The sequence below is a fragment of the Ramlibacter sp. AN1133 genome, assembly GCF_037890035.1.
Classification (GTDB): Bacteria; Pseudomonadota; Gammaproteobacteria; order Burkholderiales; family Burkholderiaceae_C; genus Ramlibacter.
In genome coordinates, this window is sequence record NZ_JBBKTQ010000005.1 from 276,359 (window position 1) to 328,594 (window position 52,236).

Below are 52,236 nucleotides of genomic sequence, written 5' to 3' on the forward strand. Positions count from 1 at the left end.
CCGGCGCTGCTCGATCTGGCGCTGCTTGAAGGGCAGCACGTGCTTCATCGCCTCCTCCTGCGCGCGCGCCGCGATCACCTGCTCGCGGGCGGCCGCTTCGGCGCGCACCTCGCGCCGCACCTTCTCCGCGGAGGCCTCGAGTTCGGTCTCCTTCACGCGCTTGTCCTTCAGCTGCAGCGTGTACTCCATCTTCTGCGTTTCCAGTTCCTCGGCCAGCAGGCCTTCCATGCCGCGCTTGTAGTCCGCCGGCAGGTCCACCTTGCCGACCAGCACGCCCTTGAGCAGCACGCCGTCGGCGGCCAGGCGCTGGCGCAGTTCGACTTCGACGGTCTGCTGGATCTCGGCGCGCTTGGTGGAGAAGATCTCGCGCACCGTGTAGCGCGGGAACACCTTGTAGACGACGTTCTGCACCGCCGGTTCGACCACCTCGGCGTCCAGGTTCGCCGGCAGCGTGCGCGCGGTGGCCGCGATGCGGGCCGGGTCCAGCGCATAGCGCACCACGAGGTCGATGCCGACCGAGAGCCCCTCCACCGACTGCACCGGCGCGGAGCCGGCAGCGTTGGCGAGCTGGGCCGGCTTGTAGCTGCGGTCGCGCAGCGAGAACACCTGCGCCTCGTGCAGGCCGGGCACCACCAGGATGCTGCCTTCGCGCCACAGCACCACGCTGCCGGTCAGCAGGTTGGTGCGCACGCCGATCTCCCCGGAACCCACGGTCTGCACCGGCGGGTGCGCCACCAGCATCCAGGCGCCGAGTCCGGCCACGGCGGCCACGGCGAGCGTGCGGCGCGCCTGCAGCACGCGCGACAGGGTGCCTTCGGCGAACAGCGGATCGCCCTGGCCAGGGCGGCGGAACCTGCGCGCCAGCGCGATGCGCAGCGCGCGGACGAGGAACTTCAGGCGGGCCAGCATGATTTCTTCTCCTTGTGACTTGCGGCTTCGAGGGGGTTCAGGAACCTTCTTCGCTGTAGTGCGCCGTGGGGGCGTTGACGCCCGGACGCGCCTGGGTCGACAGCAGCAGGTACACGCCGTCGTCCACGTCGATCACGAAGTCCGGCTGGCGGTCGCCGTCGAGGTCGGCGACCGCGCGCACCACGGTGTGGTCGGCGCCGGGGGCGCCCAGCACGTAGCGGTAGCTTTCGCCGCCGTAGGCGATCGTGTATTCGATGCCCTGGTCCACGTAGGCGGCGAGCAGGCCGAAACGCGTGCCGCCCACCGAAAGCTCGTGCTGCACGCCCATGCGCGGCTGCTGCAGCACTTCGGGGTAGCGGTAGCCCACGCGCTGGCCTTCCTTGAGCGCGACGCCGCGCTGGCGGAAGTACAGGGCGTCGGCCGCCACCATGGAAACGCCGTCGGTGGGTTTGACGGCGCGCACCTCCACCGCCTTGTCGCGCGGCACCAGGCGGAACCAGCCCTCCTCCGGCCACGGGCCGGTACTGGCCGTGACGACTTCCTCGCGCCAGGTCTGCGCGTCCAGCAGCAGGCCGCACTCGGGGCGGCCCTGCGCCCACAGCGAGGCGGCGGCGGCGCTCGCGGCCGCGACCAGCGCGAACTTCGCGATGGCGCGGAGGGTGTGGTTCTTGCGGCTTGTCATCGTGCTTCTCCTTGGCGTTTGACGATGCAGCCATTCTTCGAATCCGCCCGGGAGGGAACAATGCACCCGCAAGGCGGCTTCGTTCACGCCCCGGAAGAAACCTTCCGGGGACCTGCCGGGCAGAGGCCGCAGAATACGGATACCGGACGCAGAGGACGCAGAAGCGAGAAAGAACGCAAAAGACATCCTTTGAATGGTTTCTTTTGCGTCCTCTGCGTACCCTTCGCGTCCTCTGCGTCCGGCTGTTCTCCCCTTCCACCGCCCGCAACACCCATGCCCCGCGTCGCCGTCATCGAGGACGACCTCCCCACCAGCAACCAGCTCGCCGGCTGGATCCGCGCGGCCCGGCCCGGCATCGAGGTCGACCAGTGGTTCGACCGCGACGCGGCCGAGGCGGCGCTCGCGCGCGAGGCCTACGACGTGGTGCTGCTGGACATCGAGCTCGGGCGCGAACGCCACGCCGGCGTGGCGCTGATCAACGCGATCAACAAGCAGCGCTCGGGCGTGCCGGTGCTGGTCGTCTCCGCCATGCCGGCGGCGATCTACCGCAGCATCATGAAGGCGCTGGATGCCTGGGACTACCTGCAGAAGACCACCTTCGAGGAAGCCGACTTCATCGAGACCTTCCTGGAGATCCTGCGGGTGTCGCGCGAGCGGCGCGCGCGCCGGCAGGAGAGCGCCCCCGCCGCCGACGAACTGGCGCTCGACCCGCTGTGGCAGCGCACGCCCACCTGGCGCGGCCAGCGCATCAACCTGCCGCTGACGGCGCAGCGCATCCTGGCGACGCTGTACCAGCGCAGCGGCGAAGTGGTGTCGTACGAGGACCTGTTCGAGGTGGTCAAGAGCGGGCGCAACCGCGACAACGTGCGCAAGCACGTGAGCACGATCCGCGACGCCTTCCGCGAAGTCGACGCCGGCTTCGGGCACATCGAGAACGTGCCGATGCGCGGCTTCCGCTGGGTGCCATGAAGCTGCCCGGCCTGGGCCTGCCGGAGCTGTCGCTGGCGCGCCTGGAAGTGCCGCGCCTGGGCCTGGCGTCGTTCCGCCGCCGGATCCTGATCCGCGGCGTGTTCCTGCTGCTGGCGCTGGCCACGCTGGCGCTCGCGGTGGTGCTGCTGCAGGACGAGAAGGCACGCAGCTACCGCAACTACCAGCAGGGCTTTCGCAAGACGCAGGCGGACCTGATGGCGCGGCTGCGCCAGCCCTCCGGCCTGCTGGCCCTGCTGAACCCGGATGCGGGCGGCGCGCCGACGCCGCTGCGCCCGCTGGTGCTGCCCTATGCCTCGCTCGATCTCGACGATCCGGGCAAGGCGCAGCAGGCGGTGGACCTGGCCGGCTGCTCCGTGGTCTACCCCGACGACAGCGCGGTGTGCGCGGGCGTGGGCAGCAGCGCCTATGCCGGCAGCTTCCTGTACCTGGTCGGCAGCTTCGCCAGCGGCGACCTGGTGGGCCGCGAAGCCAGCGACACCGACCTCCTGGGCGTGCACCGCGCGCTGATCCGCCTCGAGATGCGCGGCGAGCTGCGCACCTGGATCGCGCCCTTCGAGAAGCAGTCGATGCGCGGCGAGCCGCTGGTGCGCGGCCGCTTCGTCGCCTACCCGTGGCGCGGCGAGAGCGAGCTGTCCGCGAATGCGAAGCCGGTGCCCGATTTCCGCGCCAGCGTCTGGCAAAGCGCGGGCTGCGCCAGCAGCGGCGCGCCGCCGGACTGCGCGCGCCGTGTGTCGTATGCGATCCGCCTGCCGGTGGAGGGCTTCCGCGGCGCGCTGGAACACCAGCCGCCGGCCTGGCCGCCCTCCGACCTGGACCGCATCCGCGTGCACCTGCAGGTGCTGCCGCCGGAAAGCGACCGGCCGATCTTCGACAGCAACGCCGCCGGGGCCGTGCCGCCGCCGGCGCTGCAGGACCTGGCCACCTTGCTGCAGCCCGGCGAGGTGCTCACGCTGATGCGGCAGCAGCGCGGACTCACCACGCCGGTGGCGGTGCTCAAGGCGCGCGACGACGGTGCGGGGCGCACCTCGCCCTTCATCCTGCGGGTGATCGACCGCCTGCCGGTCGCCACGCGGCCCGGGACGCTGAGTGCGCGCGAGACGATCACCACCCCGCTGGGCACCTACGAAGCGCGGCTGGGCGGCGATGCGCGCGGCATCGACCAGGGGCTGGGCGCGATCGCCACCCGCATGTCCTGGTACGTTGCCGCCATGCTGGGCGCGATCGTGCTGGCCTGGCTGGTGATCGAGATCGGCCTGATCCGCCGCATCGCCGTCTTGACCCGGCGCGCCGCCGCGGTGTCGCACAACGTGCAGATGGACGCCACCGGGGACGCGCGCATCGGCCAGCTCGACGTCTCGGACCTGCGGGGCAGGGACGAACTGGGCATCCTGGCCGGCGGCCTGGCGGACCTGCTGCAGCGCGTGAAGAGCGACGTGCAGCGCGAGCAGCTGCGCGCCCAGCGCGAGCGGGACATGCTGCAGGCCGTGGGCCACGAGATCCTGTCGCCGCTGCAGTCGCTGATGGTGCTGCACCCGGATGCCGGCGACCCCGCGCACCGCTACGTGCAGCGCATGCAGCAGGCGGTGCGCGTGCTGTACGGGCAGGCCTCGCCCAGCGAGGCGCTGCAGGCCGCCGAGCTCGAACTCGCGCCGCTGGACCTCGACGCCTTCCTGCGCGAGGTGGCGGGCAACGCGCAGTTCGCCGGCATCGCGGAGGTGCGCTACACGCCGCTCGGTGCGCCGCTCACCGTGCGGGCCGACCCGTTCTCGCTGGAAGACATCGTCACGCACATCCTGCGCAACGCCGACCGCCATCGCAGCGCCGGCACGCCGATCACGCTGTCGCTGCAGCAGCGCGCAGCGCAGGCGGTGATCGGCGTCCACAACGTCGGGCCCGGGATTCCCGAGGCGATGCTGGAGCGCATCTTCGATTACGGCGTGAGCGACGCCGCGGAGCCTGCCGCGCACGGGCGGCGCGGGCAGGGGCTGTTCGTCGCGCGCACCTACATGGCCAAGATGGGCGGCACGGTCGAGGCAGCCAACGCGGGCGGCGGCGTGCTGTTCAGCCTCTCTTTCCCGCTGGAAAGCTGACGCCCTCCGACATGCGCGGCCGCGGGGCTGCGCTAAGGTGGCCGGCATGGGAACGCCTGGCGCTCCACGCCGACTCTGCCTCGCCCTTGCCGCGTTCGTTGCCGTGCTGGCCGGCTGCTCGCGCGGGCCGTCCACGTCGACCGCGCCGATGCAACCACCGGTGCCGCCGCCGCACGTGGCGCCGGCGCCCGCGCCGCCCGCGGCACCGCCCAGCGACCCGGAACGCGACAACGTGCTGTTCTCCCTCTGGCGTGCCAGGCACGGCGAGGAGGTGGACACCTTCGGCGCCTACCTCGTGAACGAGCACCTGGCCGATGTCGTGCCGATGTACCAGCTGCTGCGCAGCGCCTCGATGTGGAAGGAATGCCATGCCGAGCCCTTCGAGGTGCCGCCGCCCAGCGAATGGGAGAACGTGCGGGACGTCCTGATCCTGCTGCGCGACCTGCGGCAGCGCGGCGTGCTCCCGAACGTCGAAGTGGTCTCGGCCTATCGCGACCCGCGGCTGAACCGCTGCGCCGGCGGCGCGCCGGGCAGCTCGCACCAGAAGTTCGCCGTGGACATCGCGCCGCTGCCGCCCGCAGTCGGCGCCAGCCTCTGCCGCTTCTGGCGCGAGGAAGGCAAGCAGTGGAACATGGGCGTGAGCCGCTACCCCACCGGCCGCATCCACATCGACCGCACCGGCTACCGCACCTGGGGCGCGAGCCACAAGCGCGCCAGCAGCTACTGCCTGGACTGACGCGCGACGCGTCCCGGCTGCCGCCCCGGGCGGATTTGGCACCGCCCCGGCTCCTGCGGACCGGCGGCATTCCCGGCCCTCCAGACGGTTTTCATCCGTCTGTAAACCGTGTGTCTTAATGTAAACACCCTATTCAACCTTAAGCGGGCGACTGACCCCCGCCACTGCTGGAGACTCCGATGCAGACGCTTCCGATCCTCGCCCTGGCGGCCGCCGCAATGCTGGCCGGCCCTGCTTTCGCAGACAAAGTCCCGCTGCCCACGGCCGCCGACCGGCAGTGGCAGCTTCCCGCCGTCCCGATGCCCGGGGACAACGCCAGCACCCCTGCGCGGGTGGCGCTGGGCAAGGCGCTGTTCTTCGATCCGCGCCTGTCCGGCAACGGTGCGACCTCGTGCGCCTCCTGCCACAACCCGTCGCTCGGCTGGTCGGACGGGCTGAAGACGGCCATCGGCATGGGCGGCGTCGTGCTGGCCCGCGCCACGCCCACCATCGTCAACACCGCGTTCAACACCCAGTTCATGTGGGACGGCCGCAAGAAGTCGCTGGAAGACCAGGCGCTCGGCCCGATGAAGGCCGCCGACGAAATGAACACCGACTTCCCGGCGGTGATCGACCGCCTGCGCGCCATGCCCGCCTACGTGACGCTTTTCGAACGTGCCTACCCGGGCGAGCCGGTCGGCGAGGAGACGATCGCCAAGGCGATGGCGGCTTTCGAACGCACGGTGGTCTCGAAGGATTCGCCCTTCGACCGCTGGCTCGCCGGCGACGCGCGGGCCATCACGCTGTCGCAGTACCGCGGCTTTCGCGTGTTCGCCGATCCGGCCCGCGGCAACTGCGGCACCTGCCACAGCGGCCCGAACTTCACCGACAACGGCTTCCACAACATCGGCCTGCGCGGCGCGGGCGCCAAGCCGGACATGGGCCGCTTCGCGATCCGTCCGGTGGCCGCGATGAAGGGCGCCTTCAAGACGCCGACGCTGCGCGACATCGCGCTGACCGGCCCGTACTTCCGCGATGGCTCCGCCGCCACCCTGCGTGACGTGGTGGAGCACTACGCCCGCGGCGGCGACGACCGTTCGAACCTTTCCGGCGACATGAAGCGGCTGGACCTGAGCGAGCAGGACAAGAGCGATCTCGTCGCCTTCCTGCACGCGCTCACCGGCCGGCGTCCGCCCGTGACCACGCCGCTGCTGCCCCAGTGACCGCCTCCTGCAGGCGCAAAGCAGCATGCCGGCCGTTCTCGACCACCCCCTGAGCGCGCCGCCGCTGGCGCGCGCGGACGCTGGTGCGCGCCGGGCCGGCCGCGGCCGCCCGCGCAGCGCCGTCGGCCAGTGGAAGCGCCAGCTGACCTGGTTCGCCAGTACGCTCACGCTGCTCGTCGTGCTGGTCGCGCTGGCTTCCGCCGGCGCGATGTGGAAAGTCACGCAGGCCATCGCGCAGGCCGAGGCCGTCGACGAGGCCCGTTCGCGCGCCGCCGTGGGCGCCCGCCTGGCCGTGCTCGAAGTCGATCGCATGCTGGCGCAGACGATCGCGGAGGAAGACCCGGCGCGCGTGCGCGCGGCAGCGGTCGGCTCCATCGCCGCCGCCTCGCGACTGGAGGATGCCGTCACGGGCCTGCGCGCGGCCCTTCCGGACAGCGCCGACGTCGCCGAGATGGGCCGGCTGGTCGACGCCGTGAAGGCGCCGCGCGTCAGCGTGATCGTGCTGGCGCGCAAGGGCGAGCGGGCCGAGGCTTCGCGGGCCCGGGAGGCGATCGCCGAGCCGCTCAAGCGCATCGACACCGTGTCCGCCGCGATCCTGGAGGCGCAGTCGGCCGAGCGGCAGCGCGCCGCGGACGCCCGCGCCGCCCTGTTCCGGCAGTTGCTGTACGCACTCGTCGTGGCGGCGGTGGCCGGCGCGGCGCTGGGCATCGTGTTCTATCGCCGACTGATGCGCCGCTTCACGCCGGTGCAGCAGCTGCTGGACGAAGTCGCGCACAGCGCGCGCGAACTGGAATCCGGCGGCCAGCAGCTCGACAGCCTCAATGGCGACGTGCAGCACGCCAACGAGCAGCTGCGCGTGCTGCTGCAGGGCTTCGAAGGCGCCTCGCAGGCCATGACCCAGGAGGCGCTGGCCTGCCTGCAGGACGTGCAGCAGCTCGGGCAGACCTGCCTGGCTTCGGCCGACATGTCGCGCCAGCACGCCGACGAGGCGGGCGGCGTGGCAGCCCAGATCCACGGCATGGCGGAGCGCCTGCACCGCCTGCTCGATACCACCCGCGCGCTGCATCGCAGCCGCGGGGAGATCGCCCGCTTCGCCGACGAGATCGAGTCCATCTCCTCCACCACGCGCCTGCTGTCGCTCAATGCCGCGGTGGAAGCGGCGCGGGCCGGCAGCGCCGGGCGCGGCTTCTCGGTCATCGCCAGTTCGGTGCGCAAGTTGTCCGAAGACACCCAGCAGGCCGCCCTGCAGATCCGCCGCGCCAGCGAAGACATCACGCGCCAGCTCGACGCCACCACCCACGCGGTGCAGGACACCTGCACGCTCATGGACCAGGGCGCCGGGCGCATCGCGGCGCTGGACACCTCCGCGCGCTCCAACCAGGCTCTCGCCGACGGCATGCAGCGCGAGGTGCAGGGCTTTCGCGGCACGTTCCAGCGCCAGGTCGAACGCGTGCAGGCCATGGAGCGCGAGTGCCAGTCCCTGGGCACCGCGCTGGAGGACGGCTACCGCCACGGCCGCCTGCTGGACGAAACCTCCGCGTCGCTGACGCACACCTCCACCGCGCTGCTGCAGCGCCTTTCCAGTCTCCAGGCCTGAGCCTGATTCCTTCCTTCCAGGAGTTCCAGAAGATGCGACCCCTCCCCTTTGCTGCCGCCCTGATCGCCCTGCTGGCCGTCCTGCCGGCGCAGGCGGCCGAACACGTGATCAGCCAGAAAGGCAAGTCCTTTTCCCAGCGCAAACTGGTCGTGCACGCCGGCGACAGCGTGAAGTTCGTCAACGACGACCCGTTCAACCACAACGTCTTCTCGCTCTCGGAGACCAAGAGCTTCGACCTCGGCTCCTACAGCCAGGGGCTGGCCAAGACGGTGGTGATGGACCAGCCGGGCACCGTCGAAGTCGAGTGCGCCGTGCACCCGGACATGAAGCTGCTGGTGGAGGTGAAGAAGTGAAGGGTCTCGCCGTCTTCGCGGCGCTGGCACTCATCGCGGGGCTGGCGCCCGCGCAGATCAGCAATGCCTATGCGCAGGTGCTCGCCACCAGCTCCAGGCCGCTGCTGGCGCGCGACGGCGAGGACGCCGCGCGCTTCCGCGGCAGCCTGGTGTTCTTCAACTACTGCGTCACCTGCCACGGGCCGAACGCCGACGGCAACGGGCGCGCGGCCAAGCTCTACGACCCGCGCCCGGCCAACCTGCGCACCAGCGACAAGAACGAGCAGTACATGAAGCTGATCATCCGCTCGGGCGGCAAGGCGCTCGCGCGTTCCGAGTACATGCCGCCCTGGGGCGAGGAACTCACCGAGGAACAGATCGGCGACGTCGCGGCCTACCTGCAGTCGATCAACACGCGCCGGTAGGCGCGCTCACGCGGACAGCGAGAGCGTATCGGCGGCGGAGGTGGGCAGCCAGCCGCGCTGGGGGGATTCCGGCTCGGCCTGCTGCAGCAGCAGTTCCTCGATGCCGTCGAAGGCGTCGCGCACCGTGGCTTCCAGTTCGCTGCCCTGCGCCCGGATCGAGATCAGGCTGCCGTCGTTCAGGTGCGCCTGCGCGCGCACCGCATAGCCGCTGGTGCACCAGGGCGCGAGCGGCGGCTGCAGGCAGATGTCCCAGCGGGCGACCTCGGCGTACATGGCGTCGAGGCCGCTGATGCAGGCGCGCGCCAGCGCCTCCGCCCGCGAGGACGAGAGCAGGCCGACGAAGCGGATGTGGACGGCGGGCGACGGCATGTTCGGGGACTCCTCGGTGCGTGTGCTGCAACGATCGCCTGAGCGGCCCCGATCCCGATTGATGCACCTCAACCGGGACACGGGCACCCAGTGCGCCTAGGGAAACCCCGGGGATTCCGTCACGCTGTCTTCAGCGGAACTGCACCTCGTGGTGCTCGCCCATCTTCTTCGGGCGCGTGCCGGTGGCCGCCGCCTTGCCCATCTTGAGCAACTGCAGCAGCTTGTTCTCCTTGACGTTCCAGTACTCCGCCTCGTCGATGCGGACCTCCACCAGCTCCAGGTCCGGGTCCTCGGCGCCGCCGGGGAACCACGCCTTGGCGAAGGTGTTGAACAGCTCCTTCTTCTTTTCCGGGTCCTCCAGCACGCGCGCGGTGCCGGTCACGGAGACCCAGGTGTCCTTGCCCGGGTTGGCGTAGGACAGGTTGACGTTGCCGTCCTGGCGCAGCCGCTGGCCGACCTCGCTGGACTTCGAGACGAAGAACCACAGGCAGCCGTCCTCGGCCAGCTCCCTGTTCTGCGTGGTCAGGGGGTGGGAGTGCAGCGTTCCGTCGGCATGGCGGTGCGACAGCATGCAAAAGCGCGTGTCCTTGATCAGGTCCCAGAGGGCCTCGTGCTGTTTCGTTTCGTTCATGCGGCCATGCTGCCCGGCCGCGGGCGCCGCGGCCATCGGGCTCGCCTGCGACGCCGTGTGCGGGATGGCCGACATGGGGTGCTCCGGGATTGTTTCGATGGCCGGCGACGGCGATTGCCGCTCCAATGGCCGCACAAGGAGACCGACCGCATGAAGAGCATCGCCCGCGGGCTGGCCGCGCTGCTGGCCGTGGGGCTGGCGAACGCCAGCCTGGCCCAGCCGAACGCCCCCACCGATTTCCCACGGCAGCCGATCCGCATGGTCGTGACCTTCCCGCCCGGCGGCAGCGCCGATGCGGTGGTGCGCATGCTGGTGCCGCGCCTGAACGAACGGCTGGGCCAGCAGGTCGTGGTGGACAACCGGCCGGGCGCCGGCGGCAACATCGGCCTGGCCCTCGTGGCCAAGGCGCCGGCGGACGGCTACACGCTGGGGGTGGGCGCCGCCGGCGCACTCGCCGCCAACAGCAGCCTCTATGCGCAGATGCCCTTCGACCCCGTGAAGGACTTCAAGCCGGTCACCCTGCTGGCCGCCATCCCCTTCGTGCTGGTCGGCCATCCCTCGGTGCCGGCGAAGACGCAGAAGGACCTGATCGCGCTGGCGAAGTCCGAGCCCGGCAAGCTGGCGATCGCGCACGGCGGCAACGGCACGGCCATGCACCTGTCGGCGGCCCTGTTCGCCCAGATGGCGGAGGTGAAGCTGGTCGAAGTGCCGTACAAGGGCTCCGGCCCGGCGGCCCTGGACGTGCTCGCGGGCAACGTGCCGCTGGCCGTGGTGGACCTGCCTTCGGCGCTGCAGCACATCAAGGCGGGCAAGCTCGTCGCCTATGCCGTGACCAGCCCGCAGCGGCTGCCGCAACTGCCGGACGTGCCCACGGCGTCGGAAGCGGGCCTGAGCGGCTACGACTCCACCGGCTGGTTCGGCGTGGTCGCGCCGGCCGGCACGCCGCCGGCCATCGTGCAGCGGCTCAACGCGGAGATCACCGCGGCGCTGAAGGACGAACAGATCGCCGCCAGCATGCGCAACCTGGGCGTGGAGCCGGCGCCCGGCCGGCCCGAGGCCTTCGAGGCCTACATCCGCTCCGAGACGCAGAAGTGGGGCAAGGTGATCCGCCAGGCCAGCATCAGGATCGACCAGTGAGCCTGCCCGGGATCGCGGCCGACGTGCTGGTCGTCGGCGCCGGGCCCGTGGGGCTCACCCTCGCCATGGACCTGCAGGCGCGCGGCGTGCGCGTCGCCATCGCGGAGATCCGCCGCTACGCCGAGCCGCCGAACGTGAAGTGCAACCACGTCGCCGCGCGCACCATGGAGCGGTTCCGGCGGCTGGGCGTCGCGCAGAAACTGCGCGATGCGGGGCTGCCGGCGGACCACCCGAACGACGTCGTGTTCCGCACCAGCGTGTGCGGCACGGAGCTCACGCGCATCCCGATTCCGGGCCGCGCCGAACGCTACACCTCGCGCGAAGGCCCCGACACGTGGTGGCCCACGCCGGAGCCGCCGCACCGCATCAACCAGCTGTTCCTGGAGCCCATCCTGCTGCAACACACCGCGGCGCTGCCGGGCGTGACGCTCCTGAACCGCACGCAGGTCACCGGCTTCGTGCAGCACGAAGACGGCGTGGAGGCCACCGCGCTGGACCTGGAAAGCGGCCGGCAGCGGCGCATCCGCTGCCGCTATCTCGTGGGCTGCGACGGCGGCAGTTCGCTGGTGCGCAAGGCGATCGGCGCGAAGCTGGAAGGCACGCCGGTGATCCAGCGGGTGCAATCGAGCTACATCCGCGCGCCCGGCCTGCGCGCGCTGATCCCCGGCAAGCCGGCGTGGTCGTGTTACGCCGTCAATCCGCGCCGCTGCGGCACGGTGTTCGCCATCGACGGCCAGGAGACCTGGCTGGTGCACAACCACCTGAACCCGGACGAACCGGAGTTCGACTCGGTCGACCGCGACTGGGCGATCCGGCAGATCCTCGGCGTGGGCGCGGACTTCCGGTACGAGATGATCACCAAGGAAGACTGGGTCGGCCGCCGGCTGGTGGCGGACCGCTTTCGCGACCGCCATGTCTTCATCGCCGGCGATGCCGCGCACCTGTGGGTGCCCTATGCCGGCTACGGCATGAACGCCGGCATCGCCGATGCGCTCAACCTCTCGTGGCTGCTGGCCGCCCGCCTGCAGGGCTGGGGCGACGAGGCGATCCTCGATGCCTACGAGGCCGAGCGCCAGCCGATCACGATGCAGGTCTCCCACTTCGCCATGGAGCATGCGGCGCGGATGATCAAGGCGCGGCGAGCGGTGCCGGCGAACATCGAGGCGCAGGACGCCGAAGGCGAGCGTGCGCGCGCCGAGGTCGGACGCGAGGCGTACGAGCTGAACGTGCAGCAGTTCTGCTGCGCGGGGCTGAACTTCGGCTACTACTACGAAGGCTCGCCGATCATCGCCGGCGACGGCGAATCCCCGCCCGCGTACACCATGGGCGGCTTCACGCCATCGACCGTGCCGGGCTGCCGGGCGCCGCACTTCTGGCTGGCGGACGGGCGCTCCCTGTACGACGCATTCGGGCAGGGCTATACCTTGCTGCGCTTCGATCCTGCGCTGGATGTGCGGCCGCTGCAGCTGGCCGCGCGCGAGCGGCGCCTGCCGCTGGCGGTGCTCGACATCGCGGGCGTGGAAGTCCCCGCTGCGTATCGCCACCAGCTGGTGCTGTGCCGCGACGACCAGCATGTGGCGTGGCGCGGCGATGCCGTGCCGGAGGATTCGCTGGCCCTGGTCGATCTGCTGCGAGGTGCCCGTAGGCTGGCGGTGACGAAGGAACCCCAGCGATCCAGCGAGCGCAGCGAAGCTGGGGTTCCCTCCGGTCACCGCCAGCCTACGCACATGCACACGCAAACGCACACGCACACGCACATGCACATGCACACGCACACGCACATGCACACGCACACGCACACGCAAACGCCCATGCACACGCAAACGCAAACGCAAACGCAAACGCAATCCCCATGATCCGCGCCGCCATCATCGGCCTCGGCACCTGGGGCCAGAACCTCGTGCGCAGCGTCCACGGCCGCAGCTCCGCCATCAGCTTCGTCGCCGGCGCCACCCGCACGCCCGACAAGGCCCGCGATTTCGCCCAGGCGCACGGCCTGCGCATGCTCGCGAGCTACGAGGACGCCCTGCGCGACCCCGCCATCGACGCCGTCGTCCTCGCCACGCCCCACTCCCTGCACACCGACCAGATCGTCGCCGCTGCGCAAGCGGGCAAGCACGTGTTCTGCGAAAAGCCGCTGGGCCTGGACGCCGCGAGCGCCGAGCGCGCCGCCCGCGCCTGCGCCGAGCATGGCGTGACGCTCGCCGTCGGCTACAACTGGCGGCACCAGCCGGCGCTGCGCGAGATCCGTCGCCTCGTCGAGGACGGCTCGCTGGGCCGCGTGCTGCACCTCGAAGGCAACTTCTGCGGCCCGAGCGCCTACCGCTTCCCGAAGGGCCACTGGCGCCACGACCGCGAGGAGGTGCCCGCCGGCGGCATGACCGGGCGCGGCGTGCACGTCATCGACGCGATGCTGTACCTCGCCGGGCCGATCGAGCAGGTGACGGCCCAGAGCTTCCGCCTGGCGCAGGATTTCGGCGTCGACGACACGACCTCGATGCTGCTGCGCTTCGCCAGCGGCGCGACCGGCTATCTCGGCACCGTCATCGCCACCGCCGAAACCTGGCGGCTGCAGGTGTTCGGCAGCAAGGGCTGGGCCGAGGTCGGCGACGTCGAGCACCTGCACACCTGGTCGCTCAAGACCTGCTTCTTCGACCCGGAGCACGTCACGGTCAAGCAGAGACCGGTGGTGCACACCTTTGCCGACACCAGCACCGAGCGCGCGGAGCTGGAAGACTTCGCCGCCCATGCCGCCGCGCGCCGCCCGCTCGCCACGCCCGGCGGCGACGCCGTGCACAACGTGGCGGTGCTGGAGGCGATCCTCTCCTCGATCACACGACAGGCCCCCGTGCGCGTGGGCTCGAACGGAGGCAATGCAGATGCATGAACCCACCCGGCGGACCGCCGTCCTCGCCGTGCTGGCCCTCGCGGGCGCGGCAGCCTTCGCGCAGGGCGCCCCGGCCGCGCGCGACTTCCCCAGCAAGCCGGTCAAGGTGGTGGTACCGTCGCCGGCCGGCGGCCCGCCCGACCTGATCCTGCGCGCCATCCTGCCGAAGATGACCCAGGTGCTGGGGCAGCCGATCATCATCGAGAACCGCGCCGGGGCGGGCGGGCTCGTGGGCACGGCGTATGTCGCCAAGCAGCCCGCCGACGGCTACACTTGGCTGTTCACGACCGCCTCGCACGTGAACATCCCGCCCTTCAGCGAGAACGTGCCCTACGACCCGGTCAAGGACTTCACCCACGTCACGCTGGCGGCGCAGAACTTCGGCCAGGCGCTGGTGGTGACGCCCAGCCTGGAGGCGAAGAACCTGCAGGAGCTCGTCGCGCTGGCGAAGAAGAACCCGGGCAAGCTGACCTACGCCAACGCCGGCAACGGCACGGCCAGCCACATCCCGGCCGAACTGATGAAGGCCATGACGGGCACCGACATCCTCTCGGTGCCGTACAAGGGCATTCCCGAAGCGACCAGCGACCTGATCGCCGGCCGCATCGACATCTTCTTCGTCGGCACCAACATCGCCCTGCAGCACGTGCAGAACGGCCGCCTGCGCGCGCTCGCCCTGACCGGGAAGAAGCGCTGGAAGGGCCTGCCCGAGGTGCCGACGATGGACGAACAGGGGCTCAAGGGCTTCGAGAAGGTCAACTGGTTCGGCCTCTGGCTGCCGGCCGGCGCGCCGCCGGAAATCGTGAACAGGATCCATGCGGCAGTGGTCGCCGCGCTGGCGGAGCCCGAGGTGAAGGCGCAGTTCGACCAGCAGGGCATCGAAGGCATCGGGATGCCGCCGCGCGAATTCGCCGGCTTCGTCGCGACCGAGGCGAAAGCGGCGCAGGAGATCGCGCAGCGCATCAACGCGGGAGGCAAGAAATGACCGGCGACCCGCTGCAGCCCTGGCAGTGGCCGGACGAACACTGGCGCGGTATCGTCGACCGGGTGCGGGCCGGGCGCAGCTTCCGGCCGCGGCAATGGCCAGGCGGCGCCCGCTGCGCGGTGGCGCTGTCCTTCGACTCGGACCACGAGACCAACGAACTGCGCGAGGGTGGCGAGTCGATCGGCCGGCTCTCGCAGGGGCAGTACGGCAATCGCCAGGGCATCCCGCGCATCCTGGAGATCCTCGCGCGCCACGGCGTTCCGGCCAGCTTCTACGTGCCCGCGGTGACGGCCCTGCTCTACCCGGAAGAACAGCGCCGCATCGCGGACGCCGGCCACGAGATCGCGCTGCACGGCTGGATCCACGAGCGCAACTCGGTGCTCCCCGAAGCGGCCGAGCGCGAGCTGATGCTGCGCGCCTCCGACACCCTCGAGAAGATCGCGGGCCGGCGGCCGGTGGGCATCCGCACGCCGTCCTGGGATTTCAGCCCGTCCACGCTGGCCATCGCGCGCGAGATGGGCCTGCTGTACGACTCCTCGCTGATGGCGGACGTGGACTGCTACGAGCTCCTGCTCGATGGCGAGACTAGCGGCGTGGTCGAACTGCCGGTGGAATGGATCCGCGACGATGCCGTGTACTTCAACATGAACCGCTTCGCCGGGCTGCGGCCCTACACGCCGCCGGCGGACGTGTTCGACATCTTCCGCCGCGAGCTCGATGCGGCCTACCGCGAAGGCGGCATCTTCCAGCTCACGATGCATCCGCACATCAGCGGCTACCGCTCGCGCATCTGGATCCTGGAGGAACTGATCCTGCACGCGCGCCATCTCGGGCGGGTGTGGTTCGCCACGCACGCGGACATCGTGCGCTACGTGCAGCAGCCGGAATGAGGCGCGCCGCACGGCCGCCCGAAGGCGCGCGCCCCCTCCGCTTGCGGAGGGGGGAGGAGAAGCCCGCGTGGCAGGCGAGCCTGGGGGAGGTAATCTGGTTCCGATGATCGACAACTTCTCCGATGCACAGGTGGTACGCAAGGCGGTCGTCGCTGTTGAGGGCGGCGTGGTCGCCTCGCAGCACAAGAAGGCGGCCATGGTCGGTGCGTCCGTGCTGGCGGCCGGCGGCGATGCGGTGGACGCGGCGGTCGCGACCTCCTTCGCCCTCGGCGTGGTCGAACCCTGGATGAGCGGCGCGGCGGCCGGCGGCTGCATGGTGCTGTGGCGCGCGGGCGAGCAGAAGGCCGAGGTGGTGAACTTCGGCATGCGCTCGCCGCGCGAACTCGATCCGGCCGACTACCCGCTCACGGCGGACGGCCGCAGCTCCGACCTGTTTCCCTGGCGTTGCGTGGTGGACGACCGCAACGTGCAGGGCGCCACCGCGGTGGCCGTGCCGGGCGTCGTGTCCGGCATGGGCCTGGCCCACGCGCGCCACGGCAGGAAACCCTGGCGCGAACTGGTCGCGCCCGCGGTGCGGCTGGCCGAGGAAGGCCTGCTGGTGGACTGGTACTCGGGGCTGGTGACGGCCTCCACCGCGCAGCCGCTGTCGCTCGACCCGGATGCCGCCGCCATGTTCCTCGACGACGGCAAGTGGCCGATCCTGGGCGCGTGGACCGCGACGACCGACCGCCACCTGGACCAGCGCGCGCTCGCGCGCACGCTGCAGCAGATCGCGGACGAGGGCCCGCGCGCGTTCTACGAAGGCGGCGTCGCGCGCGCCCTGGTGCGCGATATCCGCGCCAAGGGGGGATGCCTCGGCGAAGCCGACCTCGCCGCATACCAGGCCGAGTGGGTGGAGCCCCTCGTGGTGCCCTTCCGCGGCGGGCAGGTCTACGCCGTGCCGGGCCTCACCGGCGGCCCCACCTTCGCGCAGGCGCTGCAGATGCTGGACCGCGAGCTCGGCGACCACGCCGGCGCACCGGACGCGCGCGCCTACCGCGCCGTCGCGCGGGCGCTCGACGCCGCATTCCGCACCCGCCTGTCGATCATGGGCGACCAGGAGTCGACCAAGGCGCCCGGCTGCACCACGCACTTCAGCGTGGTGGACCGGCACGGCAACCTGTGCGCCGTCACGCAGACGCTGCTGTCCATCTTCGGCTCGCGCGTGGTCTCGCCTTCCACCGGCCTGCTGCTGAACAACGGGATCATGTGGTTCGACCCCGAACCGGGCAAGCCGAACTCGCTGGCGCCCAACAAGCGCTGCCTGGCGAACTACTGCCCGGTGGTCGGCGTGGGCGCCGACGGCCGCCAGTTCGCGCTGGGCGCTTCGGGCGGCCGCAAGATCCTCGGCGCGGTGCTGCAACTCAGCTCCTTCCTGATGGCGCACGGCATGACGCTGGAGCAAGCCTTCCACCAGCCGCGCATCGACGTGAGCGGCGGCGGCCAGCTCACCGCGGACCGGCTGCTGCCGCGCGAGATCTTGGAGGCGCTGGCGCAGGAGATGCCCACCGCGACCACGCGCCGCACGGTGTTCCCCTATGCGTTCGCGTGCCCCGCGGGCGTGCTGCGCGACGGCACGCGCAACATGGGCTGCACGGAGATCATGTCGCCCTGGGGCGACGCGGTGGGCGAACTCCCGGCGTGACGCCGGGCCAGTTCAGGTCAGGCCGAGCCCGGCGAAGGTGCTCATCGCCGCGCGGGCGGAGGGCGCCAGCGTGATCGCGGCGGAGGTCACCTCGTCGCCCATCAGTTCCGTGGCCACCAGCGCGGCACGCGGCTGCCATTCGGCGGACGGGCCGAGCGAGCGGTAGGTGCCGGCCGAGATGTAGATGGTGCCGGGCTGCGAGCGGTCGGCGCTGGTGCAGGCCTGCCGCACCTCGGTGCCGATGGCCATGCGCCGCTTCTTGCCATCGAGCTCGTACACGGCGCAGGTGCAGCTGGCCGTCAGCAGCGCCATGCGCAGCCGGCAGCTCGCGGTGCGCTGCAGCAGCAAGGCCATCTGCAGCGCGTTGCGCGCCTGCGGGAACACGAGCACGACACGCGAATCGCAGCGCTCGACGCGGCCGCCATGGCGCTGGGCCAGGGTCTCGACTTCCTCCGGCGTCCAGTCGAAGTCCAGCGTGTCGGTGCAGAGGAAGGTGACGGTCTCGCGCTCGAAGCGGATGCTTTCGTAGCCCGGCCCCAGGAACACCTTGCGCCACAGCTCCTGCGTGAAGTCGGTGAGCAGGCGCTCCGACAGGACTTCGAGCAGGCTCGCGTGTTCGCTCGCTTGCATGGGGACCACCTTTCCTTGTTCTTCCACGGGACCCCGCCACCGCTTTTCCTCACGCGATGGCGTCTCCCCTCCGACGACGTTCATTATGTTTCGGAGTGTGACAAGAACAGCGCCCGCGGGACAGGCTCACCATTCAGTAACGGGCTTGGGGGGAATGCCTAAGGGCAGGCACTCCGGGCGACTAGTGTCCTGTCCCGCAACTATCTAGGCTCTCGTTCGGTGCAGGCGGGGATGATCGGTGGTTGGCCAGAGTGGGTCCAGCCTGGCCGGCTGGACCCACTCTGGACGACCGCCGAGGGCCCCGCCTGCGCCGAACCCTTCGGGCTGCCCCGTATCGAGCCGCATGCCGCGTTGCGGACACCGGCGAATACGTCAAGTATTCGCCGGCGCCCGCGCCTTGCCTGCGGCTCGATACGGGGCAGCGAGAGCGCAGATATTTATGGGACAGGACACTAGGCTCAGCCCTTGTGCCCCGCCGCCTCGCCCTCATCTGGAGGCGAAGGAGGTAAGCCAAGATCATGAGCCAGCTGCACGTCGTCTGCCAGCACTGCCATACAACGAACCGCATCCGCGAGGCGGATCTCGACAAGGCGCCCGACTGCGGCAGCTGCCATGCCGCGCTGTTCACGGCCCATCCGGTGAACCTGAGCGCGACCGAATTCGAGCGGCACATCACGCGCAGCGACCTTCCCGTGCTGGTGGACTTCTGGGCGCCGTGGTGCGGCCCGTGCCGCATGATGGCGCCGGCCTTCGAACAGGCGGCCACCCACCTCGAGCCGCGCGTGCAGCTGGTAAAGGTCAACACCGACGAAGCGCAGGGGCTGGGCGCGCGGCTGAACATCCGCAGCATCCCGACGATCGCCCTGTTCGTCGGCGGCCGCGAGGTCGCGCGGCAGGCCGGCGCGATGGGCGCGAGCGACATCGTGAAATGGACGCGCGCGCAACTCGTTCGGGCGACGACGGCAGTCTGAGCGAGTTCCTCGTAGGCTGGAGGTGAGCCGCGCAAACGCGCGAACCCCAGCGATGCGGGCACCGGCCAGACGCTGGGGTTCCGGCGCTTGCGCGCCTCACCACCAGCCTACGGTTTCGCTGGCGCTCCACCACCAGCGTACGCACGCGAGGCCTAACCCAGCAGCCGCGCGAGCGTCAGCAGCGCCAGCAACACCATCCACAGCACGACCGACCGCCACACCAGGCCGACAATGCTGCGCAGGTGCGCAATCTCGGCCTCGCGGCCGGGCGTGCTCGCGGTGTCCACGGTCGGCTCCGCGCCTATGCTCGCCGCCTGGAAGCCCTGCGACGAGTCGGGCGCGAACACCGGCTTGAGCGTCTCGCCGCCCAGGCGCACGTTCACGGCCCCCGAGGTCGCGGCGAGGATCACGCCATCGTTGTCGTTGGGAAAGCGCTGCGCGTAGTTGCGCCAGCAGTCGATCGCTTCCTCGAAGCTGCCCACCACGGCGAAGGCGATCGCCGTGATGCGCGCGGGCAGCCAGTCCACCGCCGTCCACGCCCGCGCCGCCGCGGACTGCAGCGCCTCGCTGGCCGGCTGCAGCTGCATGCGGCTGCGGTAGCGCCAGTAGCGCGCGACGAATTCGGCCATGCGATAGAGCACCGCGCCGGCGGGCCCGAAGCCGAACGCCGCGAGGATGGAGAACCAGGCCAGCACGCCGAACACGTGGCGGTGCGCGGCCAGCACCGAATACTCGATCACGTGGCGCACGATCTCGCTGCGCGGCAGCTCGCTCGCATCGACGCGCTGCCATTGCGCCAGCAGCTGGCGCGCGCGGGCCTCGTCGCCCGCTTCGAGCGCGTCGCGGATCTCGGTGAAGTGGTGGCTGAACTGGCGAAAGCCCAGGGTGACGTACAGCACCAGCACGCTCCACACCATGGCGGCGGGCCAGCCGAGCGTGAGCATCAGCGCCCAGTGGATGCCCAGCGCCAGCAGCGAGGGCGCCACCACGGCGAGCAGCCAGGTGACCCACCCGTGCTGCGGCCCGCCGGCGTCGAAATTGCTGCTCACCCAGCGCGCCCACACGCGCAGGCCCGTGTGGATCGGGTTGTGCGCTCCCAGCGGACGCACCTGCTCGATCAACAGCGCGCACAGGATCGCGAAGAAGCTCATGGCCCCGGATGATAACGGGGCCCGTTCGTCGTCCTGCGACGGGCCTACGCCGCGAGGAAACGGTAGAAGTTGCGCAGCATGCCCGCCGTGGCGCCCCAGATGAAGCGCTCGTGCCCTCGCTCGTCGTGGTACGGCATGGAGTACCACTCGCGCCGCGTGCCGCTGAACTCGATCGCATGGCGCCGGTGGTGCGCCGGGTTCATGAGGAAATCCAGCGGCACCTCGAAGGCGTCCGCGACCTCGTGCGCATTGAGCGCGAGGTGGTAGTCCGGCCGCACGAGCGCAATGACGGGCGTGATGACGAACATCGTGCCGGTGGTGTACGTGGGCAACACGCCCAGCACTTCGGCCAGCGAGCGGTCGAGGCCGATTTCCTCGTGCGCCTCGCGCAGCGCCGTGTCGGCGGCGTCGACGTCGGTGTCGTCGCGCTTGCCGCCCGGGAAGGCGACCTGCCCCGAGTGCGTCGACAGGTGCACCGTGCGCTGCGTGAGCAGCACCATCGGCCGCTCGCGCATGACCACCGGCACCAGCACCGCGGCCGGCGCCGTCTTGCGGTCGGTGAAGCGCGGCTCGTGGCGCAGCTCCGGCTCCCACACGGGCGGCCAGGCGAAGCGCAGGCGCAGGGCCTCGGGCGACAGGCGCTGCGCATCGACCGCCGGCAGGTGGTGGTCGACGGCGACGACGGGCACCTCGCGCGGGTCGAAGTTGGGCAGCTTCGACAGCGGGGTGTCCGGCGGGATGACGGCGGAAGGGTCGATGGGCATGGGAGGGGAAAAGAAAAAACCGCCGCGGGCCTTGCGAGCCGGCGGCGGTTCGTCGCGTGGGGCGCTGCGCTTACTCCGCGGCGGGCGCCTTCTCGCGGTGGGCCAGCTTTTCCTTGATGCGCGCGGACTTGCCCGAACGCTCGCGCAGGTAGTACAGCTTGGCGCGGCGCACGTCGCCGCGGCGCTTGACCTCGACGCCGGCGATCAGCGGGCTGTAGGTCTGGAACGTGCGCTCCACGCCTTCGCCGCTGGAGATCTTGCGCACCGTGAAGGCGCTGTTCAGGCCGCGGTTGCGCTTGGCGATCACCACGCCTTCGTAGGCCTGCACGCGCTTGCGGCTGCCTTCGACGACGTTCACCGAGACGATCACGGTGTCGCCGGGGGCGAAGGCGGGGATGTTCTTGCCCAGGCGGGCGATTTCCTCTTGTTCGAGGGTCTGGATCAGGTTCATGGCTGCCTCAGTGATCTTGCCCGCGCTACACCGCAACGCGAAGGCGTTGCTTCTGGAATTGTCCTGGCTTCGCATGGTGTTGCCCGGGGCAACTGCGGCTCGGACGGCCGGACAGAGGATCGGAAAGCCCGAGATTATAGCGTGCGCAGGAAATCCTCGTCGGCGCGGGTCAGGCGACCCGCCTGGCGGGCGGATGCGATCAGGTCCGGTCGATGCCTGGCCGTGATGGCCAGCCGCTGCTGGCGCCGCCACGCGGCGATGCGGGCGTGGTGGCCGGAGAGCAGTTCCTCCGGCACCTTCAGCCCGTTCCACTCCTCCGGCCGGGTGTAGTGCGGGCAATCCAGCAGGCCGTCGAGGGCCGGGTTGAAGCTGTCTTCCTGGTGGCTGCCGGCGTCGTTCAGGACGCCGGGCTGCAGGCGCGCGACCGCATCCAGCAGCGCCATCGCGGCGACCTCGCCGCCGGAAAGCACGAAGTCGCCCAGGCTCAGCTGCACGTCGACGTGGGTGTCGATGAAGCGCTGGTCGATGCCCTCGTAGCGTCCGCACAGCAGGATCGCGCCGGCGCTGGCGGACCAGCGCTCCACGCCCGCGTGGTCCAGCCGCTCGCCGATCGGCGAGAAGAGCACGACGGGCGCGGTGTCGGCGCGGTCCGCCTTCACGGCCGCCAGGCAGCGCGCCAGCGGCTCCGCCAGCATCACCATGCCCGGGCCGCCGCCGAAGGGACGGTCATCGACCCGCCGATAGTTGCCCTCGGCGTGGTCGCGCAAGGGCCACAGGCGCACGTCGACCTGCCGGGTCTCGTAGGCGCGGCGCGTCACGCCCGCGGTGAGGAAGGGCGCGAACAGTTCGGGAAACAGGGTGACGACGTCGAAGCGCATGCGCGGCCCGCGCGTCTCAGTAATCCGCCTGCCAGTCGACCTCGATGCGGCGCGCCTGCAGGTCGACCTTGTCGACGTAGGCGGCCACGAAGGGCAGCAGGCGCTCCTGCGGCTGGCCGCCCTCCTCGTATTCCAGCACCAGCACGCTCTGCGGGCCGGTGGACATCAGGTCCTTCACGCGGCCCAGGTGCACGCCTTCGCGATTGACGACGTCCAGGCCGATCAGGTCGACCCAGTAGTACTCGTCCTCGGGGGCGGTGGGGAAGGAGGAACGCGGCACGAAGATGCGCGCGCCCCGCAGCAGTTCCGCGGTGTTGCGGTCTTCCACGGCATCGGCGCGGGCGACGACGGAGTCGGAGTGCTCCCTGGACTCGCGCACGCGCAGGAGCACCGTCCCGGCAAAGGTCTGCGGGCCCCGTTCGTTGGGCTGCAGGTACCAGCGCGTGGAGGAGAACAGCGCCTGCGGGTCGGCGCTGTGGGGCAGGACCTTGAACCAGCCCTTGACGCCCCAGGCGTCGAGGATGCGCCCGACTTCGACGGCATCCGCGGGGAGTTCCGCGGGTTCGATGTCCGGTGGCAGCCTGGGCGCTGCCGGACGGCCGGGCGCGGCCATCGGAGCCTTACGCGGCGGCGGCCGCCTCGGCAGCAGCGGGGGCCAGGGTGCCGGTCTTGATCAGGCGCTCGACGGTCGGGGAGGCCTGGGCGCCCACGCCGCGCCAGTAGGTCAGGCGGTCCTGCGCGATGCGCAGCTTCTCTTCGCCTTCCTTGGCGACGGGGTTGTAGAAACCCAGGCGCTCGATGAAGCGGCCGTCGCGGCGCACGCGCTTGTCGGCCACGACGATGTTGTAGAACGGACGGTGCTTGGCGCCGCCACGGGAGAGTCGGATCACGACCATGATTTATCCTTCGGGTGGATGACTGCGCGACCGGCGACGATATTCGCCGGGCGCAAGAATTTTTTCCCGGCGTTGAGACACGCGACTTGACCACCCGGCCAGCGACACGCCGAAAAGCCTGCGATTATAACTTCTTCTGCCTTTATGCTGAATCTGCGGCCGAGCACCGATGCCGATGTCCCGGCGATCACCGCCATCTACGCCCACCACGTCCTGCACGGAACCGGCACTTTCGAGACCACCGCGCCCACCGAAGCCGAGATGGCGGCCCGGCGCGCGGACGTGATCGCCAAGGGCCTGCCCTACCTGGTGGCCGACCAGGGCGGCCGCGTGCTGGGCTTCGCCTACTGCCAGTGGTTCAAGCCGCGGCCGGCCTACCGCTTCTCCGCCGAGGACTCGATCTACCTCGATGCGGGCGCGGCCGGCCAGCGCATCGGCAACAAGCTGCTGGGCGAACTCACGAAGCAGGCCGAGGCCGCCGGCCTGCGCAAGCTCATCGCGGTGATCGGCGACTCCGGCAACGTGCGCTCGATCGGCGTGCACCGCGCGGTGGGCTTCCGCCACGTGGGCACGATCGAGTCCTGCGGCTGGAAGTTCGGCCGCTGGCTCGACATCGTGCTGATGGAGAAGTCCCTCGGCGAGGGCAACCGCACCGCACCCGAGGCACTGCCCAAGTGAAAAGCAAGACGCTGGCCGCGTGGCTCGCCTTCCTGGGGGGCCCGCTGGGGCTGCATCGCTTCTACCTGCACGGGCTGGGCGACTGGGTCGGCTGGCTGCTGCCGATCCCGACCGCGCTGGGCCTGTACGGCATCGAGCGGGTGCAGCAGTTCGGGCAGGACGACGTCCTGAGCTGGTGGCTGGTGCCCTTGCTCGGATTCACCATCGCCGGCTGCTGCCTCACCGCGATCTTCTACGGGCTGATGCCAGCCGAGAAGTGGAATGCCCGCTTCAACCCGGGCGCGACGGCGGAAGCGAGAGGCGGTGCCACCCACTGGGGGACGGTCTTCGCGATCGCGCTGTCGCTGGCGATCGGCGCGGGCGTGCTGATGGCGAGCATCGCCTTCAGCTTCCAGCGCTATTTCGAGCACCAGGTCGAGGAAGGCCGGCGCATCAGCGAGTAGGCGGGCGGCGGGCCCGCGCCAGCGCGAACGAGCGATGCGTGCAGCGCGTCGTCCGAGGCCAGAAGCCTCGGTCACCCCGGCGGTTCCGCGCATCGCTCCATGCGCAGCCGGCATTTCCTCCCACCGCCGGGCCCCGCTAGATTGGAGCGTCCATCCCTCCCACCAGGAGACCGCCATGGACGCCCAGGCCCACCAGGCCCGCACGCTCACCATCCGCAGCTTCGAGCCGGAAGACGCCCATGGCGTCTCCGCGCTGCTCGGCACGCCGGGCGTCTTCGAGGGGACGCTGCAGCTGCCGGACATCCCCATCGCATCGCGCGTGGGCTACCTGCAGCAGCCTGATCCCCAGGCCTGCAAGCTGGTGGCCATCGCCGGCCAGGAGATCGCGGGCATGGCGGGCCTGCATCCCGTGCATCCGGGGCTGCGCCGCAGCCACGTGCGCGCGCTCGGGATCGCCATCGCGCCGGCCTGGCAGGGGCGCGGCGTGGGCCGGCAGTTGCTCGAACGCCTGCTGGCCTGGGCCGACGACTGGGCGAACGTGCTGCGCGTGGAGCTGAACGTCCACGCGGACAACGAGCGCGCGATCCGGCTGTATCGCAGCCTCGGGTTCGTCGAGGAGGGGAGGCACCGGGGGTATGTGCTGAAGGCGGGGGAGTTCGTGGATGCGCTGACGATGGCGCGAGTGCATCCGAGGCCGCCGGTGATGCGGGCTTAGGGCGGTGCGGAAGCCGCCCTCACCCCGGCCCTCTCCCGCAGGCGGGAGAGGGAGTGCGCCCACCCCAACCGCCACCCCGGAAATAGGCCAAGGCCTTTTTCCGGGGGCTCCGGAGGCCTCCCCCGGAGGGGGGAGGAACAGCCTCAGAAGGCCTGGAGGCTGATCCAGTACGCGATGGCCGCGACGAAGGCGCTGGCCGGGATCGTGAAGATCCAGGCCCAGACGATGTTGCCGGCCACCCCCCAGCGCACCGCGCTCATGCGCTGGGTGGAGCCGACGCCGACGATGGCGCCGGTGATCGTGTGCGTGGTCGACACCGGGATGCCCAGTGCCGTGGCGAGGAACAGCGTCAGCGCGCCGCCCGTCTCGGCGCAGAAGCCGCCCACCGGCTTGAGCTTGGTGATCTTCTGGCCCATGGTCTTGACGATGCGCCAGCCGCCGAACATCGTGCCCAGGCCCATCGCCGTGTAGCAGCTCGCGATCACCCAGGTCGGCGGGGTCTTGTCGCCGGCGGCCACGTAGCCGGTGGCGATCAGCAGCATCCAGATGATGCCGATGGTCTTCTGCGAGTCGTTGCCGCCGTGGCCCAGGCTGTAGGCGCCGGCGGAGACCAGCTGCAGCCGGCGGAACCACTTGTCCACGCGCGAGGGCCGCGTGGAGCGGAAGATGTTGGAGACCAGCATCATCATGAACGAGCCGAGGACGAAGCCCATGAACGGCGAGACGAAGATGAAGACCACCGTCTTCCAGATGCCCGACGCGATCAGCGCCTGCGCGCCGGTCTTGGCGATCACCGCGCCGCAGATGCCGCCGATCAGCGCATGCGAGGAACTGCTGGGGATGCCGTACCACCAGGTGATGAAGTTCCACGCGATCGCGCCCGCCAGCGCGCCGAAGACCACGTGCGTGTCCACGACGCCGGGCTCCACGATCCCCTTGCCGACGGTGGCCGCCACGCTCAGGTGGAAGACGAAGACCGCCACCACGTTGAAGAACGCGGCGAACACCACCGCCTGCGTCGGTTTGAGCACCCCGGTGGAAACCACCGTGGCGATCGAATTGGCAGCGTCGTGGAAGCCGTTCATGAAGTCGAACAGCAGTGCGACGACCACCAGCATCACCACGACCCACAGGGCCGTCTGCGTCACCGTCATGGATCGCCCGCCTCAGGAGTTCTCGAGCACGATGCCTTCGACGACGTTGGCCACGTCCTCGCACTTGTCGGTGATCGTCTCCAGCAGCTCGTAGATGGCCTTGAGCTTGATCACCTCGCGCACGTCCGGCTCCTCCCGGAACAGCTTGCTCATCGCGGAGCGCATCACGCGGTCGGCCTCGGATTCGATCTTGTCGATCTCCTCGCAGGTCTTCAGCGCCGCCTGTGCCGTGTTGTGGTCGGACAGCTTGGACAGGAAGGAGACGGCTTCCTTCACCTGCTCGCAGCAGCGCACGCTGAGCTCGGTCAGCCGGGTGATCTCGGCCGTCATGTGCCGCACGTCGTACAGGGCCATGGTCTCGGCCGAGTCCTGGATCAGGTCGGCCACGTCGTCCATCGTGTTGATCAGCGTATGGATCTGCTCGCGGTCGATGGGCGTGATGAAGGTGGAGTGGATCAGCCGGTTGACTTCGTGCGTCACCTTGTCGGCCGAGCGCTCGGCATGGTCTACCTCGCGGTTGTGCTGGTCGCGCAGGTTGGCGTCGTTGTAATTGGCCACCAGCCGCGAGAAGGCGTGGGCGCCTTCCACGATCCGCTCCGCGTGCTGGTTGAACAATTCGAAGAAGTTGCCTTCTTTCGGGAGCAGTTTCTTGAAGAGCATCGGCGCTCCGGGGAGGGAGAGGTAGTTGTTGTGGGAACCGCGGGCGAGTTTACCTGCCGGCCCCCCTCAACCGTTGCGGAATATGAAATACACGGCGCCGACCATGCACAGCGCCGCCCAGAGGTAGTCCAGCCGCAGGGGCGCCTTCAGGAAATAGACGGAAAAGGGCAGGAACACGCCCAGCGTGATCACTTCCTGCATGATCTTGAGCTGGCCGACGCTGTAGCCGGCCTGCTGGAAGCCGATGCGGTTGGCCGGCACCTGCAGCAGGTACTCGGCCAGGGCGATGCCCCAGCTCACGAAGGCGGCGACGTACCAGGGCGCCGTGCCGAGGGTGCGCAGGTGGCCGTACCAGGCGAAGGTCATGAAGACATTGGAGGCGATGAGCAGCAGGATGGTCTGCAGCGACAGCGGAACGATGGACGTGATGGCGGACATGCCGGGATTATCCGAAGGGCTGGTCTACGTCGACGAGCAGCTGCTCGTGCTGGACAAGCCCGCGGGCCTGCTGGCCGTGCCCGGCCGCGGCGAGGACAAGCAGGATTGCCTCTCGGCCCGCGCCCAGCGCCTGTGGCCCGATGCGCTGGTGGTGCACCGGCTCGACATGGCGACCTCGGGACTGTTCCTCATGGGCCGCGGGCTGCACATGCAGCGCGTGCTGGGCCGCGCGTTCGCCGAGCGCGCGGTGGACAAGCGCTATGAAGCCGTGGTGGCGGGCCGCGTGGGCGCCGTCGGCGAGCAAGGCGAGATAGCCCTGCCTCTGGCCGCCGACTGGCCGAACCGGCCGCGGCAGAAAGTCGATTTCGAGCGCGGCCGGACCAGCACCACCCGCTGGACGGTGCTGGCGCTCGGGGACGACAGCACGCGGCTCGCGCTCGAGCCGGTGACGGGGCGCACGCACCAGCTGCGCGTGCACCTGCAGGCGATCGCGCACGCGATCCTCGGCGATCCCCTGTACGCGCCGGCGGCGGTGCAGTCGCGCGCGCCGCGGCTGCTGCTGCACGCCACCGCGCTGCGCCTGGCCCATCCCGCCAGCGGCGAGCCGCTCGCCTTCGACAGCCCGGCGCCCTTCTGACACACTGGCCGGCACGCATCCCGGGATACCACCATGAGCAAGCACTTGAGCCGCCGCACCGTCGCCGCCGCGCTGGTCGCCCTGCCGGCCTGCTGGACCGGCGTGCGCTCGCAACCGGCGCGCGAGCGCCGCGCCACGCCCGCGCAGACCGAGGGTCCGTTCTATCCGGTCGCCCTGCCCGCCGACACCGACGCCGACCTGCTGCGCAACGGCACGCTGCACTACACCCGCGGCGAAGCGGCCTGGGTCGAAGGCAGCGTGACCGACCTGGAAGGCCAGCCGCTGGCCGGCGCGCAGGTGGAGATCTGGCAGTGCGACCACGCGGGCCACTACCACCATCCCGGCGACGGCGGTCGCGCCGATCCGAACTTCCAGGGCTTCGGCCGCGTCACGGTCGGCAGCGACGGGCGCTACCGCTTCCGCACGATCCGGCCGGTGCCCTATACCGGGCGCACGCCCCACATCCACGTCAAGGTGAAGCTGCAGCGGCGCGAGCTGCTCACCACGCAGCTCTATATCGAAGGCGAGCCGCGCAACGAGCGCGACTTCCTCTGGCGCAACCTGGGCGCCGATCGCGACCTGGTCACCGTGGCCTTCCGCGAAGGGCCCGACGGGGCGCGCGCCACCTTCCCCATCGTCATCGCCACCTGAGAATCCATGACCCACCTCACCATCCTCACCGGCGCCTCGCGCGGCATGGGCTTTGCCATTGCGCGCCAGCTGCTCGCGGGCGGCCACGACCTGCTTTGCATCTCGCGCAAGACCAGCGAGGCCCTCGCGCAGGAAGCCGCCCGCGCAGGCCGCCGCTGCGAGCAGTGGCCGCAGGACCTGGCCCGTGCCGACACCGCCGCCGAGCGCCTGGCGACCTGGCTGCAGGCGCAGGAAGCGCCGGAGTCGGTCACGTTGATCAACAACGCGGGCATCCTGCCGCGCATCGCGCCGCTCGACGACATCCCCGTGGGGCAGCTGGCCGAGGCGATGCGGGTGGACCTGGAAGCGCCGCTGCTGCTCACGGCGGCGTTCCTGCGCGCCACCGCCGGCTGGCAGGTGCCGCGCCGCGTCCTCAACATCTCCTCCGGGCTGGGCCGCCGAGCCATGGCCGCCCAGGCGGCCTACTGCGCGGCCAAGGCGGGCATGGACCTGTTCAGCCGCTGCGTCGCGCTGGAGCAGGCCCGCCTGCCCAATGGCGCGAAGATCTGCTCGCTGGCGCCGGGGGTGATCGACACCGACATGCAGGTCCAGCTGCGCGGCGCCGACACGGACCGCTTCCCGGACCGGGGCAATTTCGTCGGCCTGAAGGAAAAGGGGATGCTCAGCTCGCCCGAAGACGCCGCGGCCCGCGTGCTGGCCTTCCTGGCGCGGCCGGACTTCGGCGCCAACCCGGTGGCGGACGTAAGGGACTGACAAGGGATCGCTTGCTACAGTGGTGTCACCTATCCCCCCCTGGAGCGAGACATGACCCGTGAAGTGGTTGCCGTGAGCGCTGTGCGCACGGCCATCGGCACCTTTGGCGGCAGCCTGAAGGACATCCCCCCCACCGAGCTCGGTGCACTGGTCGTCCGCGAGTCGCTGGCGCGCGCCAGGGTGGACGGCGCGGACGTCGGCCATGTCGTGTTCGGCCACGTGGTGAACACCGAGCCGCGCGACATGTACCTGTCGCGCGTGGCCGCGATCAACGGCGGCTGCGGCGAAGGCACGCCCGCCATGAACGTGAACCGCCTGTGCGGCTCCGGCCTGCAGGCGATCGTGTCGGCGGCCCAGAGCATCCTGCTGGGCGACGCCGACATCGCCATCGGCGGCGGCGCGGAGAACATGAGCCGCGCGCCCTACGCCGACCTCACCGCCCGCTGGGGCGCGCGCATGGGCGACGCCAAGCTGGTCGACATGATGGTGGGCGCCCTGCACGACCCCTTCCACAACATCCACATGGGCGTGACGGCGGAGAACATCGCGGCCAGGTGGGGCATCACGCGCGAGGACCAGGACCGCCTGGCCGTCGAGAGCCACAACCGCGCCGAGCGCGCCACCGCGAACGGGTACTTCAAGGACCAGATCGTCCCCGTCACGCTCAAGTCCCGCAAGGGCGACACGTACTTCACCGCCGACGAGCACTTCCGCCCCGGCGTGAAGCTGGAGGACATGAGCAAGCTCAAGCCGGTGTTCGCCAAGGAGAACGGCACGGTGACCGCCGGCAATGCGTCGGGCATCAACGACGCCGCCGCCGCCGTGGTGCTGATGGAGCGCAGCGTGGCCGAGAAGCGCGGCCTGCAGCCGCTCGCGCGGCTGGTGGGCTGGGCGCATGCCGGCGTCGATCCCAAGTACATGGGCATCGGCCCGGTGCCGGCCACGCGCAAGCTGCTGGAAAAGACGAAGATCGGCGCCCACCAGCTGGACGTGATCGAAGCCAACGAGGCCTTCGCCGCGCAGGCCTGCGCGGTGGCGAAGGACCTGGAGCTCGATCCCGCGAAGGTGAACCCGAACGGCTCCGGCATCTCGCTGGGCCACCCGATCGGCGCGACCGGCGCGTTGATCACGGTGAAGGCGCTGCACGAACTGCAGCGCACCGGCGGCCGCTACGCCCTGGTGACGATGTGCATCGGCGGCGGTCAGGGCATCGCGGCGATCTTCGAGCGGGTGTAGGAAACCAAGACAGGACTGCCGGACGCAGAGGACGCAGAGGACGCAGAGGGCGCAGAGGACGCACAGGACGCACAGGACGCACAGGACGCACAGGACGCAAAGGGTACGCAGAGGACGCAAAAAAGACCAAGAAAACTTTAGATGGTTTTCTTTTGCGTCCTCTGCGTACCCTTCGCGTCCTCTGCGTCCGGAAGTCCGCCTTTCAAGCGTCCTGGAACCCACCCGCCCGGCACGTGACCACCAGCGTGTCCCGGTAGCCCGCCTCCCCCACCGGCTGGATCGGCGTGGTTTCGTGGATGACGCGTTCGTCGTCCAGGAGCAGCGCGCTCCAGGGCTCGGTGAGCGTGAAGCGCTGGCCGGAGGGGCCGTCGGACTGGAAGACGCGCGTTTCGCCGCCCTTGACGCCCTCCCGCGCGACCAGGAACACCGCCACCAGGTCCACGCCGTCGCGGTGCGCACCCTCCGGCGTCGGCCGGCCGATGCCGCCGGCCGTGTCGATGCGGAACTGGTGCGCCTCCACGTACCAGGGCTGCGCGCCGCGCAGCGCGCTGGCCACGCCGGCCAGCGACAGCAGCAGCCGCGTCCACGCCGGTTGCGCCACCGTCTCCGGCAGCACCGGTTCGAACCAGCGCTGCATCCCGCCATGCAGGGCGTTGTATTCCAGCGGCTGCCAATGCGCGCGGTGCGGCACCTGCGTCACGCCGCCCGCCTCCACCACGAACGACGCATGGCGGCGATGCCGGTAGTGGCCGCCGTCCTTCAGGTAGGCGTCGGGGGCCAGCGCATTCCACGACGCGCGCAGCGCCTCCAGCTCGCTCGGCGTGCAGCCCGCGAGCTGCGCGACGCCCTGCGGACTGAGCACGGCGTAGCCCTGCTGGCGCATCTGCGTCGCAAGCTGTTCGGGATACGTATAGGCGGGGTGCAGCAGCATCCGGCGAGCTTACCGAAACCGGCTCCGTGACCTGCATCAAGCCGGCCCGCGCGCACGGCTCCTAAGCTGGGTGCTTGACGGAGACCGCCATGCCCGCACTGCCCTGGACCGATGGCCTCAAGCTCGGCCTTCCCGTGATGGACGAGACCCACCAGGAGTTCGTGGACCTGCTCGCGCGCGCCGAAACGGCCGACGACGCGACGCTGCCCGCCCTGTGGAACGAGCTGGTCGAGCACACGACCGAGCACTTCGACCGCGAGGACGAATGGATGCTCGCCACCGGCTTCGCGCTGGGCAACTGCCACGCGATGCAGCACCGGGCGGTGCTGCAGGTGCTGCGCCATGGCGCAGCCGAGGCGACGCAGGGCAACCTGGCGCCCATCCGCAAGGTGATCCAGGAACTGGCGGTCTGGTTTCCGCACCATGCGCAGACCATGGACGCCTCGCTCGCCCTGCACCTGCAGGGCGTGGGTTTCGACCCGTACACCGGCCAGGTGAGCCGGCCGGAGGCGCTGCCGGCCGAGGCGATCACGGGCTGCGGCGGGGGGGACTGCTCTTAAGCGCTGGGGTTCCGGCGCTTCGCGCGTCACCGCCAGCCTACGGTTCCGGCGCTTCGCGCGTCACCGCCAGCCTACGGTTCCGGCTGACGCGCGTCGCCGCCAGCCTGCGGTTCCGGCGCTTCGCGGTTCAGCGCCGGCCCGCGAACGTCAGCGCCCCTCGCGCAGCAGCCGCAGCTCGTTCGTCCCCTGCTCCGCGCCGCTGCCCGGCACCATCTCGCCACGGCGCTCGCGCACTTCGCCCAGGCGCGCCAGCAACTGCTCGGGGGCATCGGCCGCCGTGCCGATGTAGACGCCGTGCGTCAGCGTGATGTTCGCCGCCTCGAAGCCGCCCGCGCCCGCGCACAGGGTCGTGCGGGTGGGCGCCTGCTCGCTGGCCAGCACCAGCATCGCCGGCACGACCGCCTCCGGGCCGAAGGCCTTCAGCATGTCCTGCGGCAGCAGCGACTCCGTCATGCGCGTGACGGCGGTCGGCGCCAGGCAGTTGACGCGGATGTCGTTCTTCGCGCCTTCCAGCGCCAGGGTCTGCATCAGGCCGACCAGCGCGAGCTTGGCGGCGCCGTAGTTCGTCTGGCCGAAGTTGCCGTAGAGGCCGCTCGACGAGGTCGTCAGCACGATGCGCCCGTATTTCTGCGCGTTCATGATCGGCCACAGGGCCTTGCAGCAGTGCACGCCGCCCATCAGGTGCACGTCCAGCACCTGGCGGAAGTCGGCCAGGTCCATCTTGGCGAAGGTCTTGTCGCGCAGGATGCCGGCGTTGCTGACCAGCACGTCGATGCGGCCCCAGGTGTCCATTGCCTGCTGCACCATGCCCTGCACGGCAGCGAAGTCGGTGACCGATGCGCCGTTGGCGATCGCCTCGCCGCCGGCCGCGCGGATCTCCTCGACCACGCGGTCGGCCGCCGTCGCCGAGCCGCCGGTGCCGTCGAGGGCGCCGCCGAGGTCGTTGACGACGACCCTGGCGCCGCGCGCCGCCAAGGCCAGCGCATGCGCCCGGCCCAGGCCGCCGCCCGCCCCGGTGACGATCGCCACCCTCCCGTTGAAGTCCAGTGCCATTTCGGCCTCCCTTGCCGGTTGTCGAAAAGGCGCGAATGTAGCGCACCGGGCTGACGGACTCCTTGTCGCCCGGGGAGGCCCGGTTTCCGCCAGGCGGCCGCCCCGGCCGGCCCGCCGGCTTGGCCTATTTGCATCAATATGTAAAACTGCGGCAGACGCGGTCCGGCAGCGCATTCGCCTGCCCCGCCACCAATCCGGAGGAGCCTGCCCATGGGGATGTTCGACATGCTGCTCGGGCGCAAGCCGGCACCTGCGGCGCCCGCGCGCCATTCGCGGGCGGCGCCGAGCACCCAGTTCGATTCCCAGCACACGCAGGCGGGCGGCAATTCGCAGTCCGTGCGCAAGGACCTGCTGAGGCTCGTCCTGCGCGAAACCCTCACCCGCAACGGCATCCCGCCGACCTGGCTGTCGGCCGACATGCTGCGCACCACCAGCCCGGCCCGGCGCGAAACAGGGCTGCACGTGCGCTTCCTGGTCCGCCACTGGGACCCGCGGCTGGTGCAGCATGCCGTGGCCTTCGAGAACGAATTCACGCAACGGCTGCAACTGCTCGATCCGGCGGCTTCCAGCTGGCTGATGGGCTTTTCCTGGCAATTCACCATGGAAGACCGCAGCGCCTGCCTGCCGCTGCCCCACCCTGCCACCTGGATGGCGCCGCCCCCGCCCAGCGCACCGGCGCCATTGGCGGGCAATGGCGAGCCGAGCAGCTATGGCGACGTGATCGCCGGCCCCACTGCCATGGAGCAGTCGCGTCCGCTGGAAGACGTGCGCGCCGACCTCGAGCGGCTGCTGGCCCTGCGCGACGAGGACCTGCGCAAGCACGGCGCCGGCGACCGCGCCTACGCCGCCACGCGCCCGGCCACGCTGTAATCCGGCGGCGCGCCAACGAAAAAGGCTGCCCGAGGCAGCCTTTTGCATCCGTCCTGCGCCCGTCAGCGGCGACGTTGCGGCGGCGGACCGCCGGTGTTGCGGTTCGGCAGGTGGCGGAACATGATCCGGCCCTTGGTCAGGTCGTAAGGGGACAGCTCCAGGCTCACCACGTCGCCCGCGATGATGCGGATGTGGTTCTTGCGCATCTTGCCGCCGGTATAGGCCACCAGCTCGTGGCCGTTGTCGAGGATCACGCGGTAGCGCGAGTCCGGCAGGATTTCGGCCACGCGGCCGTTCATTTCGATCAGTTCTTCCTTCGCCATGCAGGTCCCTCGTGGGCGGCATGCGCCGGCCCGTGCGAACGGCGCGGCCCCTGCAAGCGGGCAGGAGCGGCGCCATTGGATGTATCGGCCGGCCGTCGGGGCCGGTACGTGCGGACCTGCGCCGTCACGGCCTGCTGCTGCAGGGGCGGGGTCCGCTTCTTGGGGCCGCGGTGCACCACATGCGCTCCGGCCCCGGACACTGAATTGTAAGCCGGACGGCTGGACCGCGCAGGCGCAGGGAAATGCCCAGGCTCCTAGCCGGCGCCGCTGGCGCGGGCCGCCTCGATCACCGCCGCCAGCTCGCCCAGTTCCGCATGGTGCTGGGCGGCCAGCCGCTCCACGCAGCGCCGGCCCTTGGCCGTCAGGTGCACCTCGACCAGCCGGCGGTCGTCCTGGTTCTCCCGGCGCCGCACCAGCCCGGCTTCCTCGCAGCGCGTGACCAGCGCGACCACGCCGTGCTGCTGGGTCTGCAGCCGCTCGGCGAGTTCGCCGACGCTGGCCCACTCGCGGCCGGCAAAGCCCTGCGTATGCAGCAGCAGGTGGTACTGCAGCGCGGTCACGCCGGCCGCGCGCGCCGCCTCCTCGCCGAAGCGCAGGAAGCGCCGCAGCCGCCAGCGGAACTCCGACTGCCGCTCCAGCCCCGCCTTGTCCAGCACCTTGAATGTCTTCGTTTCCATCCTGTTCCCCGCGGCCGCAATGTAGCAGCCGGGGCCGTACGGGCAAACCTCATGTCGTGATGCATTTAGATCATGCCGTGATACAAACGGCCGGGTCGCAAACAAGAGGAACCCGATGCAATGAAGTTACGCATCCGCAACCAGAAGGACGTCGCCGCCGGGGCGATCTACGTCGCGTTCGGCGCGGCGTTCAGCCTCGGCGCGCTGAACTACAAGATGGGCGACGCCGCCCGCATGGGCCCGGCCTGGTTCCCGTTCTGGATCGGCGTGCTGCTGGTGGCCGTGGGCGCCGCGACGGCCGCCGCGGGGCTGAACCCCGGCGCCGCGCCCGAGGCGCTGAAGAAGCCCGAGCTGCGCACGCTGGCCTGGATCATCGGCTCGGTGGCGCTGTTCGGCGTGCTGCTGCAGCCGCTGGGCCTCGTGCTGGCGCTCGCCGCGCTGGTGATCGTCTCCAGCCTGGCCAGCCACGAGTTCGGCTGGAAGGGCACGCTGGCCAACGCCGTGGTCCTCATCCTGTTCAGCGCCGGCGCGTTCGTGCGGGGCATCAGCCTGCAGATCCCGCTGTGGCCGCATTTCCTGGCCGGTTGAGGGCACGCGCATGGAACTGCTTTCCCACCTGGCTCTCGGCTTCCAGACCGCGCTCACGCTGCACAACCTGCTGTACGCCTTCGTCGGCTGCCTGCTCGGCACCCTGATCGGCGTGCTGCCGGGCCTGGGCCCGGCGACGACGATCGCGATGCTGCTGCCCATCACGTACACGCTGCCGCCCGTATCCGCGCTGATCATGCTGGCGGGCATCTACTACGGCGCGCAGTACGGCGGCTCCACCACCGCGATCCTGGTGAACCTGCCGGGCGAATCCTCCTCGGTGGTCACCGCGATCGACGGCTACCAGATGGCGCGCAAGGGCCGTGCGGGCGCAGCGCTCGCCACCGCCGGCATCAGCTCCTTCATCGCCGGCTGCGTGGCCACGCTGGTGCTGGCCGCCTTCGCCACGCCGATGTCCGAGCTGGCCTTCAAGTTCGGGCCCGCCGAGTACTTCTCGCTGATGGTGCTGGGCCTCGTGGGCGCGGTGGTGCTGGCCTCCGGCTCGCTGGTCAAGGCGATCGGCATGATCCTGCTCGGGCTGGCGCTGGGGCTGGTGGGCACCGACGTCAACTCCGGCGTCGCCCGCTACTCCTTCGACATTCCCGAACTCACCGACGGGATCAACTTCGTGGCCGTCGCCATGGGCCTGTTCGGCTTCGCCGAGATCGTGGCCAACGTGGAGCAGCGCGAGCACCGCGAGACCTTCACCAACAAGGTCACCAACCTGTTCCCGACCAGGGAGGACTTCCGGCGCATGCTGCCGGCGGCGCTGCGCGGCACGGTGCTGGGCACCTTCCTGGGCATGCTGCCCGGGGGCGGTGCCACGCTCTCGTCCTTCGCCGCGTACACGCTGGAGAAGAAGCTGTCCAAGCGCGGCTCCGAATTCGGCCACGGCGCGATCGAGGGCGTCGCCGGTCCGGAGGCGGCGAACAACGCCGGCGCACAGACCTCGTTCGTGCCGCTGCTGACGCTGGGCATTCCGTCGAACGTGGTGATGGCGCTGATGGTGGGCGCGATGACGATCCACAACATCCAGCCCGGGCCGCAGGTGATGACCAGCAACCCGGAGCTGTTCTGGGGCCTGATCGCCTCGATGTGGATCGGCAACGCGATGCTGATCGTGCTGAACCTGCCGCTGATCGGCGTGTGGGTCAAGCTGCTGAAGGTGCCTTACCGCTACCTCTATCCGGCCATCCTGGTGTTCTGCTGCATCGGCGTCTATTCGATCAACAACAACACCTTCGACGTCTTCATGACGGCGGGCTTCGGCATCCTGGGCTACGTGTTCGCGCGCTGCGGCATGGAGCCGGCGCCGCTGCTGCTCGGGTTCGTGCTGGGGCCGATGATGGAGGAGAACCTGCGGCGGGCGCTGCTGCTGTCGCGCGGCGAGTTCTCCACGCTGTTCACGCGGCCGCTGTCGCTGTCGCTGCTGATCGCCACGCTGGTGCTGCTGGTGATCGTCGCCCTGCCGGCCATCCGGCGCAAGCGCGAGGACGCATTCCAGGAAGCCTGAACAAGAAGGGTGTCGGGAGCCACTGGAGCGGCCGCGAGGCCGCTCCTTTTTTTCGCCGCGCGCTTCAGCGCCCGGCGCGCACGCTGATGCCGTCGACCACCATCTTCGAGCCGGCAGCCACCAGCAGGATGTCTCCGCCCAACTGCACGTACCGGTGGCCCGGCGGCAGCTTCGGCAGGCTCGCCATCACCGGCTTAGGCACGGCTCCCACCGCGGCGCCGGCCGGCAGCGCCTGGCCGATCTGCCACTGCGGCGCACTGCCGCCGGGCGGATTGCTGTCGTAGTACCTGCGCACGGCGGCGCGGTCCTTGTCGGCGAAGTACGCGCCGGGGCCGAGCGGCTTGCGCGCGAAGTGCGTGCCCTTGCCGACGTCGTCGGCGCGGATGCGCGTGTCGGCGCGGTCGTCGAGCGCCATCTTGGCCTGGCGCTGCACCGGGGCGTCCGGCTCCGCGCCCCCCGTCCCCAGCGCCTGCTGCGCGGGTGCGGGCAGCGCGGGCGCGACGGCCGCCCCCGGCGCCTCGGCGGGACGGGCGGCCGCTTGCGGGGCGGGTGCCGGCCGGCGGACGGCCTTCGCCGCATTGGCGGGTTTGGCGGCCTGTTTCGCCTGCGCGGCCTTCGCCGGCTTCGCGGGACGGATCTGGTCCAGCGGACGGCCGATGACGGCGGGGGCGATGGGGTCGGGCATCGGGGACTCGGCGAGCGCAAGCGCCGCGCCGGTGGCATCCGCCAGCAGCAGCGCAAGCGGGATGGCCAGGCGGTGGAAGCGGGACGAGGTCATGGGGGCTCCTGGACGGGATTCGCGTTCGCCCGCCACTGTCGCGCCAGCAGCGCCCGCGCCGTGTCGGACAAGGCGGCATTGCCCGTCGGACGCGGGCGCGCGTGTCGCGCGTCCCGCGCGACACCCGTACGGACCACACTCCGCGGTGCGCGGTGTGCGGCGTGCGCTAAACGGCGGCGAGCGCCGGCGCCACCGCGCTGCGGCCGAGGCCGAGCCGCTCCGGCGAGATGTATTGCTGCCGGTAATGCTCGAAAGGCATGGAGTCGGCCGCTTCCACCGCCGCCTGGTCCTGCACCGACTGGTGCGCCAGGGCCTCCATCCGCTGCTGCAGCGCGCCGGTGTACGGCAGCTTCAGCAGCTTGTCCCGGGCCTGGCGCGACTGCGCCAGCGCGAAGGCGCCGAAGCCGTTGTCGTGGTCGCGCGCCATCGCCGCGAGCACGCGGGCCGAAGGCAGCATGTCGGGCGTGGCCAGCAGCGCCTGCCCCGCGCGCAGGGCGTCGGAGTAGTCGGACGTGGCATGCACCGCATCGAGCTGTGCCGCGATGGGCGCGCACTGCGCGAGCACCTCGGCGCCCCAGTCGGTGAGCTTCACCTCGCGGCCATCGCGCTCCAGCATCAGCGCCGGGTCGCGCCCGTAGGCGGCGGTGCGGTGCTGGTTGCGCCCGAGCGCCGCGATCTCCTCCGGCGTGTCCTCGGGGCTGTCCGCCAGCAGGCAGTGCAGCAGGAAGACGTCGAGGAAGCGCAGGGTCTGGGCCTTGATGCCGACCGGCACGAACGGGTCCAGGTCCATCAGCCGCACCTCGACGTATTCGACGCCGCGCTCGCGCAGGGCGTGCAGCGGGCGCTCGCCGGGACGGATCACGCGCTTGGGGCGGATGGTGCCGTAGAACTCGTTCTCGATCTGCAGCAGGCTGGTGGCCAGCTGGTTGTACTCGCCGCCCGGGTTGACGATGCCGATCGCCTCGTACGCGGGATACGGGCGCGTGAGCGCATCGTGCAGCGAGGCGGCGTAGCCTTCGAGGCTGTTGTAGCTGACCGCCAGGCTGGCCTGCGCCTCGCTCTGGTAGCCCAGGCGGCCCATGCGCAGCGAAGTGCCGTAGGGCATGTAGACCGTTCCCGGCGACAGCGTCTGCAGTTCGTGCTTGCGGCCCGCGACGAAGCTGGCGCAGGCGGCCGGCGAGGCGCCGAACAGGTACAGCAGCAGGAAGGCGTGGCGGCGGAAGTTGCGGATCAGGCCGAAGTACTCCGGATCGCTCACGCCCGGCAGCGACCAGTTGTAGTGGATGCCGGAGATGGTCTGCATGCGCCGGCCGTAGCGGTTGGCCAGGCCGACGCGGTAGACGCTCTTGGCCCGGCCGACGTTCGACGAGCCGTAGCGGCCGATCGGGATGTTCTCGTCCGCCGGCAGCGTGCACGGCATGCTGCTCACCCACAGCAGTTCGTCGCCGAGGGCGCGGTAGACGAACTGGTGGACGTTGGTGAGCTCTTCCAGGCACTGCTCCACGCTCGCATGCACGCCCGTGATCAGCTCCAGCTGCGATTCGCTGTAGTCGGTGGTGATGTGCGGGTGCGTGAGCGCGGAGCCGAGCGCCGCCGGATGCGGGGTCAGCGCCAGTGCGCCGGTGCCGGTGGCGCGCAGGCTTTCCTTCTCGATGCCGCGCCGGATGCCTTGCAGCCTCGCGGGCGCGAGCGTGCTCAAGGCCTCTTGCAATTTGCTCATGAAATTCTTCTCGCCGCCCTCTGGATGTGTCTGGCGTGCGAAGTTAGCACCTTTGCGGCGATCCTGCTTGCGGGCGGTCAACCCTTGCCCGGCCCCGGCGCGCCGGGGCCGGCGCCCCTGGCCGGTGGCAGAATGGCCGCGTTCCGCACCCCCGAGGAGGACAGCCATGAGCGTGAACGTGCCCATCGAGCTGGGCTACGAGTTCGAGGTCCGGGCGAGCTTCGAGGACGTGTTCGCGCTCCTGTCGGACGTGCCGCGCTCCGTGGCGCACTTCCCCAAGGTGGACAAGCTCACCGACCTGGGCGACGGCGTCTACAAGTGGGAAATGCAGAAGGTCGGCACGGCGCAGGTCCACCTGCAGACCGTCTACGCGAGCAAGTACACCAGCGACCCCGCCAAAGGCACGGTGACCTGGGCGCCCGTGAAGGGCGTGGGCAATGCGCTGGTGGGCGGCAGCTGGAAGATCACCGACCACCAGGGCAAGTCCACCAAGTGCGTGCTGAAGATCCAGGGCACGGTGGACGTTCCGCTGCCCGGGCTGATGAAGCCGGTGGTGGCGCCGGTGATCGAAGGCGAGTTCGAGAAGCTGGTGGAGAAGTACATCGACAACCTGATCAAGGTGTTCGGCGGGGAGGTGTGATCGGCCCCGTGCGGGATTCGTAGGCTGGCGGTGAGCCTGCGAACCCCAGCGCTTCGCGCACCGCTGGGGTTTCGCTGCGCTCCACCGCCAGCCTACGGACGCTTCGGCAGATCCACCATCACCGCCTGCCCCGGCGCCGTGCAGCCCATGTCGCAGCAGCGGCCCGGCTGGCGGTTGCGCGTGACGGGCCGCTGCGGGTCGTGCAGCGCGCCGCGTTCGAGCAGGCGCTCCACCAGTTCCACTTTCGATCCCACGGGGTAGTGGCGCCAGATCTCCTGCTTCATCGCCGCGGGCGAGCCGCCGCCATGCAGGCTGATCAGGCTGTACCAGCCGCCCTGGTAACCCGCCGTGAGGTCCTCGATGAAGCGCGCAGCCTGGATGCGCTTGTCGTAGGGCACGTCGGGGTTGGCCTGCAGCACCTGCGCCAGCTGCGCACCCGTCTCCGGGTTGTGGTCCTCGTCCGGCCCGGGCAGCGCCACCACCAGTCCGCCGCTCACGTAGTGCGCGATGCGGTGCATCTCGTAGATCTGGTTGGCCAGCAGCAGCTTGCCGATGTTGGCGAACACCGGATCGGGCATGAAGATGCCGCTGGCGCCATCGGGCTTCGCGTACACGCTGGCCGCCACGCCGCAGGCATAGAAGCCCTCGGTGATGCGGATCAGTTCCACCATCTGCTCGCGCAGGTGGCCTTCCTGCCCCGGGTCGAAGCCGTTGGCCTCGCACATCAGCGCGCCGGCGCCGATCAGCAGGTCGCCGAAGCCGGCCCGCGCGGCGATGCAGGTCTGCCGGTGGTGCGTGGCGTAGCTGTAGGTCAGGTGGCTGCCGTGCTCCCACTCGCCGGCCAGGAACACCTGCTCCCAGGGCACGAACACGCGGTCGAACAGGCACACGCCGGTGCTCTGGCCGTACTTGCGCGAGAACAGCGGCTCGCCGTGTTCCACCTGGTCGCCGGGGCGACCCGCCGGCCGCGCGACGATCGTGAGGCCGGGCGCGTCGATCGGGACCGCGCAGCAGACGGCGAAATCGGCATCGGCCTCGCCCATGTTGCGCCCCGGCATGACCAGCAGTTCATGCACGTAGGGCGCGGCGGTGACGATCGCCTTGGTGCCGGAAATCACGATGCCCTTGGCGTTGCGCTCCACCACGTGTACGTAGCTGTCCGGGTTGGCCTGTTCGTGCGGCCGCTTGCTGCGGTCGCCCTTGGCGTCCGTCATCGCGATGCCGAGCGACAGGTCCTGGTCCTGCACGCGGTGCAGGTACGCGAGGAAGCGCGCCGTGTGCTCGCGCGTGCCCTTCGCGTCGTCCAGGCGCGCACTGAGCTGGCCCAGCGCGTTGAGCGCATCGCCGGAGAGATAGCGCTGCGCGCAGCCCGTTTCCTGGCAGACGATGCGCACGGCCTCCAGCTTGTTCAGGAGGTCGCCCGCGCTGCCGGCGATGTGCAGCAGCCGGTTCACGCGCCTGCCGCTGGTGTGCTGCACCGCCGTCATCAACGGCGCCAGCTCGGGTTTCAGCGCGTAGTCGTACGTGAGCGCGATCGCGTTGATCCCCGGCTGCAGCAGCGGCTCGTCGGCCACGGACTCGATGCGGCGGCCGTCGACGAACACGCGCGGCCGCAGGGGGCGCAGGGACTCGCGGAAAGCCTCGCCCGTCATCAGCGTCGCGGTGGCCGGTGCGTTCATGCCGTCTCCTGGGGTGGAGGCGGCATTCTGGCCCGCGGCCGCCGCGGCCGCATCCGGGTCAGTCAGGAGAGGCGGGAGCCTGCTAGTGCTGCACTTCGCGGAACTGCACGTCCTCGATTTCCTTTTCCAGCTTGCGCGTGCTCTCGTCCAGGACTTCGTCGGCCTCGCGCGGCAACTGGCCGTCGGGCGTGATCTTGTCGACCATCTCCGGCATGATCTCGGCGAAGGCCTGCGCGACCTGGTCCTCGGGCACGCCCAGGCGCTGCGCCATCTGCCGCAGTTCGTCCTGGCCGACCACCTGTTCCACGGCCTGGCCGTCGATGGGGTCGTTGGCGCCGGTGGACATCCACGATTGCGCCTGCCGGTTCATGCCCTTCTGGCGGAACTTGTCCAGCACCGCGTTCATGCCGCCATTGCGCTGCACCCAGCGCATCGCCAGCGGCAGCAGCATGACGAGCAACGCCGTCCGGTTGCCGTAGGGATGCGGGCCCCCGGGCACGCCCACGGGCCGGCCCTGGCCGCGCCCGCGCATCATGCCGGCCAGCACGCTGCCCAGCGCGATGCCGCCGAGGGCGCCACCCACGCCGCCACCGAGCCCGCCACCGGTGGCGCCGCCTAGGCCGCCCCGGTTCATGCCGCGATTGCGCATGGCCTGGCCGAACAGGCCGCCGAGGACCTGCCCCAGCAAGGGATTGTTGTTCATCGAAAGCTCCTGGTTCTGCGATGCCTTCGATGTTGGGCCACCGTGGCAGCGGCCATGTAGGCGCAGGGCGTGCTTACGGGCCCGTCGACAGCACGCGCAGCAGCCAGGCGTTGAGTTCCTGGATCTCCAGCGGCGACACCGCGTGGCCCATCAGGTACTCGTGCCACTCCACTTCGTGGCCCAGCGCCTGCAGCGCGTCGCGCGTCGCCTCGGCCCGCTCCAGCGCGATCACCTCGTCGTGCGTGCCGTGGGCCAGGAAGATGGGCGTGCGCAGGCTGGCGCTGCTGCGTTCGGCCGCCGTCTTGTCCGGCAGCGGCAGGTAGCCCGAAAGCCCCATGATGCCGGCCAGCCGCTCGGCATGCCGCAGGCCCGTCAGCAGCGACATCGCGCAGCCCTGGGAGAAGCCGCCCAGCACGATGCGGTGCGCGGGGATGCCGCGCTCCTTCTCGCGCTTGAGCAAGGCCTCCACCAGCTGCTGCGAGCGCCGCAATCCCGCCTCGTCCTGCACCGCATCCTCGTCGAAGCCGAGGATGTCGTACCAGGCGCGCATCTGGTAGCCGTTGTTGATCGTCACCGGCATCACCGGCGCGTGCGGGAAGATGAAGCGCACCGGCCCCAGCTGCCGAAGGTCCAGCTCCTCGGCGATCGGCACGAAGTCGTTGCCGTCCGCACCGAGCCCGTGAAGGATCAGAATGGTGGCGGTCGGGTCCGGCCCAGACTCGGCCTCGATGATGTCGAGCATGCGTGGTCACTCCTTTGCGCCAGAGCATAGCCTGCGGCCCCCGGCCGGCAGGCCGTGTCCCACAGGGCTATCAAAGGCGTCCGACTTGCCACGCAGCCCGGCCGTCCGCAGGATGACAGCAGACGCTGAAAGGAAACCGCATGAAAGTGCAAGTCAACACGAGCAATGACATCGAGAACAAGGACGCCCTCGAACGCTGGGCCGGCGACTACCTCAACGAGCGCCTCGCGCGCTTCGAACAGGACATCACGAGCATCGAAGTGCAGATCACCGACGAAAACCACGCGGTCAAGGGCGGCGGCGTGGACAAGCGCTGCATGCTGGAAGCGCGCGTGAACGGGCGGGCACCCCTGGCCGTCACCAACTACGCCCCGGACCAGAACCTCGCCTTCCGCGGCGCGGCGGAGAAACTGGAGCACGCGCTCGACCACGCGTTCGGCAAGCTCGACCGGCGCGAACATCGGGTGCGGGAGACGATCCGTCGCGATCCGGAGGTGCTGGAGGGCATCGCGATCCCGCCCCAGTCCTGATTCCCCCTCCCGGTGGGCTTGCGTGCCCACCCCTTGCGCTTCGCCACGGCCGCTGCCCGCCAGCGGCCGTGCAGACACGGCTGGCAACACTTGTACCAACGTGTTTCGTGTAGGTGAAGCGCTGCACCGTCGAGGCGCGACGCGTGCGTAAATGGCGCTCCGCGTTGGCGGCTCTCTGCCGCAGCGGGATACACAAACCAAGGAGCGCATCCATGAATCTCGGCTTCAAGAAAACGACTTGTCGGGTGTTGGTGGTTTCCCTGTTCGCGCTGTCGTTCCAGACGGCGAATGCCGGCCTGATCGGCGCGGACCAGGCGGCAGGCTCGACCAGCCCCGAGCGCGCCATGCTGCTGAGCACGCTGGACCGCAGCGACGTGGTCGCGCAGCTGCAAGCCGCCGGCGTGGATCCGCTGGCCGCACGCGAGCGGGTCAAGAGCATGACGGACCAGGAAGTGCACGCGATGGCGCAGGACATGCAGGCCGCGCCGGCCGGCGGCATCAACACCTGGGGCTGGGTCGCGATCGTGCTGATCGCCGCCCTCGTCTGGTACTACGCCATCCGCAAGTAAGGATGCAGGCGCGAGCGACGACGCTGCGCCGGGCACGGCTCCTCCTCGGGGCGGCCGTGCTCGCGCTGGCCGGCTGCACCACGCTGATCCCGCAGACGGTGGCGCTGCGCACCGACTGGCCGGCCGGCGTGCCGCGGCAGGTGGAGCTCGCGCAGGTTCCCTTCTTCCCCCAGGACGACTACCAGTGCGGCCCCGCCGCACTCGCCATGGCGATGAAGTTCGCCGGCGCGCCGGTCGCGCCGGACGCGCTGGTGGACGAGGTCTGGCTGCCCTCCCGCAAGGGCAGCCTGCAGCTGGAAATGCTGGCAGCGCCGCGGCGCCACGGGCTCGTGAGCTATCGCCTCGCTCCGGCCTACGGCGACCTGCTGCGCGAAGTGGCGGCCGGCCATCCCGTCGTGGTGCTGCAGGACGTCGGCATGATGATGGCGCCCCTGCTGCCGGAATGGCACTACGCCGTCGTCAACGGCTTCGACTACGCCACAGGCACGATCTATCTCCGTTCGGGCCTGCAGGTGCGGCAGGAGATGCCCTTTTCCTATTTCGAGCGCACCTGGCTGCCGGGCGGCTACTGGGCGATGGTGGTCACCAGGCCCGAGGACATCCCGGCCACCGCGACCGAAAGCCGCTGGCTCGATGCCCTGCTGGGACTCGCACGCGGCGGCGATGCCGAGGCGACGATTCGTGGCTACCGCGCCGCCCTCGCGCGCTGGCCGGAGAGCCTGCCCGCGGCGGTGGGCCTGGCGAACCACCTGCATGCGCGCGGCTCGCTGCAGGAGGCCGCGGGCGTGCTGCGAGCGGCCCTGCAGAAGTCGCCCGGCTCCGTGATCCTGTTGAACAACCTCGCGCAGACGCTCTCCGACGACGGCCGCAACGCCGAAGCCCTGGCGGTGATCCGCCGCGCCGAGGACCCGCAGAGCCCGTTCGCCAATGACGTGCGCGCGACGCGCGAGCTGATCGAAGCGCGGATGCGCTAGTGTCCTGGCACTAGCCGAGCGCGCGGGCCACGCGCGCGACGAACCCCGGCGCGCCCGCGGCATCGAGCCAGCGCACCACCACCACGGCCTGGTGCTTCGGGTCCATCCACACGTAGTTGCCGCCGGCACCCACCATGAACCAGCTCTCGCGCGAGGCATCGGCGAACATCGCGCCCTGCCGGTTGAGCCAGGTGAGCCAGCCGTAGAACGGCGCCACGGCGCAGGGCTGCTGCATGCGCGCGATCCAGTGCGCGGGCACCAGCTGCTCGCCGCCATGCTGGCCGCCATCGAGCAGCAGCTGCCCGATGCGTGCCTGGTCGCGGGCGCTGATCGACACGCCCGCGCCCCAGTGCGTGCCGCCCGGCACCGACTGCATGCGCAGGCCGCCGATCTCCACCCACGCATCGTCGTAGCCGACCCAGCGGAAGTCGCGCCCGGCGCCGATCGGCTGGAGCACCGATTGCGCGAACACTTCCGGCAGCGGCTGGCGGAACAGGTGCAGCAGCGCCAGCGAGAGCTGGTTGATGCGCACGTCGTTGTACTCCCAGTAGGTGCCGGGCCGCTGCAGCACGCGGGCCTCGCCCTTGCGGCCCTGCGGCGGCTTGGGGTCGTACGTCACGCGCCGGTTGTGTTCGACCTGGTCCGGCATGCCCAGGCAGGTGCCGTGCCATTCGCTGGTCTGTTCCAGCATGTGCGCCCAGGTGACCTGCCGGTTGTGCGGATCGTCGAAGCCGATGCCGGGCAGGCGCGAGGCGATCGTCTCGTTCGCATCGGGCAGCAGCCCGCGCCCGTGGGCCACGCCGGCGAGCAGCGCGAGGTAGGTCTTGGCGACGCTGAAGGTCAGGTCCGCGCGATCGGGCTCGCCCCAGGAGGCCACTTCCTCGCCGCGCACGCGGATCACGCCGGAAACGCCGCCGCGCGGATGCACCGGCCCGCGCAGGCGGTTGTACGGCGGCGGATCGTCGTGGTGCACGCCCCACTTCGCGGGGTCGGCGGCGGGATCGCGCGGCCAGGGCACTTCGTGGCCTTGCGCGTGGCGGATGGCATCGGAGAAATCGGGCATGCACGGAGCATAGCGAAAGCGCGTTCGTGTGAAACTCCGGGCATGGCCCTGGAATTGATGACGAAGCGCAACTACGAGACGCCCGCACCCTCGGCCACGGTGGTCCTGCTGCGCGACGGCCCCGACGACCTCGAAGTTTTCCTGATGCGGCGCCACAGCCAGTCCTTCGTGCTGGGCGGCGCCTACGTGTTTCCCGGCGGCAAGGTCGACGCCGAGGATGCGGCCTGGCTGCAGCGCCTCGACCGCGACGCGGAGGACCTGCACGCGCTGCTCGGCGAGCCGGAAATCCCGCGCGACGAAGCGGCCGGCCTCTACGTGGCCGCGATCCGCGAGTTGTTCGAGGAAGCGGGGCTGCTGCTCGCCGATGTCACGCCGGCGCAGGCGGCGCAGGCCTGGGCCGCGCTGCGCGGCGGAAGCGGCTTCGACGCAGTGCTCGCGCCCATGGCGCCCCGGCTCGCGGCCAGCGCGCTGCAGCCCTGGTCCCGCTGGATCACGCCGACCCTCAGCAGCGTCGGGCGCAAGCGCTTCGACACGCGCTTCTTCCTGGCCACCGTGCCGCCAGGGCAGGAGGCGCGCCACGACGAACACGAAGCGACCGAGAGCCTGTGGATCGCGCCGCGCGCCGCGCTGCGCCAGTACTGGGCCAACGCGATCGACCTCGCCCCGCCGCAGATCATGAGCCTCACGCACCTGGCGCGGCACCGCGACGTGGCCAGCGCCTTCGCCGCGGCGCGCGCGCGCAGGCCGCCCTGCATCCGGCCGGAGCCGCACGACGTGGAAGGCACGCGCGTGCTGTGCTACCCGGGGGACCCCTGGCATCCGGAGGGCGAGCAGGTGCTGCCCGGGCCCACGCGCCTGTGCTGGCGCAACGGCCGCTTCGAGCCGGACGCAGGGCTGTCAATCCTCGTGGGCGAGTAGGGGTCCCGGCCCCCGGCTCCCACAGCCGCGCGCAAAGCGCACCTACAGCCGCTCGCGTGCGCCGCCTGCGCGCGCACCCTGGCCGGCGGGGCTCAATCACGCAAAGCCAGCCGGTTATCGCGCTACAAAGACAGGGATCGGACTCTCCGCTTCCGCAGGCGATCAGCGAGACCATTGTCCAGTGAACCGGCTGGCTTCCCCTTGCGGCCCCCTTTGCGGCCGCCTTCCCCTCCCGCCCCGATTCCGTGCATCTTCACCCTGGCCAAGCAAGCGCCGTCAGCAGCGCTGTGGCGGCTCCCACGCGCGCCACCGCCGTTGGCCTACAGCCGCGGCCCGCACGGCGGACCTACGCTGCGTGGCACGTCACACACACGCATCAGGGAGAACCTTCATGAGTCCGCTGTTCATGCGCATCTTCACCTTGGTGGGCATGGCGCTCGCCGCCGCCAGCATGCAGCTGAAGGCGCGGGCCGATACCCTGGCGGAACCGGATGTGCAGCAGGTGCAGGCCGTGGTGACGGCACAGCTGAAGGCCTTCTCCAGCGAGGATGCCGACGGCGCGTTCGCCGCGGCGACGCCGGCGGTGCGCCAGTCGGTCGGCGACCCCGGCCGCTTCCTGGCGCTGGTGCGCGGCAACTACCCGATGGTGTACCACCCCGCCGGCTTCGCCTTCCTGAAGCCGCAGGTCGACAAGGACCAGGTGCTGCAGGCCGTGGCGTTGCGCGACGAGGACGACAAGACCTGGATCGCCCTGTTCACGCTGGAGCGACAGCCCGACAACTCCTGGCGCATCGGCGCCTGCATCGTCGCCGAGAACGACTGGCGCTCGACCTGAGGACTTTCATCCGTGCAGTACCCCCCGACCCTCGTTCCTGAAACTCCGACTCCGCAACACCGCCGTCGGCGCGCGCGCAACGCCGCGGCCGGCTGGTCGCTGGTGTTCGCCGCGGTGCTCCTCGGCGGCGTCTTCGCGGCCGACCTTCCGCAGAGCCTGGCGGTGCGCAGCGTGGCCCCGCAGGTCTTGCAGCAGGTGGTGCAGCAGCAATTGCAGGCGCTGTCGCACGAGAACGCCGGCGAGGCTTTCGCGCTGGCCGATGCGGACCTGCGCACGCAGTTCGGCACGCCCGAGGCCTTCCTCGAAACCGTGCGCGAGCAGTACCCGATGCTGATGCATCCCGCGAGCGTGCTGTTCCTCAAGCCGTCCACCGACGGCAGCATCGCGATGCAGAAGGTGCGCCTGACCGACGACGCAGGCTCCTCCTGGTCGCTGACCTACCTGCTCAATCGGCAGCAGGACGACCAGTGGAAGATCAGCGGCTGCGTCGTCACGCCCGAGGGCCGCCAGGTGCTCACCTGAGGCTCTCGGGAATGCGGGCGAAGAAAAGGCCGCGCGAGCGGCCTTTCTTCATGCAGAGCCGGTTCAGCCGCGATCGGCCTTCACGCGCTTCGCCTTCTTCTTGCTCTTGGCCGCCTTGTGCGTGTGGGTGTGCGTGTCCTGCGCCATCGCGGTGCCGCCGGCGCGCGCGCCCGTCGTGGTGCCCGAGTTCATCGAGGCGCTGGAGCCCGTGGTGCCCATGTTGGCCGAACCCGCGGTCGCCGCGGCCGCGCCGCCCGCGCTGGTGCCGCCCTGGGCCATGCCGGCGCCGCCACCCGGCGTCCCGGTGCTGCCCATCGGGGTGTTCTGGGAGCTGCGCTGGCCGGCGCCCACGGCGGGGTCGGTCGCGGGACGCGGCGGGGTGCCCTGGGCGAAGGCCAGGCTGAACGTGGCCGCGGCGATGGCGGCGGTCAGGATCTTGAGCGATGACATGTACTTTGACTCCTATGGTGTTTCTGGTTTGCCGGCGCGCGCGCCAACCCGTCCACCATAGGGAGATGCCGTAGAGGCAACGTCAGTCCCGCCCGCACCCCGGTGTCGGACGAAAGGCCACTCAACGCTGCTCGAGCGCGCGCACGAAGCCCTGCACGGTGCGCGTTTCCGGCAGCACGTAGACGACGCTGCGCGAAGCGCCGAGCACGCGCTGCACGACCTGCTGGTAGAAGGGCACCGGCACCACGACGCAGCCCCAGGAGACGCGCCTGGCCGCGGCCTGCGTGGTGGCCAGCCGCCCGCTGCGCGCCTGGTAGGCGAAGCCCGGGCGCAGGCGATGGATTGCGAAGGCACTCTCGTAATCGACCCAGATCACGTGCTCGCCGGTGCGGTTCTCCCCCGGCGTGGCCTCGAAGCGGCCGGCCGGCGTGGTGCGTTCGGCGGGTGGCACGTGGCCGCTTTGCGCGTGGGCGCCGACACCGGCCACCGTGTGGTCGCCGAGCGCGCTTCCCAGCAGCGCGGGCGAGTGCCCGGCCAGCCGGCCGTCGGCGTGGAACACGTAGAGGTGGGCGCTGCGCTTGTCGACCACCGCGTACGGGCGGCCATGCGCGTCACCGGTGCGCTGCACCCAGCCCACGAGGCTGCGGGCGTCCTCGGAAGGCCGAAGATCCTGGAAAGTTTCGGTGGCGAGCGCCGCCGGCGCCAGCGCCGCGAGCATCGCCCCTGCCGTACTGCCGGCTGCAAGCCGCAGCCATCGGCGTCGATCCCACATCCGAGTCCCCTGTTGCCGAGCCACCAGGCTCAACAGGGGCGGATGCTAGCAAGCGCGGCCATACGGCCGCAAGAGCTTCAAGGTAACGGAACGGTGAAGCCGGGCGTCTTCAACGGGCCTGTGGCAGCCCGCCCACCTGCTGCAGCGAGACCTGCTGCAGCGGGTTGGAAGTGGCCTCGCGGGCGGCGAGCTGCCCCGGGTCGGTCACGTCCCAGGCGCCGAAGACCTGCTGCGGCGTCTTCACGTCCGGCAGCACGTACACGATGGCGCCGTATTTCTTCACCGTGGGCGCCACGACGTTCTCGTAGAAGCTCACCGGCAGGTTGATGCAGCCGAAGGAGATGCGGTTGTCGTCGGTGGTGAGCGACGCCAGGCGCTCCAGCCGGTGCTCGCGCGCGTGCAGCGGCCGGATGCGGTGCATCGAGACGGCGAGATCGTAGGAGACCCACACGACGTCCTCGTTGCCCGAGTTCATCCCCGGTTCGGCGACGAAGCGGCCGGCCGGCGTGGTCTTCTCCTCGGGACGGACCTGCGACAGCGGCTTGTCGCCGATGCCGGGATAGGAATCGTCGCCGCGGGCGGCCCCCAGCAGGGCCGGCGCGCTGTCCTTCAGGCGGCCCTCGGGGCCGAACACGTAGACGCGCGCATCCTTCTTGTCGACGACCACGAAAGCGTGCCGCTTCGCGTCGCGGGTGTGGACGACCCAGTTCGCCACCAGCCGCGCGTCGGGCGAGGGATCCTCGCCGCGGAAGTCCGCCAGCCGCACGCCGGGCGCATGCGGGACGGCCGGCGGCTGCGCCTCGGGCACGGTGGCGCGCGGGCCGGGCACCGCCTGCGGCGCGAGGACGACGGCGCCGCGCTGCGCTTCCTGCGCGTCGCGGTGCTTCTTCACCCACACCGGCGGCAGCGCCAGCACCAGCAGCCCGAGGCCGATCAGCGCGCCCTTGCGCAGCGCGTCGACGAATTCGGAATCCCGGGCTGGCTGCATGGCATCAGGCCGCTTCGCCACGCGGCTCCTGGCCCCAATACGGGATCTGCAGCGCCGGGTCGGCGCATTCGCAACCCAGGGCGTAATCGGATTCGTCGGATGCCGGCGCGTCCGCCAGCATGGGGATGGCGGCCGGAGCGGGCTCGGCGGACGGCTGCATTTCGGGCATGGCGACTCTCCCTCTCGTGGAAGAGCCATTGTTCGCAAGAGCCGACCGATGGCTTATCCGCAGAGCTCGCCAGGCGGCGTAGGAGGGAACCTACGATTGGGGCTCAGGCGGGCAGCGCCGACTTTCCACGCACGCGCCGCACCAGCGCGTAGACGCCCACCAGCACCGCGCCGACCACGATGCCGATCACCGCATCGAGCAGCATGCCCGCGGGCACGCGCAGCGCGCCGGCGTCTGCCGTGGCTTCTTCCATCGTGTGGTGCAGCGGCGGGATGCCGTGCTCCAGGATGCTGCCGCCCACCAGGAACATCGCCGCGGTGCCCGCGATGGAGAGGCCCTTCATCATCCACGGCGCGGCGCGCAGGATGCCGTTGCCGATCGCCCGCGCCGCGGACGTCGCACCGCGACTGAGCCAGGCGCCGAGGTCATCGAGCTTCACGATGCCCGCGACCAGCCCGTACACGCCCGCGGTCATGGCCAGCGCGATCACCACCAGCACCGCCAGGCGCGTGACGAAGTCCTCGCCGGCGACCGTGCCGAGGCCGATCACGATGATCTCCGCCGAGAGGATGAAGTCGGTGCGGATCGCGCCCTTGATCTTGTCGCGCTCGACGGCGACCAGGTCCACCTTCTCGTCGACCAGGGCCTGCTGCAGTTCCTGGTGGTGCGCCTCGTCCTCGGCGCGGCTGTGCAGCAGGCGGTGCGCGAGCTTCTCGGCCGCTTCGAAACACAGGAAGGCGCCGCCCAGCATCAGCAGCGGCGTGACGGCCCAGGGCGCGACGGCGCTGATGGCGAGCGCCGCCGGCACGAGGATCGCCTTGTTCAGGAGCGAACCCTTGGCCACCGCCCACACGACGGGCAACTCGCGCTCGGCGCGCACGCCCGAAACCTGCTGCGCGTTCAGCGCGAGATCGTCGCCCAGGACGCCGGCGGTCTTCTTGGCCGCCACCTTGGTGAGGACGGAAACGTCGTCGAGGATGGTGGCGATGTCGTCGAGAAGGGCGAGCAGGCTGGAGG

61 protein-coding genes (2 of these 61 only partly in view) are annotated in these 52,236 nt (G+C 70.5%); 32 read left to right on the forward strand and 29 right to left on the reverse strand.

Annotated features, from left to right (window positions below; all coding sequences use genetic code 11):
- Together WG923_RS09305 and WG923_RS09310 are read right to left on the reverse strand one after the other, a co-directional pair.
- Nucleotides 1-909, reverse strand: the 5' portion of a protein-coding gene (locus tag WG923_RS09305; protein ID WP_340350658.1) for an SPFH domain-containing protein. The gene continues 360 nt to the left of window position 1, outside the view; 909 of the gene's 1,269 nt are visible here — the first part of the coding sequence; the start codon lies at nucleotides 907-909; its stop codon lies beyond the left edge, outside the window.
- A 37-nt stretch (nucleotides 910-946) separates the two neighbouring features.
- The gene (locus WG923_RS09310) at nucleotides 947-1,591 is read right to left on the reverse strand and encodes a hypothetical protein (RefSeq protein ID WP_340350659.1); all 645 of its coding nucleotides are present in this window, start codon (nucleotides 1,589-1,591) and stop codon (nucleotides 947-949) included.
- 273 nt (nucleotides 1,592-1,864) lie between these two features.
- Here WG923_RS09310 and WG923_RS09315 point away from each other — a divergent pair, with 273 nt between their 5' ends.
- The 7 genes from WG923_RS09315 (at nucleotide 1,865) to WG923_RS09345 (ending at nucleotide 8,963) form a co-directional block, all read left to right on the forward strand.
- A complete protein-coding gene (locus WG923_RS09315) occupies nucleotides 1,865-2,560 on the forward strand; it encodes a response regulator (RefSeq protein WP_340350660.1) in 696 nt (231 codons plus the stop codon).
- Entirely contained in the window at nucleotides 2,557-4,671 is a 2,115-nt protein-coding gene (locus WG923_RS09320; protein ID WP_340350661.1) for a sensor histidine kinase, read from the forward strand. Before WG923_RS09315 ends, WG923_RS09320 begins: the two co-directional genes overlap by 4 nt.
- A 148-nt stretch (nucleotides 4,672-4,819) precedes the next feature.
- Nucleotides 4,820-5,407: a D-Ala-D-Ala carboxypeptidase family metallohydrolase gene (locus WG923_RS09325; RefSeq protein WP_340350662.1), complete on the forward strand. Its 588-nt coding sequence runs from the start codon at nucleotides 4,820-4,822 to the stop codon at nucleotides 5,405-5,407.
- Nucleotides 5,408-5,586: 179 nt separating this feature from the next.
- On the forward strand, nucleotides 5,587-6,609 hold the full coding sequence (locus tag WG923_RS09330) for a cytochrome-c peroxidase (protein ID WP_340350663.1): 1,023 nt from the start codon (nucleotides 5,587-5,589) through the stop codon (nucleotides 6,607-6,609).
- A 25-nt stretch (nucleotides 6,610-6,634) separates the two neighbouring features.
- Nucleotides 6,635-8,206 carry a methyl-accepting chemotaxis protein gene (locus WG923_RS09335; RefSeq protein WP_340350664.1) on the forward strand — a complete coding sequence of 524 codons (1,572 nt, stop codon included), beginning with the start codon at nucleotides 6,635-6,637 and terminating at the stop codon, nucleotides 8,204-8,206.
- A gap of 32 nt (nucleotides 8,207-8,238) precedes the next feature.
- Nucleotides 8,239-8,559, forward strand: a complete 321-nt coding sequence (locus WG923_RS09340) for a plastocyanin/azurin family copper-binding protein (RefSeq protein ID WP_340350665.1) — start codon at nucleotides 8,239-8,241, stop codon at nucleotides 8,557-8,559.
- Nucleotides 8,556-8,963 carry a c-type cytochrome gene (locus WG923_RS09345; RefSeq protein ID WP_340350666.1) on the forward strand — a complete coding sequence of 136 codons (408 nt, stop codon included), beginning with the start codon at nucleotides 8,556-8,558 and terminating at the stop codon, nucleotides 8,961-8,963. Before WG923_RS09340 ends, WG923_RS09345 begins: the two co-directional genes overlap by 4 nt.
- Nucleotides 8,964-8,969: 6 nt before the next feature.
- On the opposite strand, the gene WG923_RS09350 is transcribed toward WG923_RS09345, so the two are convergent.
- Nucleotides 8,970-9,332 carry a hypothetical protein gene (locus tag WG923_RS09350; protein WP_340350667.1) on the reverse strand — a complete coding sequence of 121 codons (363 nt, stop codon included), beginning with the start codon at nucleotides 9,330-9,332 and terminating at the stop codon, nucleotides 8,970-8,972.
- 130 nt (nucleotides 9,333-9,462) lie between these two features.
- A complete protein-coding gene (locus WG923_RS09355) occupies nucleotides 9,463-10,038 on the reverse strand; it encodes a pyridoxamine 5'-phosphate oxidase family protein (RefSeq protein WP_445322912.1) in 576 nt (191 codons plus the stop codon).
- 75 nt (nucleotides 10,039-10,113) lie between these two features.
- On the opposite strand from WG923_RS09355, the gene WG923_RS09360 reads away from it, so the two are divergent.
- The 6 genes from WG923_RS09360 (at nucleotide 10,114) to WG923_RS09385 (ending at nucleotide 17,546) form a co-directional block, all read left to right on the forward strand.
- A complete protein-coding gene (locus WG923_RS09360; protein ID WP_340350668.1) occupies nucleotides 10,114-11,100 on the forward strand; it encodes a Bug family tripartite tricarboxylate transporter substrate binding protein in 987 nt (328 codons plus the stop codon).
- A complete protein-coding gene (locus WG923_RS09365) occupies nucleotides 11,097-12,956 on the forward strand; it encodes an FAD-dependent oxidoreductase (protein ID WP_340350669.1) in 1,860 nt (619 codons plus the stop codon). Before WG923_RS09360 ends, WG923_RS09365 begins: the two co-directional genes overlap by 4 nt.
- On the forward strand, nucleotides 12,953-13,987 hold the full coding sequence (locus WG923_RS09370) for a Gfo/Idh/MocA family protein (protein WP_340350670.1): 1,035 nt from the start codon (nucleotides 12,953-12,955) through the stop codon (nucleotides 13,985-13,987). The genes WG923_RS09365 and WG923_RS09370 overlap by 4 nt, the downstream gene beginning before the upstream one ends.
- Nucleotides 13,980-14,972, forward strand: a complete 993-nt coding sequence (locus WG923_RS09375) for a tripartite tricarboxylate transporter substrate binding protein (RefSeq protein ID WP_340350671.1) — start codon at nucleotides 13,980-13,982, stop codon at nucleotides 14,970-14,972. The genes WG923_RS09370 and WG923_RS09375 overlap by 8 nt, the downstream gene beginning before the upstream one ends.
- Nucleotides 14,969-15,862 carry a polysaccharide deacetylase family protein gene (locus WG923_RS09380; protein ID WP_340350672.1) on the forward strand — a complete coding sequence of 298 codons (894 nt, stop codon included), beginning with the start codon at nucleotides 14,969-14,971 and terminating at the stop codon, nucleotides 15,860-15,862. Before WG923_RS09375 ends, WG923_RS09380 begins: the two co-directional genes overlap by 4 nt.
- 103 nt (nucleotides 15,863-15,965) lie before the next feature.
- On the forward strand, nucleotides 15,966-17,546 hold the full coding sequence (locus WG923_RS09385) for a gamma-glutamyltransferase (protein WP_340350673.1): 1,581 nt from the start codon (nucleotides 15,966-15,968) through the stop codon (nucleotides 17,544-17,546).
- 12 nt (nucleotides 17,547-17,558) lie between these two features.
- On the opposite strand, the gene WG923_RS09390 is transcribed toward WG923_RS09385, so the two are convergent.
- Nucleotides 17,559-18,176 carry a hypothetical protein gene (locus tag WG923_RS09390; RefSeq protein ID WP_340350674.1) on the reverse strand — a complete coding sequence of 206 codons (618 nt, stop codon included), beginning with the start codon at nucleotides 18,174-18,176 and terminating at the stop codon, nucleotides 17,559-17,561.
- Nucleotides 18,177-18,694: 518 nt separating this feature from the next.
- Between WG923_RS09390 and trxC the strand changes: the two genes are divergently transcribed.
- On the forward strand, nucleotides 18,695-19,147 hold the full coding sequence (trxC, locus tag WG923_RS09395; RefSeq protein WP_340350675.1) for a thioredoxin TrxC: 453 nt from the start codon (nucleotides 18,695-18,697) through the stop codon (nucleotides 19,145-19,147).
- 152 nt (nucleotides 19,148-19,299) lie between these two features.
- Here trxC and WG923_RS09400 read toward each other — a convergent pair whose 3' ends face one another.
- The 6 genes from WG923_RS09400 to rpsP all read right to left on the reverse strand — a co-directional run bounded on the left by WG923_RS09400 (nucleotide 19,300) and on the right by rpsP (nucleotide 23,287).
- Entirely contained in the window at nucleotides 19,300-20,298 is a 999-nt protein-coding gene (locus tag WG923_RS09400; RefSeq protein WP_340350676.1) for a CobD/CbiB family protein, read from the reverse strand.
- Nucleotides 20,299-20,342: 44 nt separating this feature from the next.
- The gene (locus WG923_RS09405) at nucleotides 20,343-21,062 is read right to left on the reverse strand and encodes a CoA pyrophosphatase (protein ID WP_340350677.1); all 720 of its coding nucleotides are present in this window, start codon (nucleotides 21,060-21,062) and stop codon (nucleotides 20,343-20,345) included.
- Nucleotides 21,063-21,132: 70 nt separating this feature from the next.
- Nucleotides 21,133-21,513, reverse strand: coding sequence for a 50S ribosomal protein L19 (rplS, locus tag WG923_RS09410; RefSeq protein ID WP_340350678.1), 381 nt, complete (start codon nucleotides 21,511-21,513; stop codon nucleotides 21,133-21,135).
- A gap of 134 nt (nucleotides 21,514-21,647) precedes the next feature.
- Entirely contained in the window at nucleotides 21,648-22,391 is a 744-nt protein-coding gene (gene trmD, locus WG923_RS09415; protein ID WP_340350679.1) for a tRNA (guanosine(37)-N1)-methyltransferase TrmD, read from the reverse strand.
- A gap of 16 nt (nucleotides 22,392-22,407) precedes the next feature.
- Nucleotides 22,408-23,004 (reverse strand): ribosome maturation factor RimM, encoded by a 597-nt coding sequence (gene rimM / locus WG923_RS09420; RefSeq protein WP_340350680.1) that lies wholly within the window; start codon nucleotides 23,002-23,004, stop codon nucleotides 22,408-22,410.
- Between the two features lie 7 nt (nucleotides 23,005-23,011).
- Nucleotides 23,012-23,287 (reverse strand): 30S ribosomal protein S16, encoded by a 276-nt coding sequence (gene rpsP / locus WG923_RS09425; RefSeq protein WP_340350681.1) that lies wholly within the window; start codon nucleotides 23,285-23,287, stop codon nucleotides 23,012-23,014.
- A gap of 144 nt (nucleotides 23,288-23,431) precedes the next feature.
- On the opposite strand from rpsP, the gene WG923_RS09430 reads away from it, so the two are divergent.
- The 3 genes from WG923_RS09430 (at nucleotide 23,432) to WG923_RS09440 (ending at nucleotide 25,123) form a co-directional block, all read left to right on the forward strand.
- Nucleotides 23,432-23,965 (forward strand): GNAT family N-acetyltransferase, encoded by a 534-nt coding sequence (locus WG923_RS09430; RefSeq protein ID WP_340350682.1) that lies wholly within the window; start codon nucleotides 23,432-23,434, stop codon nucleotides 23,963-23,965.
- Nucleotides 23,962-24,408 carry a hypothetical protein gene (locus tag WG923_RS09435; RefSeq protein WP_340350683.1) on the forward strand — a complete coding sequence of 149 codons (447 nt, stop codon included), beginning with the start codon at nucleotides 23,962-23,964 and terminating at the stop codon, nucleotides 24,406-24,408. The genes WG923_RS09430 and WG923_RS09435 overlap by 4 nt, the downstream gene beginning before the upstream one ends.
- Before the next feature lie 175 nt (nucleotides 24,409-24,583).
- Nucleotides 24,584-25,123, forward strand: coding sequence for a GNAT family N-acetyltransferase (locus WG923_RS09440; protein ID WP_340350684.1), 540 nt, complete (start codon nucleotides 24,584-24,586; stop codon nucleotides 25,121-25,123).
- Between the two features lie 143 nt (nucleotides 25,124-25,266).
- On the opposite strand, the gene WG923_RS09445 is transcribed toward WG923_RS09440, so the two are convergent.
- The 3 genes from WG923_RS09445 to WG923_RS09455 all read right to left on the reverse strand — a co-directional run bounded on the left by WG923_RS09445 (nucleotide 25,267) and on the right by WG923_RS09455 (nucleotide 27,375).
- Nucleotides 25,267-26,277 carry an inorganic phosphate transporter gene (locus WG923_RS09445; protein ID WP_340350685.1) on the reverse strand — a complete coding sequence of 337 codons (1,011 nt, stop codon included), beginning with the start codon at nucleotides 26,275-26,277 and terminating at the stop codon, nucleotides 25,267-25,269.
- 12 nt (nucleotides 26,278-26,289) lie between these two features.
- Entirely contained in the window at nucleotides 26,290-26,937 is a 648-nt protein-coding gene (locus WG923_RS09450; RefSeq protein ID WP_340350686.1) for a DUF47 domain-containing protein, read from the reverse strand.
- Between the two features lie 66 nt (nucleotides 26,938-27,003).
- Nucleotides 27,004-27,375: a DMT family protein gene (locus WG923_RS09455; protein ID WP_340350687.1), complete on the reverse strand. Its 372-nt coding sequence runs from the start codon at nucleotides 27,373-27,375 to the stop codon at nucleotides 27,004-27,006.
- Between WG923_RS09455 and WG923_RS09460 the strand changes: the two genes are divergently transcribed.
- The 4 genes from WG923_RS09460 to bktB are packed head-to-tail and all read left to right on the forward strand — an operon-like array spanning nucleotide 27,374 to nucleotide 30,652.
- Nucleotides 27,374-28,012, forward strand: coding sequence for a pseudouridine synthase (locus WG923_RS09460; RefSeq protein ID WP_340350688.1), 639 nt, complete (start codon nucleotides 27,374-27,376; stop codon nucleotides 28,010-28,012). The two genes, WG923_RS09455 and WG923_RS09460, sit on opposite strands and share 2 nt — an antisense overlap.
- A 33-nt stretch (nucleotides 28,013-28,045) precedes the next feature.
- Entirely contained in the window at nucleotides 28,046-28,663 is a 618-nt protein-coding gene (locus WG923_RS09465) for a protocatechuate 3,4-dioxygenase (RefSeq protein ID WP_340350689.1), read from the forward strand.
- A gap of 6 nt (nucleotides 28,664-28,669) precedes the next feature.
- The gene (locus WG923_RS09470; RefSeq protein ID WP_340350690.1) at nucleotides 28,670-29,416 is read left to right on the forward strand and encodes an SDR family NAD(P)-dependent oxidoreductase; all 747 of its coding nucleotides are present in this window, start codon (nucleotides 28,670-28,672) and stop codon (nucleotides 29,414-29,416) included.
- A 51-nt stretch (nucleotides 29,417-29,467) separates the two neighbouring features.
- Nucleotides 29,468-30,652, forward strand: coding sequence for a beta-ketothiolase BktB (bktB, locus tag WG923_RS09475; protein ID WP_340350691.1), 1,185 nt, complete (start codon nucleotides 29,468-29,470; stop codon nucleotides 30,650-30,652).
- A gap of 202 nt (nucleotides 30,653-30,854) precedes the next feature.
- On the opposite strand, the gene WG923_RS09480 is transcribed toward bktB, so the two are convergent.
- Complete coding sequence (locus WG923_RS09480) at nucleotides 30,855-31,583, reverse strand: 2OG-Fe dioxygenase family protein (RefSeq protein ID WP_340350692.1); 729 nt, start codon at nucleotides 31,581-31,583, stop codon at nucleotides 30,855-30,857.
- Between the two features lie 89 nt (nucleotides 31,584-31,672).
- Between WG923_RS09480 and WG923_RS09485 the strand changes: the two genes are divergently transcribed.
- Nucleotides 31,673-32,143, forward strand: coding sequence for a bacteriohemerythrin (locus tag WG923_RS09485; protein ID WP_340350693.1), 471 nt, complete (start codon nucleotides 31,673-31,675; stop codon nucleotides 32,141-32,143).
- Nucleotides 32,144-32,290: 147 nt separating this feature from the next.
- Here WG923_RS09485 and WG923_RS09490 read toward each other — a convergent pair whose 3' ends face one another.
- A complete protein-coding gene (locus tag WG923_RS09490; protein WP_340350694.1) occupies nucleotides 32,291-33,196 on the reverse strand; it encodes an SDR family NAD(P)-dependent oxidoreductase in 906 nt (301 codons plus the stop codon).
- Nucleotides 33,197-33,406: 210 nt separating this feature from the next.
- Here WG923_RS09490 and WG923_RS09495 point away from each other — a divergent pair, with 210 nt between their 5' ends.
- Nucleotides 33,407-34,066: a hypothetical protein gene (locus WG923_RS09495; RefSeq protein WP_340350695.1), complete on the forward strand. Its 660-nt coding sequence runs from the start codon at nucleotides 33,407-33,409 to the stop codon at nucleotides 34,064-34,066.
- A 62-nt stretch (nucleotides 34,067-34,128) separates the two neighbouring features.
- Here the strand turns inward: WG923_RS09495 and infA are convergent, their stop codons facing one another.
- Together infA and WG923_RS09505 are read right to left on the reverse strand one after the other, a co-directional pair.
- Nucleotides 34,129-34,389, reverse strand: a complete 261-nt coding sequence (gene infA / locus WG923_RS09500; protein ID WP_340350696.1) for a translation initiation factor IF-1 — start codon at nucleotides 34,387-34,389, stop codon at nucleotides 34,129-34,131.
- 254 nt (nucleotides 34,390-34,643) lie between these two features.
- Complete coding sequence (locus tag WG923_RS09505) at nucleotides 34,644-35,066, reverse strand: MarR family winged helix-turn-helix transcriptional regulator (RefSeq protein WP_340350697.1); 423 nt, start codon at nucleotides 35,064-35,066, stop codon at nucleotides 34,644-34,646.
- 120 nt (nucleotides 35,067-35,186) lie between these two features.
- Here WG923_RS09505 and WG923_RS09510 point away from each other — a divergent pair, with 120 nt between their 5' ends.
- Complete coding sequence (locus WG923_RS09510; protein ID WP_340350698.1) at nucleotides 35,187-35,654, forward strand: tripartite tricarboxylate transporter TctB family protein; 468 nt, start codon at nucleotides 35,187-35,189, stop codon at nucleotides 35,652-35,654.
- A gap of 10 nt (nucleotides 35,655-35,664) precedes the next feature.
- Nucleotides 35,665-37,167 carry a tripartite tricarboxylate transporter permease gene (locus tag WG923_RS09515; protein ID WP_340350699.1) on the forward strand — a complete coding sequence of 501 codons (1,503 nt, stop codon included), beginning with the start codon at nucleotides 35,665-35,667 and terminating at the stop codon, nucleotides 37,165-37,167.
- A 64-nt stretch (nucleotides 37,168-37,231) separates the two neighbouring features.
- Here WG923_RS09515 and WG923_RS09520 read toward each other — a convergent pair whose 3' ends face one another.
- Complete coding sequence (locus tag WG923_RS09520; RefSeq protein WP_340350700.1) at nucleotides 37,232-37,945, reverse strand: hypothetical protein; 714 nt, start codon at nucleotides 37,943-37,945, stop codon at nucleotides 37,232-37,234.
- A gap of 166 nt (nucleotides 37,946-38,111) precedes the next feature.
- Nucleotides 38,112-39,665 carry a glutamate--cysteine ligase gene (gshA, locus tag WG923_RS09525; RefSeq protein ID WP_340350701.1) on the reverse strand — a complete coding sequence of 518 codons (1,554 nt, stop codon included), beginning with the start codon at nucleotides 39,663-39,665 and terminating at the stop codon, nucleotides 38,112-38,114.
- A gap of 166 nt (nucleotides 39,666-39,831) precedes the next feature.
- On the opposite strand from gshA, the gene WG923_RS09530 reads away from it, so the two are divergent.
- Nucleotides 39,832-40,305: an SRPBCC family protein gene (locus WG923_RS09530; RefSeq protein WP_340350702.1), complete on the forward strand. Its 474-nt coding sequence runs from the start codon at nucleotides 39,832-39,834 to the stop codon at nucleotides 40,303-40,305.
- 92 nt (nucleotides 40,306-40,397) lie between these two features.
- On the opposite strand, the gene WG923_RS09535 is transcribed toward WG923_RS09530, so the two are convergent.
- The 3 genes from WG923_RS09535 to WG923_RS09545 form a co-directional block, all read right to left on the reverse strand.
- Complete coding sequence (locus WG923_RS09535) at nucleotides 40,398-41,984, reverse strand: 4-hydroxyphenylacetate 3-hydroxylase family protein (RefSeq protein ID WP_340350703.1); 1,587 nt, start codon at nucleotides 41,982-41,984, stop codon at nucleotides 40,398-40,400.
- An 82-nt stretch (nucleotides 41,985-42,066) separates the two neighbouring features.
- Nucleotides 42,067-42,687 (reverse strand): YidB family protein, encoded by a 621-nt coding sequence (locus WG923_RS09540; RefSeq protein WP_340350704.1) that lies wholly within the window; start codon nucleotides 42,685-42,687, stop codon nucleotides 42,067-42,069.
- A gap of 73 nt (nucleotides 42,688-42,760) precedes the next feature.
- Nucleotides 42,761-43,429: an alpha/beta hydrolase gene (locus tag WG923_RS09545; RefSeq protein ID WP_340350705.1), complete on the reverse strand. Its 669-nt coding sequence runs from the start codon at nucleotides 43,427-43,429 to the stop codon at nucleotides 42,761-42,763.
- Nucleotides 43,430-43,569: 140 nt separating this feature from the next.
- On the opposite strand from WG923_RS09545, the gene WG923_RS09550 reads away from it, so the two are divergent.
- From WG923_RS09550 to WG923_RS09560, 3 genes are all read left to right on the forward strand, one after another.
- Entirely contained in the window at nucleotides 43,570-43,959 is a 390-nt protein-coding gene (locus WG923_RS09550; RefSeq protein WP_340350706.1) for an HPF/RaiA family ribosome-associated protein, read from the forward strand.
- A gap of 212 nt (nucleotides 43,960-44,171) precedes the next feature.
- Entirely contained in the window at nucleotides 44,172-44,528 is a 357-nt protein-coding gene (locus WG923_RS09555; RefSeq protein WP_340350707.1) for a PA2779 family protein, read from the forward strand.
- Nucleotides 44,529-44,530: 2 nt separating this feature from the next.
- Nucleotides 44,531-45,502, forward strand: a complete 972-nt coding sequence (locus WG923_RS09560; RefSeq protein WP_340350708.1) for a PA2778 family cysteine peptidase — start codon at nucleotides 44,531-44,533, stop codon at nucleotides 45,500-45,502.
- A 10-nt stretch (nucleotides 45,503-45,512) separates the two neighbouring features.
- Here WG923_RS09560 and WG923_RS09565 read toward each other — a convergent pair whose 3' ends face one another.
- A complete protein-coding gene (locus WG923_RS09565; protein ID WP_340350709.1) occupies nucleotides 45,513-46,565 on the reverse strand; it encodes a serine hydrolase domain-containing protein in 1,053 nt (350 codons plus the stop codon).
- A gap of 42 nt (nucleotides 46,566-46,607) precedes the next feature.
- Between WG923_RS09565 and WG923_RS09570 the strand changes: the two genes are divergently transcribed.
- The 3 genes from WG923_RS09570 to WG923_RS09580 all read left to right on the forward strand — a co-directional run bounded on the left by WG923_RS09570 (nucleotide 46,608) and on the right by WG923_RS09580 (nucleotide 48,840).
- On the forward strand, nucleotides 46,608-47,483 hold the full coding sequence (locus WG923_RS09570) for an NUDIX hydrolase (RefSeq protein WP_340350710.1): 876 nt from the start codon (nucleotides 46,608-46,610) through the stop codon (nucleotides 47,481-47,483).
- Between the two features lie 391 nt (nucleotides 47,484-47,874).
- Nucleotides 47,875-48,318, forward strand: a complete 444-nt coding sequence (locus tag WG923_RS09575; protein ID WP_340350711.1) for a DUF4864 domain-containing protein — start codon at nucleotides 47,875-47,877, stop codon at nucleotides 48,316-48,318.
- Nucleotides 48,319-48,330: 12 nt separating this feature from the next.
- A complete protein-coding gene (locus WG923_RS09580) occupies nucleotides 48,331-48,840 on the forward strand; it encodes a DUF4864 domain-containing protein (RefSeq protein WP_340350712.1) in 510 nt (169 codons plus the stop codon).
- A 63-nt stretch (nucleotides 48,841-48,903) separates the two neighbouring features.
- Here the strand turns inward: WG923_RS09580 and WG923_RS09585 are convergent, their stop codons facing one another.
- The 5 genes from WG923_RS09585 to WG923_RS09605 all read right to left on the reverse strand — a co-directional run.
- On the reverse strand, nucleotides 48,904-49,290 hold the full coding sequence (locus WG923_RS09585; RefSeq protein WP_340350713.1) for a proteophosphoglycan ppg4: 387 nt from the start codon (nucleotides 49,288-49,290) through the stop codon (nucleotides 48,904-48,906).
- 121 nt (nucleotides 49,291-49,411) lie between these two features.
- Nucleotides 49,412-50,062 (reverse strand): L,D-transpeptidase, encoded by a 651-nt coding sequence (locus WG923_RS09590; RefSeq protein ID WP_340350714.1) that lies wholly within the window; start codon nucleotides 50,060-50,062, stop codon nucleotides 49,412-49,414.
- Nucleotides 50,063-50,171: 109 nt separating this feature from the next.
- Complete coding sequence (locus WG923_RS09595; RefSeq protein ID WP_340350715.1) at nucleotides 50,172-51,050, reverse strand: hypothetical protein; 879 nt, start codon at nucleotides 51,048-51,050, stop codon at nucleotides 50,172-50,174.
- A gap of 4 nt (nucleotides 51,051-51,054) precedes the next feature.
- Entirely contained in the window at nucleotides 51,055-51,219 is a 165-nt protein-coding gene (locus WG923_RS09600; RefSeq protein WP_340350716.1) for a hypothetical protein, read from the reverse strand.
- 103 nt (nucleotides 51,220-51,322) lie between these two features.
- On the reverse strand, nucleotides 51,323-52,236 hold the 3' portion of the coding sequence (locus WG923_RS09605; protein WP_340350717.1) for a DUF808 domain-containing protein. It continues 4 nt past the right edge of the window; the window shows 914 of its 918 coding nt (coding positions 5-918); its start codon lies off the right edge, out of view; the stop codon is at nucleotides 51,323-51,325.

What these genes read in the sequence shown, in the direction of transcription:
- WG923_RS09310 (WP_340350659.1), bottom strand. Translation starts at nt 1,591, where the DNA reads ATGACAAGCCGCAAGAACCACACCCTCCGCGCCATCGCGAAGTTCGCG.
- WG923_RS09315 (WP_340350660.1), top strand. Translation starts at nt 1,865, where the DNA reads ATGCCCCGCGTCGCCGTCATCGAGGACGACCTCCCCACCAGCAACCAG.
- WG923_RS09320 (WP_340350661.1), top strand. Translation starts at nt 2,557, where the DNA reads ATGAAGCTGCCCGGCCTGGGCCTGCCGGAGCTGTCGCTGGCGCGCCTG.
- WG923_RS09325 (WP_340350662.1), top strand. Translation starts at nt 4,820, where the DNA reads ATGCAACCACCGGTGCCGCCGCCGCACGTGGCGCCGGCGCCCGCGCCG.
- WG923_RS09330 (WP_340350663.1), top strand. Translation starts at nt 5,587, where the DNA reads ATGCAGACGCTTCCGATCCTCGCCCTGGCGGCCGCCGCAATGCTGGCC.
- WG923_RS09335 (WP_340350664.1), top strand. Translation starts at nt 6,635, where the DNA reads ATGCCGGCCGTTCTCGACCACCCCCTGAGCGCGCCGCCGCTGGCGCGC.
- WG923_RS09340 (WP_340350665.1), top strand. Translation starts at nt 8,239, where the DNA reads ATGCGACCCCTCCCCTTTGCTGCCGCCCTGATCGCCCTGCTGGCCGTC.
- WG923_RS09350 (WP_340350667.1), bottom strand. Translation starts at nt 9,332, where the DNA reads ATGCCGTCGCCCGCCGTCCACATCCGCTTCGTCGGCCTGCTCTCGTCC.
- WG923_RS09355 (WP_445322912.1), bottom strand. Translation starts at nt 10,038, where the DNA reads ATGTCGGCCATCCCGCACACGGCGTCGCAGGCGAGCCCGATGGCCGCG.
- WG923_RS09360 (WP_340350668.1), top strand. Translation starts at nt 10,114, where the DNA reads ATGAAGAGCATCGCCCGCGGGCTGGCCGCGCTGCTGGCCGTGGGGCTG.
- WG923_RS09370 (WP_340350670.1), top strand. Translation starts at nt 12,953, where the DNA reads ATGATCCGCGCCGCCATCATCGGCCTCGGCACCTGGGGCCAGAACCTC.
- WG923_RS09375 (WP_340350671.1), top strand. Translation starts at nt 13,980, where the DNA reads ATGCATGAACCCACCCGGCGGACCGCCGTCCTCGCCGTGCTGGCCCTC.
- WG923_RS09380 (WP_340350672.1), top strand. Translation starts at nt 14,969, where the DNA reads ATGACCGGCGACCCGCTGCAGCCCTGGCAGTGGCCGGACGAACACTGG.
- WG923_RS09385 (WP_340350673.1), top strand. Translation starts at nt 15,966, where the DNA reads ATGATCGACAACTTCTCCGATGCACAGGTGGTACGCAAGGCGGTCGTC.
- WG923_RS09390 (WP_340350674.1), bottom strand. Translation starts at nt 18,176, where the DNA reads ATGCAAGCGAGCGAACACGCGAGCCTGCTCGAAGTCCTGTCGGAGCGC.
- trxC (WP_340350675.1), top strand. Translation starts at nt 18,695, where the DNA reads ATGAGCCAGCTGCACGTCGTCTGCCAGCACTGCCATACAACGAACCGC.
- WG923_RS09400 (WP_340350676.1), bottom strand. Translation starts at nt 20,298, where the DNA reads ATGAGCTTCTTCGCGATCCTGTGCGCGCTGTTGATCGAGCAGGTGCGT.
- WG923_RS09405 (WP_340350677.1), bottom strand. Translation starts at nt 21,062, where the DNA reads ATGCCCATCGACCCTTCCGCCGTCATCCCGCCGGACACCCCGCTGTCG.
- rplS (WP_340350678.1), bottom strand. Translation starts at nt 21,513, where the DNA reads ATGAACCTGATCCAGACCCTCGAACAAGAGGAAATCGCCCGCCTGGGC.
- trmD (WP_340350679.1), bottom strand. Translation starts at nt 22,391, where the DNA reads ATGCGCTTCGACGTCGTCACCCTGTTTCCCGAACTGTTCGCGCCCTTC.
- rimM (WP_340350680.1), bottom strand. Translation starts at nt 23,004, where the DNA reads ATGGCCGCGCCCGGCCGTCCGGCAGCGCCCAGGCTGCCACCGGACATC.
- rpsP (WP_340350681.1), bottom strand. Translation starts at nt 23,287, where the DNA reads ATGGTCGTGATCCGACTCTCCCGTGGCGGCGCCAAGCACCGTCCGTTC.
- WG923_RS09430 (WP_340350682.1), top strand. Translation starts at nt 23,432, where the DNA reads ATGCTGAATCTGCGGCCGAGCACCGATGCCGATGTCCCGGCGATCACC.
- WG923_RS09440 (WP_340350684.1), top strand. Translation starts at nt 24,584, where the DNA reads ATGGACGCCCAGGCCCACCAGGCCCGCACGCTCACCATCCGCAGCTTC.
- WG923_RS09445 (WP_340350685.1), bottom strand. Translation starts at nt 26,277, where the DNA reads ATGACGGTGACGCAGACGGCCCTGTGGGTCGTGGTGATGCTGGTGGTC.
- WG923_RS09450 (WP_340350686.1), bottom strand. Translation starts at nt 26,937, where the DNA reads ATGCTCTTCAAGAAACTGCTCCCGAAAGAAGGCAACTTCTTCGAATTG.
- WG923_RS09460 (WP_340350688.1), top strand. Translation starts at nt 27,374, where the DNA reads ATGCCGGGATTATCCGAAGGGCTGGTCTACGTCGACGAGCAGCTGCTC.
- WG923_RS09455 (WP_340350687.1), bottom strand. Translation starts at nt 27,375, where the DNA reads ATGTCCGCCATCACGTCCATCGTTCCGCTGTCGCTGCAGACCATCCTG.
- WG923_RS09465 (WP_340350689.1), top strand. Translation starts at nt 28,046, where the DNA reads ATGAGCAAGCACTTGAGCCGCCGCACCGTCGCCGCCGCGCTGGTCGCC.
- WG923_RS09470 (WP_340350690.1), top strand. Translation starts at nt 28,670, where the DNA reads ATGACCCACCTCACCATCCTCACCGGCGCCTCGCGCGGCATGGGCTTT.
- bktB (WP_340350691.1), top strand. Translation starts at nt 29,468, where the DNA reads ATGACCCGTGAAGTGGTTGCCGTGAGCGCTGTGCGCACGGCCATCGGC.
- WG923_RS09480 (WP_340350692.1), bottom strand. Translation starts at nt 31,583, where the DNA reads ATGCTGCTGCACCCCGCCTATACGTATCCCGAACAGCTTGCGACGCAG.
- WG923_RS09485 (WP_340350693.1), top strand. Translation starts at nt 31,673, where the DNA reads ATGCCCGCACTGCCCTGGACCGATGGCCTCAAGCTCGGCCTTCCCGTG.
- WG923_RS09490 (WP_340350694.1), bottom strand. Translation starts at nt 33,196, where the DNA reads ATGGCACTGGACTTCAACGGGAGGGTGGCGATCGTCACCGGGGCGGGC.
- WG923_RS09495 (WP_340350695.1), top strand. Translation starts at nt 33,407, where the DNA reads ATGGGGATGTTCGACATGCTGCTCGGGCGCAAGCCGGCACCTGCGGCG.
- infA (WP_340350696.1), bottom strand. Translation starts at nt 34,389, where the DNA reads ATGGCGAAGGAAGAACTGATCGAAATGAACGGCCGCGTGGCCGAAATC.
- WG923_RS09505 (WP_340350697.1), bottom strand. Translation starts at nt 35,066, where the DNA reads ATGGAAACGAAGACATTCAAGGTGCTGGACAAGGCGGGGCTGGAGCGG.
- WG923_RS09510 (WP_340350698.1), top strand. Translation starts at nt 35,187, where the DNA reads ATGAAGTTACGCATCCGCAACCAGAAGGACGTCGCCGCCGGGGCGATC.
- WG923_RS09515 (WP_340350699.1), top strand. Translation starts at nt 35,665, where the DNA reads ATGGAACTGCTTTCCCACCTGGCTCTCGGCTTCCAGACCGCGCTCACG.
- WG923_RS09520 (WP_340350700.1), bottom strand. Translation starts at nt 37,945, where the DNA reads ATGACCTCGTCCCGCTTCCACCGCCTGGCCATCCCGCTTGCGCTGCTG.
- gshA (WP_340350701.1), bottom strand. Translation starts at nt 39,665, where the DNA reads ATGAGCAAATTGCAAGAGGCCTTGAGCACGCTCGCGCCCGCGAGGCTG.
- WG923_RS09530 (WP_340350702.1), top strand. Translation starts at nt 39,832, where the DNA reads ATGAGCGTGAACGTGCCCATCGAGCTGGGCTACGAGTTCGAGGTCCGG.
- WG923_RS09535 (WP_340350703.1), bottom strand. Translation starts at nt 41,984, where the DNA reads ATGAACGCACCGGCCACCGCGACGCTGATGACGGGCGAGGCTTTCCGC.
- WG923_RS09540 (WP_340350704.1), bottom strand. Translation starts at nt 42,687, where the DNA reads ATGAACAACAATCCCTTGCTGGGGCAGGTCCTCGGCGGCCTGTTCGGC.
- WG923_RS09545 (WP_340350705.1), bottom strand. Translation starts at nt 43,429, where the DNA reads ATGCTCGACATCATCGAGGCCGAGTCTGGGCCGGACCCGACCGCCACC.
- WG923_RS09550 (WP_340350706.1), top strand. Translation starts at nt 43,570, where the DNA reads ATGAAAGTGCAAGTCAACACGAGCAATGACATCGAGAACAAGGACGCC.
- WG923_RS09555 (WP_340350707.1), top strand. Translation starts at nt 44,172, where the DNA reads ATGAATCTCGGCTTCAAGAAAACGACTTGTCGGGTGTTGGTGGTTTCC.
- WG923_RS09560 (WP_340350708.1), top strand. Translation starts at nt 44,531, where the DNA reads ATGCAGGCGCGAGCGACGACGCTGCGCCGGGCACGGCTCCTCCTCGGG.
- WG923_RS09565 (WP_340350709.1), bottom strand. Translation starts at nt 46,565, where the DNA reads ATGCCCGATTTCTCCGATGCCATCCGCCACGCGCAAGGCCACGAAGTG.
- WG923_RS09570 (WP_340350710.1), top strand. Translation starts at nt 46,608, where the DNA reads ATGGCCCTGGAATTGATGACGAAGCGCAACTACGAGACGCCCGCACCC.
- WG923_RS09575 (WP_340350711.1), top strand. Translation starts at nt 47,875, where the DNA reads ATGAGTCCGCTGTTCATGCGCATCTTCACCTTGGTGGGCATGGCGCTC.
- WG923_RS09585 (WP_340350713.1), bottom strand. Translation starts at nt 49,290, where the DNA reads ATGTCATCGCTCAAGATCCTGACCGCCGCCATCGCCGCGGCCACGTTC.
- WG923_RS09590 (WP_340350714.1), bottom strand. Translation starts at nt 50,062, where the DNA reads ATGTGGGATCGACGCCGATGGCTGCGGCTTGCAGCCGGCAGTACGGCA.
- WG923_RS09595 (WP_340350715.1), bottom strand. Translation starts at nt 51,050, where the DNA reads ATGCAGCCAGCCCGGGATTCCGAATTCGTCGACGCGCTGCGCAAGGGC.
- WG923_RS09600 (WP_340350716.1), bottom strand. Translation starts at nt 51,219, where the DNA reads ATGCCCGAAATGCAGCCGTCCGCCGAGCCCGCTCCGGCCGCCATCCCC.